Here is a 55,425-nt window from a genome sequence, read left to right as displayed (position 1 = left end):
CTGTGCGACCAGATGGAGCAGGTCGTCTCCCAGGTGCTGGCCGAGCGGCCCGCGCGCGGGGCCCGCCGGGGGAGGCTGCGCGTCGTCGACCTGGACGAGCTCGGCCGCACCGACCCCGCCCTGCTGGAGCGGTGGACGACCCGGGTCCCCGTCCTGCTGGTGGAGGACCGGGAGGTCGCGCACTGGAGCGTGGACCCGCAGGCCGTCCGGACGGCCCTGCGCCGCTGACCCGCGGAGGTGGCCTGCGCCGATGCGCCGTGCGGGCCGACGTCACGTCAAGCGGTGACGTACCTCACGGAGGCTCGTTTTGGTTGAAACGGGAACCGCTGCCTAGAGTGTGGGGGTCCGCGTCGAGCGTGTCAGCGCGTCTGATATAAGACCGCCCCTCGACGTCGTTGTCGATGAGAGGAGCGGGGTCCGCCGATGATGGCCGAGTCGACCCGACGCGGTGTGCCGGAGGCCACCGTCGGACGACTCCCCGGCTACCTGCGGGCCCTGACCGAGCTGGCCGAGCGCGGCCGTCCCTCCGTCTCCAGCGACGAGCTGGCCGACCTGATGGGCATCCGCTCCGCCCAGGTCCGCAAGGACCTGTCCTCCCTGGGCTCCTACGGCGTGCGCGGCGTCGGCTACGACGTCGCCCGCCTCTCCGACCAGATCGCGGCCGAGCTCGGGCTCAGCCAGGAACGTCCCGTGGTGATCGTCGGGATGGGCAACCTGGGCCGCGCGCTCGTCGCCTACGGCGGCCTGGCCCCGCGCGGCTTCCAGGTCGTCGCCCTTGTCGACAACGACCCGGAGCTGGTCGGCACCACGATCGAGGGCCTGGCCGTCGGCACCTTCGCCGACCTCGACCCCGTGCGCACCCCGGTCGCCGTCGGGGTCGTCACCACGCCGGCGTCCGCGGCCCAGCAGGTCGCCGACACGCTGGTGGGCCTGGGTGTGCGCTCGATCCTCAACTTCGCCCCGGTCGTGCTCCGCGTGCCGGAGGGCGTGCACGTGCGGGCCGTCGACCTGGCGACCGAGCTGCAGATCCTCGCCTTCCACGAGCACCAGCGTCTGCTGGCCGACTCGCGGGGGGACGAGGCCGGATGAGCGTCCTGGTCGTCGGGCTGTCCCACCACACGGCCCCCATCGAGCTGCTCGAGCGTGCCGCGCTCGGGGCCGAGGGGGCGCGCGACCTCGCGGCGCGGGTCCACGAGCGCGAGCACGTGGCCGAGTCCCTGGTCCTGGCGACCTGCAACCGGCTCGAGGTCGTCGTCGAGGCCGACACCTTCCACGGGGCGCTCACCGGGGTGGGCGAGGCGCTGTGCGAGATCACGGGTCTGGAGCGCGAGGCCCTCGCCTCCCACCTCTACGTCCACTACGACGAGCGGGCCGTGGCCCACCTCTTCGAGCTGGCCTGCGGGCTGGACTCCATGGCGGTGGGCGAGAGCCAGATCCTGGGGCAGCTGCGCGACGCCCTCGCCGCCGCCCAGCAGGACGGCCGGCTGGGCGCCACGCTCAACCCGCTGCTGCAGCAAGCCCTGCGCGTGGGTAAGCGCGCCCACTCCGAGACCACGATCGACCGGGTCTCCCACTCCCTGGTCGGCACGGGGCTCGACCTGGCCCGCTCCGTGCTCAGCGACCTCTCCGGCGCCAAGGCGGTGGTCGTCGGGGCGGGCGCCATGTCCGGGCTGGCCGTCTCCACGCTCGCACGCGCCGGCGTCACCGACCTGACGATCGTCAACCGCACCCGCGACCGGGCCGAGCGGCTCGCCGCGCAGCACGGCGCACGGGTCGCCGACTGGGTCGACGCGCCCCGCCTCGTGGGCGGCGCCGACCTGGTGCTCACCTGCACCGGCGCCGTCGGGCACGTCGTCGACGCCGACCGGCTCGCCCGGGCCCGCGCCGACCAGGGCCGCAGCGGCGCACCGCTGGTGCTGCTCGACCTGGCGCTCCCGCGCGACGTCGACCCGGCCGTCACCTCCCTGGCAGGGGTGCGCCTGTGGGGGCTGGCCGAGCTGCGCGACGAGCTCGAGACGGCCGACCGCGCCGAGCACGCCGACGGTGGGCGGACCGCCCAGGACGACGCGGTCGACGCCGTGCGCGCGCTGGTCAGCACCGAGGTGGCCGGGTACGTGGCCGAGCGGCGCACCGCACGGCTCGGCCCGACCCTGGCCGCGCTCCGCGCCCAGGCCGCACGGGTCGTCGACGCCGAGATGAGCCGTCTGGACCAGCGGGTGCCCCACCTGCCCGACGACGAGCGGGCCGAGGTCCGCCGCACCGTCCAGCGGGTCGTCGACAAGCTGCTCCACACCCCCACCGTGCGGGTCAAGCAGCTGCAGACGGGGGCCGGCAACGAGCCCGGCGACTACGCCACCGCCCTGCGCGAGCTGTTCGACCTCGACCCCCACGAGGTCGCGGTCGTCGCCGCGCCGCCGCTGGAGGTGCCCGACATCACCGCGGCCTCCGAGGCCGCCCGGGCAGGGGGTGCCCGATGAGCGTCGGCTCCCTCCGCCCGGACGCCACGCCCGACCGGATGCCCTGGGTCGCCCGCGTGGGCCGCCCGCTGCGCCTGGGCACCCGGGCCAGCGCCCTGGCCACCAGCCAGTCCGAGTGGGTGGCCGACCGCCTGCGCGCGGCCGGCCACGAGGTCGAGCTGGTCCTGGTCCGCACCGAGGGCGACGTGTCGCGGGCCAGCCTGTCCGAGATCGGCGGCACGGGGGTGTTCGCCTCGGCGCTGCGCGATGCCCTGCGCGAGGGCCGGATCGACCTGGCCGTGCACTCGCTCAAGGACATCCCGACCACCCCCGAGCCGGGGCTGGTCATCGCCGCCGTGCCCGAGCGCGAGGACCCCCGCGACGCGCTCGTCGCCCGCGACGGGCTCACGCTCGCCCAGCTGCCCCCCGGGTCGGTCGTCGGCACCGGCTCGCCCCGCCGTGCCGCCCAGCTGGCCCGGACCCGGCCCGACCTGGTCGTCCGCGACATCCGCGGCAACGTCGGCACCCGCATCGACCTGGTCCGCACCGGCGAGCTGGACGCGGTGGTCCTGGCCTGCGCCGGGCTGGCCCGTCTGGGCCGTCTGGACGAGGCGACCGAGCGGATCGACCTGGCGACCATGCTGCCCGCGCCCGGCCAGGGCGCCCTGGCGGTGGAGTGCCGGGACGGCGACGCCCCGCTGCAGGACCACGGGGTCGACGCGGGGATCACCGACGCCGACCTCGCGCGGCTGCTGGCCGAGGTCCTCGAGCACGCCCCGACCCGGGCGGCCGTGACCGCCGAGCGGGCCGTCCTGGCCCGCCTCGAGGCCGGGTGCACCGCCCCGGTCGGCGCGCTCGCGACCTTCGTGCCCGGCGCCGGGCACGTGCACGGCATACCCGGTGCCCTCGGCGCCGACCCCGACGCGACGGACCTCGACGTGCCGCCGCTGACCCTTTCCGTCTTCGTGGCGCTGCAGGACCTCCCGCAGCGCCAGGAGCTGACCGGGACCGACCCGGTCCACCTCGGCCGCACCCTGGCCGACGACCTGTTGAACCGTCTCGACCCCAGGACCGTGCGCCCCGACGCCGCGGCGACCGGCCCGGGGTCACCCAACACCGGAGTGTGATCCGCACGTGAGCACCCAAGCCGCGTCCCTGCCCGTCCCGCCCCCGGCCACCGCCGCCCGGGTCGCCTTCGTCGGGGCGGGACCGGGCGACCCCGGGCTGCTCACGGTGCGCGCCCGGGACTACCTGGCCGCCGCCGACGTGGTCCTGCTCGACACGATCCACCACGTGGAGCAGCTGCGCGCGTGGACCAGGGAGGACGTCGAGTTCGTCGTCACCACCGAGCAGAGCCCGTCGCGGGCCGGCCGCCCGATGGGGGAGGACGCCCGCGCCCAGCTCCTCGTGCGCACCGCCACCCGCTTCGGCGCGCCCTCCCACCTCGTGGTGCGGCTCATGGACGGCGACCCGACCGCGTTCACCGGGCTGACCGTGGAGGCGCTGGCCTGCCGTGAGGCCGGGGTGCCCTTCGAGATCGTGCCCGGGGTGAGCACCGCCTGGTCGGTGCCCGCCTACGCCGGGGTGCCGTTGTCCACCCACGAGGGGGCCGGCTCGCTGCACATGGTCTCGGCCGCCGACCCGCAGGTCGACTGGACGCTCTCGGCCCGCGAGGACATCACCGTGGTCATCCTCGGGTGCGGGGAGCCGCTGACCGCGGCCCTGCGCCGGCTGGCCGAGGCGGGCCGCGACCCGCAGTCCCCCGTCGCGCTGACCCAGCACGGCACCACGGTCACCCAGCACACCTCGGTCACCACGCTCGAGACCGCCATCGCGGCGCTGTCCTCCGGCAAGAGCGAGTGCCCCGACGCGTCCGTCGCCGTCGTCGGGCAGCAGGTCGAGCTGCGCGCCGAGCTGTCCTGGTACGAGACCAAGCCGCTCTTCGGCTGGTCGATCCTGGTGCCGCGCACCAAGGAGCAGGCGGAGCCGATGACCGAGCGGATCGCCTCCTACGGCGCCACCTCCGCGGTCGTGCCGACCATCTCGGTCGAGCCGCCCCGCACCCCGCAGCAGATGGACCGGGCGGTCAAGGGCCTGGTCACCGGTCGCTACGAGTGGGTCGGCTTCACCTCGGTCAACGCGGTCAGGGCCGTGCGGGAGAAGTTCGAGGCCCTTGGCCTGGACGCCCGCGCCTTCTCCGGGCTCAAGCTCGCCGCCGTGGGCGGCGTGACCGCCGACGCGCTGCGCGACTGGGGCCTGGAGCCCGACCTCGTGCCCGAGGAGGAGCAGTCGGCGCTGGGGCTGCTGCAGGCGTGGCCGCCCTACGACGAGGTGCTCGACCCCATCAACCGGGTCTTCCTGCCGCGGGCCGACATCGCCACCGACACCCTGGTGGCCGGGCTGCAGGAGGCCGGCTGGGAGGTCGACGACGTCACCGCCTACCGCACCGTGCGCGCGGCCCCGCCGCCCGCTCCCGTGCGCGAGGCGATCAAGGGCGGTGCCTTCGACGCGGTCTGCTTCACCTCCTCCTCGACCGTGCGCAACCTGGTCGGCATCGCCGGCAAGCCCCACCCGACGACCGTCGTGGCGTGCATCGGGCCGGCCACCGCCAAGACCGCCGAGGAGCACGGCCTGCGGGTCGACGTCGTCGCGCCGGAGGCCAGCTCGCTGGCGCTCGTGGACGCGCTGGCCCAGCACGCCCGCGGCGTGGCCGCCGCCGCGCAGGCAGAGGGTCGGCCGGTGCTGCGCCCCAGCCAGCAGCGCGCCGCGGGTCGCCGCTCCCGCGCACGTCGGTGACCGGCGGCGACCGTCGTCCGGCCCTCGTGACGCCGCACGAGCGTCCCCGCCGGCTGCGGACCACCCCCGCGGTCCGACGCCTCGTGGCGCAGACCCGGCTGCACCCGGCCGACCTGGTGCTGCCGGTCTTCGTCCGCGACGGGATCGAGGAGCCGCAGCCCGTCAGCTCCATGCCCGGTGTCCTGCAGCACACCCTCGAGAGCCTGGTCGACGCCGCCCGTGAGGCCGTCGCGGCCGGGGTCGGCGGGATCATGGTCTTCGGGGTGCCGCGCGAGGCGGACAAGGACGCCGCGGGCACCTGCGGGACCGAGCCCGACGGCATCCTCAACCGGGCGCTGCGCGCGCTGCGCGACGCCCTGGGGGACTCCACCGTCCTGATGAGCGACCTGTGCCTGGACGAGTTCACCGACCACGGCCACTGCGGGGTGCTCGACGCCCACGGCCGCGTCGACAACGACGCCACGCTGGAGCGGTATGCACAGATGGCCGTCGCGCAGGCCGCCGCCGGGGCCCACGTCGTGGGACCCAGCGGGATGATGGACGGCCAGGTGCGGGTCGTCCGTGCGGCGCTCGACGCGGCCGGCCACCAGGACGTGGCCGTGCTGGCCTACAGCGCCAAGTACGCCTCCGCCTGCTACGGCCCGTTCCGGGAGGCCGTGGCCTCCACCCTGCAGGGAGACCGCGCGACCTACCAGCAGGACCCGGCCAACCGCACCGAGAGCCTGAGGGAGCTGCGGCTCGACCTCGCCGAGGGTGCCGACATGGTCATGGTCAAGCCGGCCGGGCCCTACCTCGACGTGCTCAGCGACGTCGCCGAGGTCGCCGACGTGCCGGTCGCCGCCTACCAGGTCAGCGGGGAGTACTCCATGATCGAGGCGGCGGCGGAGCGCGGCTGGGTCGACCGTGACCGCATGGTCCTGGAGTCGCTGACCTCGGTCCGTCGGGCCGGGGCCCAGGTCGTGCTCACCTACTACGCCGTGCACGCGGCCCGGCTGCTGGCGGCCGGGCGGTGAGCGGGGCGACCCCGGCGCCGGAGGTGCGCTGGCTCGACGACGAGGAGCAGCGGGCCTGGCGGGCCATCCTGCGCTCCTCCCACCTGCTGCGCCTGGCCATGGAGGAGGCCCTGGACCGCCACGACGTCAGCATGGGCGAGTACGAGCTGCTCTCGATGGTCTCCGAGGCGCCCGGCGCCCGGATGCGCATGTCGGCGCTGGCCGAGCTGGTCGTGCAGTCGCGCAGCAGGGTCAGCCACACCGCCACGCGCCTGGAGCGCAGGGGCTGGGTGCGCCGCGACCGCTCCACCGACGACGGCCGCGGCGTGATGCTGGCGCTGACCGACGAGGGCCTGCGGATGATCGGCGAGCTCGCGCCGGTCCACGTGGAGAGCGTGCGTCAGGCCCTGCTGGACCACCTGAGCCGCGAGGAGCTGCTGGCCTACGGCGAGCTGATGGCGCGGGTCGTGCGGGCCAACCGCGGGCAGGACCAGGCCTCCGACGTCATCTAGGGACCGTCGACCGGGGACGGGCGGCGGCCCTCCCGGTGGCGGTGGCGCCGCGGTGAGCGCCACCTCCCGGACGTGGCAGGCTGGAGGGATGACCACCGACGCCACCCGCAGCCCCGAGCACACCCCATACCCTGACGGCGCCCGGGCCTCCGAGGCCCTGCTCACTCGGGCGCGCAAGGTTGTGCCCGGCGGGGTGAACTCCCCGGTGCGTGCCTTCGGCTCGGTCGGGGGAACGCCGCGCTTCATGACACGCGCCCGCGGAGCGTGGCTGGAGGACGCCGACGGGCGCAGCTACGTCGACCTCGTGGGCTCCTGGGGCCCGATGATCCTGGGGCACACCCACCCGCAGGTGCTGCAGGCCGTCACCGAGGCGGCCGCCGAGGGCTTCTCCTTCGGCATGCCGACCGAGCGCGAGGTGCTGCTGGCCGAGGAGATCGTGCGGCGGGTCGAGCCGGTGGAGAGGGTGCGCCTGGTCAGCTCCGGCACCGAGGCGACGATGAGCGCGATCCGGCTGGCGCGCGGCTTCACCGGCCGTTCGGCCGTGGTGAAGTTCGCCGGCTGCTACCACGGTCACGTGGACGCCCTGCTGGCGTCGGCGGGGTCGGGGGTCGCGACGTTCGGCCTGCCGGACAGCCCCGGCGTGCCGGCCAGCGCGGCCGCCGAGACGATCGTGCTGCCCTACAACGACCTGGGCGCCGTCGAGCGGGCCTTCGCCGAGCGCGGCTCCGAGATCGCCGCGGTCATCACCGAGGCGGCGCCGGGCAACATGGGGGTCGTGCCCCCGGCGCCCGGCTTCACCGAGGGGCTGCGTCGGATCACCGCCCAGCACGGCGCGCTGCTGGTCAGCGACGAGGTGATGACCGGCTTCCGCGCGTCGGCCGCCGGGTGGCTCGGGCTCGAGGGGGTGCCGGCCTCCGGCGCCCCCGACCTGTTCACCTTCGGCAAGGTCATGGGTGGCGGCTTCCCGGCCGCGGCCTTCGGCGGGCGCGCCGAGGTCATGGCGATGCTGGCGCCGGAGGGGCCGGTCTACCAGGCGGGCACCCTCTCGGGGAACCCGGTGGCCGCCGCCGCCGGGCTGGCCACGCTGCAGGCCTGCACACCGGAGGTCTACGCGCGCCTCGACGAGGTCGCCGACGCGCTGACGGCCGCCGTGACGGACTCCTTCGGGCGGCACGGGGTGCCCCACCGGATCCAGCGCGTCGGCTCGATGTTCAGCGTCTTCTTCCGCGAGGGTGAGGTGCGCGACTACGACGACGCCCGGGCCCAGGACACCGAGCGCTTCGGACGCTTCTTCCACGCCATGCTGCGCCGCGGCGTGCACCTGCCGCCCAGCTGCTACGAGGTGTGGTTCGTCTCCGCAGCGCACGACGACGAGGCGGTGCAGACCGTGGTGTCGGCCATCGAGGAGTCGGCGGCCGAGATCGCCTGAGGCAGCCGACCGACGGCTCCGTGCCGGGGGAGGTGCTTCGTGCGGGGGAAGTTTCCCCGGCACGAGGACGCGCCCGGCCGGACGGGGCGGCCCGCACGACCGGCTCAGTGACGTCCCAGCCTCGCGTGGGAGAATCGCGCCCATGTCCTCCCCCGCCCGCGAGCCTCGCGCCCTGCCCGACGGGACCCTGGTCACGGTCGTGCACGTGATGCGGCACGGGGAGGTGGACAACCCCCACGGGGTGCTCTACGGCCGGCTGCCCGGCTACCACCTGTCCGAGCGCGGGCAGCAGATGGCACAGGCCGCGGCCGACTCCCTCAAGGACGAGGACATCACCCACGTCGTGGCCTCCCCGCTGGAGCGCGCCCAGGAGACCGCCGCACCGGTCGCGGCGGCCCACGGGCTGGAGGTGGGGGTGGACGACCGGCTCGTGGAGTCGGTCAACCACTTCGAGGGCCTGACGGTGGGCCGCGGTGACGGCGCGCTGTGGCGGCGGCGGCACTGGAAGGCCTACACCAACCCCTTCACCCCGTCCTGGGGCGAGCCCTACGGCGAGATCGCCGCCCGGATGACCGAGGCCCTCGAGGCGGCACGCGCCGCGGCCGAGGGGCACGAGGCGGTCCTGGTCAGCCACCAGCTGCCGGTGTGGACGCTGCGCCGCTCCCTGGAGCGCAAGCGGCTGTGGCACCACCCCCGCCGCCGCGAGTGCACCCTGGCCTCGCTCACCACCGTCCGCTTCCACGGCTCCGAGGTGGTCGACGTCAGCTACTCCGAGCCGGCCGCCCACCTGCTGCCGGGCGCGCTGGACGTCACCGGGACGTCCACCGAGGTGATCCGGTGAGGCGACCTGCCCCCCGCCGGGCCGCCGGCGTGCTCGGCGCGCTGGCCCTGTCCCTCACCCTCGCCGCCTGCCAGGGCGAGGGGTCGACGATCAACGACCAGATGCGCCAGGGCGACCAGAAGGGCTACGTCGCCGGCGACGGCACCGTCCAGGCCCTGGCGCCGGAGGAGCGCGAGACCGTCATCACGCTGGAGGGCACCACGCTGGAGGACGAGGCGTGGTCCTCCGCGGACCACCTCGGCGAGGTCGTCGTGGTCAACGTGTGGGGCTCCTGGTGCGGCCCGTGCATCGAGGAGACCATGGACCTGGAGGAGGTCGCCACCGAGCTCGCGGAGGCCGGTGAGCCGGTGCGGTTCATCGGGGTGAACAGCCGCGACTCGGTGCCCAGCGCCCTGGCGTTCCAGGAGCGGTACTCCGTCTCCTACCCCTCGCTGCAGGACGACGGCGGCCGCACCCGTGCCCAGCTGCAGGGCCTGGCGGTGGCCACACCCACGACGATGGTCCTGGACGGCCAGGGACGCCTGGCGGCCCGCGTGAGCGGCCCCGTCGAGGCCTCCACCCTGCGCGGGCTCATCGAGGACGTGCTGGCCGGAGAACCCGCCCGGTGAGCGAGCTCGTCCTCTCCGGGCCCCTGCTGGGCGCGGTGCTCGTCGCCGCGCTGGCGGGCCTGGTCTCCTTCGCCTCGCCCTGCGTGCTGCCGCTCGTGCCGGGCTTCCTCGGCTACGTCGGGGGTATGACGTCCGCCGGCACCTCCTCGCGGCGCCGGCTCGTGCTCGGCGCGCTGCTGTTCGTCCTCGGCTTCACCCTGGTGTTCCTCCTGATGAGCGTGGTGATCTCCGGGGTGGGCCTGGCGCTCGTGGAGCACCAGGGCCTGCTGCTGCGGGTCGCCGGCGGCGTCGTCCTCGCGCTCGGCCTGGTCATGCTGCTGCAGCCCACCGCGCAGTGGCGGGTGCGGTGGCGCCCGGCCGCCGGCATCGCCGGTGCCCCGCTGCTGGGGGTCGCCTTCGGCCTGGGCTTCAGCGCCTGCACCGGACCGGCCCTGGCCGCGATCCAGACCCTCGGCACCTCGATCCTGCCCGGGGACGACCAGGTCTGGCGCGCCCTGGTGCTGGGCACCGCATACAGCCTGGGCCTGGGGGTGCCGTTCGTGCTCGTGGCCGCGGGCCTGGGCTGGGTCACCCGCGCCTCCCGCTGGCTGCGCGACCACTACGTGCTCGTCCAGCGCGTCGGCGGCGGCCTGCTCGTGCTGCTCGGCCTGCTCATGCTCACCGGCGTGTGGGCCGAGGCGACCGCCTGGGTGCAGACCCGGTTGACCAGCAACTTCACCACGGTGATCTGACGGTGGCCGGGGACGGGGACATGAGTACCGACAGGGGTGGCACGCAGGCGCCCGAGCGCATCGAGCCCAGCTACCCCAAGGACCGCACCACCTTGGGCGGCCCGCGCCTGGGCGCGGTGGGCTGGGCGCGATGGGTCTGGCGCCAGCTCACCAGCATGCGGACCGCGCTCTTCCTGCTCCTGCTGCTGGCGCTCGCCGCCATCCCGGGCTCGATCTTCCCCCAGCGCGGCGTCGACCCCGTGCGGGTGCGGCGCTTCTTCGAGGACAACCCCGACCTCGCCCCGTGGCTGGACCGCGTCGGGATGTTCGACGTCTACGCCTCGCCCTGGTTCGCCTCGATCTACCTGCTGCTCATGGTCAGCCTGGTGGGCTGCATCGTGCCGCGCAGCCGCCAGCACTGGGAGGCGATGCGCGCGCAGCCGCCGCGCACCCCGGCGCGCCTGGGCCGCCTGCCGGTGCACCGCTCGGTCGTCCTGGACGCCGCCCCCGACGACGTGGTCGCCGCCGCCCGCGCCGAGCTGCGCCGACGCCGCTACCGGCTCCGGGCCGAGGAGGACGGCGCGCGCACCGTCTCGGGGGAGAAGGGCTACCTGAAGGAGAGCGGCAACCTGGTCTTCCACCTGGCGGTCCTCGGCGTCATCGTCTCCGTCGCCGCCGGCCACCTGTTCGGCTGGCGCGGCGAGATCATCGTCAAGGAGGGCGAGACGGTCACGACCGGGCCGAGCGCCTTCGACACCCTGCACCTGGGACCGCTGGTCGACCCCGACGACATCCCCGTCTACTCCCTGCAGCTCAACGACCTGGACGTGCAGTTCGAGGCCGAGGCCCAGGGGGCGCAGTTCGGCCAGCCCCGTGTCTTCCGCGGCGTCGCCACGGTGCAGGAGGACGTGTCGGGCTCGCCGTCGGCCCCGCGCACCGAGGAGTTCGCGGTCAACGACCCGCTGGGCATCTCCGGGACGTCGGTGTTCCTGCTCGGCAACGGCTACGCCCCCGTGGTCAACGTGCGCGACGCCGACGGGCAGATCCTCTTCAGCGACGCGGTGACCTTCCTGCCGCAGGACAACACCTACTCCTCCGAGGGAGTCATCAAGGTGCCCGGCGCCGACCCCGCGCTGGGCTTCGTGGGCGGCTTCCTGCCCACGCTCACCTTCGACCCCGAGATCGGCCCCACCTCCTCCTTCCCGGACCTGGTCGACCCGGCGCTCGTGCTGGCCGTCTTCGAGGGCGACCTCTACCCGGAGGGTCGGGCCCAGTCGGTGTTCTCCCTGGACACCGAGTCGATGGACCAGGTGCTCCAGGACGACGGCACGCCCGTGAGCCTGCTCATCCGACCCGGCGACGAGCTCGAGCTCGCCGGCGACCGCGGCTCCATCGAGCTGGAGACCGTGATCCGCTGGGGCGGCCTCATGGTCCGCCACGACCCGGGCCGCATCCCGGCCCTGGTCTTCTCCGGCGCAGCCCTCCTCGGGCTGGGCCTCATGCTCGGCGTGCGCCGCCGCCGGGTGTTCGTCCGGGTGACGCCGGCCACCGGCACCCCGGACCCGGCCGGTGACGGCGCACGTCATACTGAGATGACCGTCGCCGGCCTGCCCAAGGGCACCGACCCCGGGCTCGACGAGCTCGTCGAGCAGGTCCTCGAGCGGATCGCGACCGCCTCCGGCGGCCGCGTGGTGACAGACAAGGACGACTCCTGATGACGAACACGACGTATGCCGTCGCCTCCGACTACTTCATCTGGGCGGCGATCATCGTGCTGGCCGTCGCCATGGTGGCCTTCTCGGTGCACCTGGCCGTGACCGGCTCGGTGCGCCAGCCGCGCGCCCTGCGGGCCGACGCCCGGACCCCGGTCACCGTCGGCGCGCCGGGCGGTGACGCCGACGACGGCGCGCCCGCGGTGCCCGGCCGGGCGCCGACGCCGTCACGCCGCTGGGGTGTCGTCGGCCTGCAGCTGACGTGGCTGGCCACCCTCGCGGTCGTCGCCGGCACGGCGCTGCGCGGGCTGTCGGTCTCGCGCTGGCCGCTGGGCAACATGTACGAGTTCACGCTGTTCACCGTCTCCTTCGTCCTCGTCGTCTACTCCGCGTGGAGCCTGCGCCAGGACCGGCTGTGGCTCGGCGCCTTCGTGGTGCTCCCGGCCGTCGTCTTCCTCGGCGCGGCCAAGCTGTCCTGGTACACCGAGGCCTCCCAGCTCATGCCCGCGCTCGACAGCATCTGGCTGGTCATCCACGTGACCGTGGCCACCCTGTCGGTCGCCCTGTTCACCCTCGGCGCCGCGCTGGCGACGGCATACCTGGTCAAGGACGGGGCCGAGCGCAAGGGCGACGTCACCGGGTGGCTCGCCGCCCTCCCCGCCGGCCGTCGGCTGGAGCAGATGACCTACGGCCTGCACATCGTGGCCTTCCCGCTGTGGACGTTCACGCTCATCGCCGGCGCCATCTGGGCCGAGCAGGCCTGGGGGCGCTACTGGGGCTGGGACCCCAAGGAGACCTGGACCTTCGTGATCTGGGCCGTCTACGCCGCCTACCTGCACGCCCGGGCGACGACCGGGTGGTCCACCCGGCGCTCCACGTGGGTGGCCCTGGCCGGCTTCGCGGCGATCATCATCAACTACACGGTCGTCAACCTGCTGATGACCGGCCTGCACAGCTACTCCGGGGTGAGCTCGTGATCGCGTTCCGCTACACCGTGATGCGGCTGATGATCTTCGTCGGCTTCTTCGCGGTCCTGCTCCTGCTCGAGGTCTCGCTGCCGTGGGCCGCGGTCGGCGGCGCGCTGCTGTCGATGGTCGTGTCCTACTTCCTCCTCGCCCGCGACCGCGAGCAGATGGCCGCCAGCCTTGAGCGCCGGGTCGAGGCCCGCATGACCCGCCGGCGCGAGCAGATGGAGGCCGAGCGGGTCGCGGAGGACGAGGAGTAAGGAGACCGGGTCCGGCCTCCTCGCACGAGGACCCGGGGTCTCGTCAGGCGAGGGCGGGCGCGAGCGCGAGGCCCACGGTGAGCGCGACGGCATACCCGAGCTGCAGCAGGCCGGTCTGCGCGAGCGCGGGAAGCAGGTCCCGGCCGGTGCTGCCGCCGCGTACGATGCGCAGCGGGCGGACCGCGAGCGGGGCGGCCAGCAGCGCGAGCAGGGCGCTCGGGTGGGCCAGGGCCGCGACGAGCACCATGACGAAGGCGCCGACGACCAGGCCGGTGTAGAGGGCGCGCGTGCGCTCGGGGCCCAGGCGGACGGCGAGCGTGCGCTTGCCCACCTCCCGGTCGCCGCGGATGTCGCGCAGGTTGTTGGTCATCAGGATCGCGCAGGGCAGCAGGCCCATCGCGACCGCGCCGGCGACCGTCGCCAGGTCGAGGCGGTGGGCCTGGGTCCAGGTGGTGCCCAGCACGGCGAAGAGGCCGAAGAAGATGAAGACCATGACCTCGCCGAGGCCCCGGTAGCCGTAGGGGTTGCGGCCGCCGGTGTAGTGCCAGGCGGCCCACAGCGCGGCGGCCCCGGCGAGCAGGAGCAGCCAGGTGGTGGCCAGCGCGACGAGCGCCAGACCGGCGACCGAGGCGCCGAAGAAGCACAGGAGGGCGGCGGCCTTGACGTTGGCCGGGTCGGCGAGGCGCTGTCCGACGAGGCGGACCGGCCCTACCCGGTCGGCGTCGGTGCCGCGGATGCCGTCGGAGTAGTCGTTGGCGTAGTTGACGCCGACCTGGAACCCGAGGGCGACGACGAGGGCCAGCACCGCGAGGCCGAGGTCGGCGGCGCCGAGGGCGTGCGCGGAGGCGGTGCCGACCAGCACGGGGGCGACGGCGGCGGGGAGCGTGCGTGGTCGCGCCCCCTCGATCCACTGGGCGAGGGTTGCCAAGTCGTGTCCTTTACAGGCCCTTGAGGAAGTCCGGGTCGTCGTCGGGCCCGATCGGGCCGCGTGGAGGACCGCCGCGGCGGCGGGGGCCGAGGAGGGTCTCCAGGATGCTCGTCGGCCGCCCGGCGATGAGCCACGCCACGCCGCCGACCATCGGGAAGAGCAGGATCATGACCAGCCACAGCGGCTTGGGCAGCCCACGCACGTCGGAGTCGTCGGTCTGCACGGCGTCCACGACGCAGTAGATCGTGAAGGCGAGAAGCGCGACGGCGGCGATCACGCGGGGCACGGGCACTCCTCCTCGGGCTGGGCTGGAAGGGTCCATTCTGCCACCGCCACCTGGGTGGTCAGCACGTCCGGGGAGCAGGGCGGCCGGGCCGGGTGGGGCCTCACCGCTCCAGGGCCGCCCGGACGGCGGCGCGGTCGGGCTTGCCCGACGCGAGCAGGGGTATGGCGTCGCCCCAGGACGCTCGTCGCGGCCGGGCGTGGGCGGGCAGGACGCCGGCGAGCGCGCTGCGCAGGTGCTCCAGCGACGGCGGGTCCCCCGGGCCGGCGGCGACGACGAGGGCCGCGACCGCCTGGCCCCACTCGGGGTCGGGGACGCCGACGACGAGGGCGTCGGCCACCTCCGGCAGCCGGCGCAGGGCGGCCTCGACGTCGCGGGGCTCCACCTTGTGCCCACCGGTGACGATGACGTCGTCGACCCGGCCCAGGACGCTCAGGCGACCCTCCGCCCACACGCCGCGGTCGTCGGTGCGGAACCAGCGTCCGTCGGCGTCCTCGGGGAACCGCTCCGCGGTCAGCACCGGGTCACCTTCGTAGCCGTCGGCCAGCACCGGGCCGCCGAGCCGGATGCGGTCGTCCGACGGGTCCACCCGCACCTGGACGCCGGGCAGGGGGACCCCGTCGTAGACGCACCCGCCGCAGGTCTCGCTCATGCCGTAGGTGGTGACCACCCGGGCGCCGGCCTCCCGGGCCCGGACGAGCAGGCCCGGGTCGGCGGCGGCCCCGCCCAGGAGCACGGCGTCGAGGGCGCGCAGGGCCGCGGTGCCGGCGCCGCTCGCGTCGTCGACCAGGCGGGCGAGCTGGGTGGGCACGAGCGAGGCCAGCCGGAGCCCGCTGCCGGGGCCGAGCTGGGCGACGGCGGCGGCGAAGGGCCCGGCGGCGAACGGCATACCCGGCGCGGTGGGGACGGGGACCGGCACGGTGCCCGCGAGCACCGAGCGCGCGAGCACCTGGAAGCCGGCCACGTGGTGGGTCGGCAGGGCCAGCAGCCAGCGGCCGTGACCGCCGAGCACCTGGGCGGTCGCCTCACCGGAAGCCCGCAGCGCAGCCCCCGAGAGTCGGACGCGCTTGGGCGTGCCCGAGGAGCCGGAGGTGGCCAGCACGGCCGCCCCGGGACCGCCCGGCCCGCCGCGCAGCAGCGTCCCGAGGGCTCCGGAGAGCTCGGCCCAGCCGGCGCCCGGGCGCACGGTCAGGTCGGGGGGACCCTCGCTCACGGGGCGGTCGGGACCGCGAAGGAGTCCTCGAGGTCGACGTACCACCGGTCGTCGACCCGCTTGAGGGTCATCGCGGCGTCACCCATGGAGGTGGCGAGGTCGGGCGGGTAGTTGTCGGCGTCGACGACGGCGGTGTCGCCGTCCACGTCGGCGCCGCGGATGACCAGACCCTCGAGCGCGGCCGCGGCCTCGGCGTCCAGGCCCTGCGCCTCGGTCTCGGCGCGGAGCACCTCGGGCAGCAGCTCGGCGCACATCGCGTAGTCGGCCTCGACGGCGGTCATCGGGCGTTCGATGTCGGTGAAGGACAGCAGGTGGTCGCAGGCCTCGGGCCGGGCGTTGACCATCGCCACGAGGAAGGCCGCCGCGACGTCGGCGGCGGCCTGGCCCTCCTCACCACCCTCGACGTCTTCGGGCTCCACGGTCGCCGTCGCCACCGCGGTGTCGTCACCGGCGGGGGCCTGGGTCGCGGCCGGAGCGGTGCCGTCGGCGGCGTCGCCGGGGGCGGTGGCCGCGGAGGGGTCGGCCGGGGGCGTGGTCGGGTCGGGGGAGCCGTCGTCGCCGCTGCAGGCGGCCAGGGCCGTGACCAGCGCCGGGACGGCGACCACCGTCAGGAGTGCCCGTCGCATGCTCTCGTCCTCCCCGTCGCGAACTGCCTCGTGCCGCCAGTGTCGCACGGTCCTCGGCGGGCCGCCGGGGCCCGAGCCGGGTGCGCGGCGCTCAGAAGTACCAGGGGAAGGGCGACCAGTCGGGCGCCCGCTTCTCCAGGAAGGCCTCCTTGCCCTCCACCGCCTCGTCGGTCATGTAGGCCAGGCGGGTCGCCTCCCCGGCGAAGACCTGCTGGCCCATGAGCCCGTCGTCGGTCAGGTTGAACGCGAACTTGAGCATCCGCTGGGCGGTCGGGCTCTTGCCCAGAATCTCCCGGGCGACCTGGACCGACTCGGTCTCCAGGTCGGCGTGGTCGGCGACGATGTTCACCGCGCCCATCCGCTGCATCGTCTCGGCGTCGTAGGGGCGGCCGAGGAAGAAGATCTCGCGGGCGAACTTCTGCCCGACCTGCTTGGCCAGGTAGGCCGACCCGTAGCCGGCGTCGAAGGAGCCCACGTCGGCGTCGGTCTGCTTGAAGCGGGCGTGCTGACGGGAGGCGATCGTCAGGTCGCACACGACGTGCAGGCTGTGACCGCCGCCGGCCGCCCAGCCGCTGACCACCGCGATGACGACCTTGGGCATGGTGCGGATGAGCCGCTGCACCTCGAGGATGTGCAGCCGCCCGCCCTCCGCCTTCACCCGAGCCGCGTCCACGGTCTCGGAGGTCTCGCCCTGCGCGTACTGGTAGCCGCTGCGCCCGCGGATGCGCTGGTCGCCGCCCGAGCAGAACGCCCAGCCGCCGTCCCGGGGGGAGGGGCCGTTGCCCGTGAGCAGCACCACGCCCACGTCCGGCGTCATCCGGGCGTGGTCGAGCGCCCGGTAGAGCTCGTCGACCGTGTGCGGGCGGAAGGCGTTGCGCACCTCCGGACGGTCGAAGGCGATACGCACGCACCCCAGCTCCACGTGGCGGTGGTAGGTGATGTCGGTGAGCGCGAAGCCCTCGACCTCCTGCCACTGCGTCGGGTCGAAGGGGTCGGCGCTCTGCTCCGGGTCGGTCTGCTCGCTCACGCGGTCAGACTAGGGGAGGGGGTATGACGTGGCGCCGGCGGTCTCGTCCGTCCGCCCGGCAGCGCGGAGGGCGGGGTCGTCCCGACCGTGGTAGACCCGTGGCCATGGCGGACACCTCCATCCTCGTCGTCGGGCAGGTCGGCCGGGACCTCGTGCTGGCTGTGAAGGAGGTGCCTGGCGGCGGGGGCAGCAGCGACGTTCGGGAGCGTCGCGAGCTCCTCGGTGGCAAGGGTGCCAACCAGGCGGTCGCGATGGTGCAGCTGGGTGCCGAGGTGGAGCTGCTGGGCGTGGTCGGCGATGACGCCGTGGGGGAGGAGCTGCTCCGGTCCCTCGACCGCGACGGGGTCGGCCACCGCTGGGTCCGGCGCAGGGGGCCCAGCGCCCTGCTGGTCGACGTCGTCTCGGCCGACGGGGACAGCCGCCTGCTGGAGGACGTCCCGCCCACGTCGGTCCTGACGGTCGAGGACGTGCACGCTGCCGCCGAGGCGTTCGCCGCGGCGGACACCGTGTGCCTGCAGCTGCAGCAGCCGGTCGGCGCGCTCGTCGAAGCCGCCCGGCTGGCCGCGGCCGCCGGGGCGAGAGTGGTCCTGGACGGCGCGGTCGACGCCGACCGGCGCGGGCTGCTGGACGCTGCATCGGTCCTGCGGGCCGACGCCCACGAGGCGGGCCTGCTCGCAGGGCGGCCCACCGGGGACGCGGACGCCGCCGCGGCCCTCGCCCGTCAGCTCGTGGCCGAGCACCGGCTGGACGTCGTCGCGCTCGGGGTGGACGGAGGCGACCTGGTGGCCTGGCCCGGCGGTCACCGCGTCTTCCCCCACGCGAGCGGCCACGTCGACGCGACCGGGGGCGGTGACTCCTTCGTGGCCGGCCTCGTGGTGGGACTGCGGGCCGGGACGACGCCCGAGCGGGCCGGGGAGCTGGCCGCCGACTGCGCGGCCTCGACGGTCGCCCGGCTGGGCGGGCGTCCCGACCTCGGCGTGCTGCGACCCGGCTGAGGGGGCTGCGGGGCGCCCCGCCTACTGGTCCCGGCTCGACAGCACGCAGAACTCGTTGCCCTCCGGGTCCGCCAGGACGGTCCAGCTGACCTTCTCCGTGTCCTGCCCGACGTCCGCCCTCGTGGCCCCCATGTCGAGCAGCCGCTGGATCTCGGCGTCGCGGTCCTGGGAGGTGTGCGGTGCCAGGTCGATGTGCAGGCGGTTCTTGACCGTCTTGCCCTCCGGCACCGGGACGAAGACCAGCCCCTGGCCCCGGCGCATCCACTCCTCCAGCGACTCGACGTGCTCGGCCTCCTCCATCGCGTGCCGGGGGACGAGCACCACCTCCTCGGGGGTGTCGTAGACGGCGACCCAGTCCAGGACCTCCGCCCACCAGCGGGCCAGCGCCCGGGGGTCGGAGCAGTCGACGACGACGGTGTACCACTTCAGTGCCATGGGCCTCACCCTGCCGCAGGGCGGCCCGGGGCGCAGCCACCTCGACCGCCGCTGCGGACAGCCGGTGTCCGCGGGTGGGGGCTCTCCTAGGCTGGACCGCGTGACGGTGACGCCCGACCTGCCCGCCCTGCTGGAGGCCGCCCACGTCGTGACCCTGCCGATGCGGGTGCGCTTCCGCGGGGTGAGCGAGCGGGAGGCGGTGCTGCTGCGCGGGCCGAGGGGATGGGCCGAGTGGGCCCCCTTCGTCGAGTACGACGACGCCGACGCGGCCCGCTGGCTCGCCGCCGCGGTCGAGGCGGGGTGGGGCGAGCTGCCCCCGCCGGTGCGCGACGCCGTCGGTGTCAACGCCACCGTCCCCGCCGTGCCGCCCGACCAGGTCCAGGGCGTCCTCGCGCGGTATGACGTGTCCCGGACCGCCAAGGTCAAGGTCGCCGAGAAGGGGCAGGCGCTCGCCGACGACGTGGCCCGGGTGACCGAGGTGCGCCGGGTGCTCGGCCCCGACGCCCGGATCCGCGTCGACGCCAACGGTGCCTGGTCGGTGGACGAGGCGGTGGAGGCCCTCCGGGCGCTGGCTCCGCTCGGGCTGGAGTATGCCGAGCAGCCGTGCGCCACGGTCGAGGAGCTGGCCGCCCTGCGGGTCGCGCTGGCGCGGGCGGGTGCCGAGGTGCCCGTCGCGGCCGACGAGTCCGTCCGGCGGGCGGAGGACCCGCTGAGGGTGGCCCGGGAGCGGGCCGCCGACCTCGTCGTGGTCAAGGTCGCCCCGCTGGGCGGCGTCGCCCGCGCGCTGGAGGTCGTCGAGGCCTGCGGACTGCCGGCCGTGGTCTCCTCCGCGCTCGACACCTCGGTCGGGCTGGCCGTCGGCGTGCGTCTGGCGGCCGCCCTGCCCCGCCTCGAGCACGACTGCGGCCTGGGCACGGCGGCGCTCCTGCGGGCCGACGTGGTCGCCGACCCGCTCCTGCCGGTCGGTGGGGAGCTGACGACCGCCCGGGCCGACGCGGCCCGGAGGGCGACCGACCCGGCCAGCCTCACGGCATACCGGAGCAGCGCGGAGCGCGAGCGGTGGTGGCGCGAGCGCCTGGCCCGCGCCCACGCCCTTGTCTGACCAGCCGCGTTACGCGCCCGAAACGTCGGCAACGAAGAGTTAACGCCGGCGCGCCGCCTCCGGAAACATCCCTGCCGTTGACTGTCCGCAGCGGCCCGCTCCCGCCCCCCGAGGGCGTGGCGCGGGACGGGCCGTGCACAGGCACTCACCAAGGAGGCAGGACAATGGATCTCACCGCAGGTGACGTCTGGGTGATGGTGTCGGCGGCGCTCGTGCTGCTGATGACGCCCGGACTGGCGTTCTTCTACGGCGGCATGGCCCGGGCCAAGGCCGCCCTCAACATGATCATGATGAGCTTCGTCGCGGTGGGGATCGTCGGTGTCGTCTGGGTCCTCTGGGGCTACGGGATGACGTCGGCGCCCGGCATCCTCGGCGGGCTCGTCGGCAACCCGCTGGCCGACCTCGGCCTCGCCTCCCACGTGGGCACCGCAGACCTGGTCGGCATCGGCTACGGGGCGACGTTCGCGATCATCACGGTCGCTCTGATCTCCGGCGCGGTGGCCGACCGCACCCGCTTCGGCTCGTGGACGCTGTTCGTGACGATCTGGGTCACGCTGGTCTACTGCCCGCTGGCGTTCATGGTCTGGGGCGGCGGTCTGCTGTCGGCCGACGGCGCCGTCGGGCGCGTGTTCGGCGAGGCGATCGACTTCGCCGGCGGCACCGTCGTGCACATCAACGCGGGTCTGGCGGCGCTGGTGCTCGTCTACATCATCGGCTCGCGGGCCGACTTCGGCAAGACCAAGGGCTACCACCGCCCGCACAACGTGCCGCTGGTGATGATCGGCACCGCGATGCTGTGGTTCGGGTGGTTCGGCTTCAACGGCGGCGCCGCGGGCTCCGTGGAGGAGGCGGGCCTGATCTGGGTCAACACCCTGGCCGCGCCGGCCGCGGCGATGCTGGCCTGGCTGGTCGTCGAGCGGGTCCGGGACGGGCGTCCCACCTCCATCGGGGCCGCCTCCGGCGTGGTCGCCGGGCTGGTCGCCATCACCCCGGCCTGCGCCAGCGTCTCCCCGCTGGGCGCGCTCGTCATCGGTCTGCTCGCCGGCGTCGGGTCGGCCGTGGCGGTCGGCTGGAAGTACCGGTTCGGCTACGACGACGCGCTCGACGTGGTCGGCGTGCACCTGGTCGCCGGCATCATCGGCACCCTGGCGATCGGCTTCCTGGCCCTGCCGGTCGACGGCGAGGGCGGCGGCCTGTTCTACGGCGGCGGCGCCGGACAGCTCGTGGCGCAGGTCGCGGCCACCGTCTTCACCCTCGTCTTCACCGGCGTGCTCACGGCCCTGATCGGGCTGGCCATCCACCGGACCCTGGGCTTCCGGGTCAGCGCCGAGGACGAGGCCCGCGGCGTGGACCTGTCCGAGCACAGCGAGTCCGCCTACACCTTCGGCGAGGAGTCTGCCTCCTACGAACCGCTCGCCGAGGACGCTCGCACCTAGGAGCAGCACGGCCCGGTGGCCGGCCGTCGAAGGGACGCGGCCGGACGACGGCCGGTGCGAGCAGGGGCGGGGCGCCCCCGGGAGACCGGGTGGCGCCCCGCCCCGACACATGTCCTGCCACAGATGCCCGTGCTCGAGCGCGGGCGTCCGTCCCACGACGGGTGCCGGACCTCGCGTCGTGGAGGCCGTCAGGCGTCGAGGAGCGCCTGCAGGAGGCGCCGGAGCTCGGCACGGTCGGCCGGGCTCAGCCGCTCCACCGCCGCGTCGGCCGCGGCGCGGCGCCGCTCCCGCACCTGCCCGACGGTATGCCGTCCCTCGTCGGTGAGCGTCAGGAGCACCGCACGCCGGTCGGTGGGGTCGGCGGCGCGGGACAGCAGCCCGGCGGCCTCGAGGGCGTCGGCGACCTCGGTGGCCGAGCGGGGGGCGATACCGAGGTGGGCGGCGAGGGAGGAGACGCGGACGCCCGGGGCCGGGGGGCGGTGCTCCGCGGCCCCGTGCCCCGCGGCGCGGTGCTCCGCAGGACCGCCGCCGTCGTGACCGGGCTGTCCAGCCGGGCCCCGCGACAGCCGGGCCACCGCGAGGAGGGCGCGCTCCTGGTGGGGCGACAGGCCCTGCCCGGGCGCCTCCTGCGCCCCGAGCCGGCGCCAGCGGCGGGCCAGGCGCATGAGCAGGTCGACCTCTGAGGAGTCGTCCGGGACCTCGGCCGAGGCGCCGGGAGGGAGGGGCGCGGGCGGCATACCCGGAGCATAGCGAGGCTTGGAAATAAAGAGGCAACCTCCTTAGTTGATGCTGTCGACACACGTCCTCCCGCCGGCGACGACCGGCGGGAGCACAGCGAAAGGAGAGCCGGATGACCGACTTCTCTTCCCTTGCCTCCGGTCACGGCCTCGGTGACCGCGCAGGTCGCGGCGACCGAGGGGGCGGCGCCGGTGCGCGCCGGGACCCGCGGGACCGCGCCCAGCTGGCCGCCTACCCGGTGAGCGGCCGGCGGGTCCTCGCGCTCTTCGGCCCGCACCGCTGGTCGATCGCCGTCGTCCTGGCCCTCATCGTCACCAGCTCGGCCCTCGGCCTGGCCACGCCGTTCCTGGTCAAGGAGATCGTCGACGTGGCGATCCCGGAGCAGGATGTGCGCCTGCTGCTGATGCTGGTCGGCGCCATGGTGGGCGTGGCCGTGGTCACCTCGGTCCTCGGCGTGGTCCAGACCTGGGTGAGCACGACGACGGGCCAGCGGATCATGCACCTCCTGCGGACCGACCTGTTCACCTCCCTGCAGCGCCAGCCGCTGTCGTTCTTCACCCGCACCAGGTCGGGGGAGGTGCAGTCGCGCCTGACCCACGACGTGTCCGGGCTGCAGGGCGTCGTCACCTCTACGGCGACCTCGCTCGCGGGCAACGTCGCCACCGTCATCGGCACTCTCGTCGCCATGCTGGCGCTCAGCCCCACGCTGGCGCTGCTGTCGCTGGTCGTCATCCCGCCCGCGGTGCTGGTGACCCGCTCGGTCGCCCGGTTGCGCCGCGACGCGACCGACAGGCGGCAGAAGGCCCTGGCGGGCCTGCACGCCCAGGTCGAGGAGTCGCTGTCGGTCAGCGGTGCGCGGCTGAGCAAGACGCTGGGCGCGGGGGAGGCGCTGGCGCAGCGGTTCACCTCCACCAGTGCGGGGCTGCTCGACCTCGAGGTCGCCGCGCAGATCGCCGGCCGGTGGCGGACCGCCACGATGGGCATCGTGTTCGCAGTCGTCCCGGCGGCGCTCTACCTGGTCGCCGGGTTGCCGGTCACCGGAGCCGGGATCTCGATCGGGACGCTCGTGGCGTTCACCGCGCTGCAGGCGGGTATCTTCCGGCCCGTCATGGGGCTGCTGTCGGTCGGGGTCCAGGTGACCGCGTCCATGGCGCTCTTCAGCCGCATCTTCGAGTACCTCGACCTGCCCGTCGAGGTCCCCGAGCCTGCGCCGGCGAGGGCTCGCCACCTCGACCCCGCGACCGCGCGCGGCGAGCTGCGCCTGGAGGGCGTGACCTACCGCTACGGGGGTGCTGCCGCCCCCGGGCCCGACGCGCTGCGCGACGTCGACCTGACCATCCCCGCCGGCGCGACGGTCGCGCTCGTCGGGGCCACCGGCTCGGGCAAGAGCACCCTCGCAGCGCTGCTGACCCGGCTCGACGACCCCACCCGCGGCCGCGTCACCCTGGACGGCATCGATCTGCGCGACCTGCCGTCGAACGAGCGCGCCGCCGTGGTCGGCGTCGTGTCCCAGGAGACCTACCTGCTGCACGCGACCATCCGGGAGAACCTGCGCTTCGCCAGGCCGGACGCCACCGACGAGCAGGTCGAGCGTGCCGCGCGGGACGCGCAGATCCACGACCTCGTCGTCTCCCTGCCTGACGGCTACGACACGGTGGTCGGCGCCCGCGGCCACCGTTTCTCCGGCGGTGAGCAGCAGCGCCTCGCGCTGGCCCGGACGCTGCTGCGCGACCCGCGGGTGCTCGTCCTGGACGAGGCGACCAGCGCGCTGGACACCCGCACCGAGGCCGCGATCCAGGACGCGCTCGAGCGGGTCGGCGAGGACCGCACGGTCGTGACCATCGCCCATCGGCTCTCCACCGTGCGGCGTGCCGACCTCATCGTGGTCCTGGACGGTGGCCGGGTCGTCGAGCGGGGCCGTCACGACGAGCTCCTCGCGCTCGGGGGCAGGTATGCCGCGCTCGTCGCCGCCGGCTCCCGGGACACCTCGCCCGACGGGACGGACGACGAGGACGTGGCGCTCGCCTCCGACGCCGAGCCCGTGGCGCTCGCCGCCTGACCGGCCGGTGCGCCGGCGACGGCGAGAGCGACGGCGAGAGCGGCAGCAACGTGGCGCAGACGCTCGTGCAGTTCTGTCGTGTCACATCCGTCGTCCGTGCGACCGTCGTGACACGACAGGACCGCACGAGGGTTGCCGGCGCCGGCCCCTGGTCCGCGCGGCGGTCTCGTGATGGACTGGGCCCATGATGATCCGGCCCGCCGAGCTGGCGGCGATCAGGGACGGCGAGGTCGACCTCGCCTTCCGCCGGTGGGACCGGCCGCGGGTGCGGGTCGGCACGCGCATGCGCACCGCCGTCGGGGTCCTGGAGGTCACCCAGGTCGAGCGGGTGGCGCTCTCGTCGCTGCGCGCCGAGGACGCCCGGCGTGCCGGCGCCCCCTCGCTCGCGGCGCTCCGGGAGGGGCTCGGCCACCGGCCGGACCGGTCGGTCTTCCGGGTCGGCCTGCGGTATGCCGGGCCCGACCCGCGCGAGGCGCTCCGCGAGCAGGTGCCCGGCGCCGGCGAGATCGAGCAGATCCGGGCCTGGCTCGACCGGCTGGACGCCGCGTCGAGGCACGGCCCGTGGACGCGGGCCACGCTGCAGATCATCGACCGCTCGCCGGGGGTGCGTGCGCCCGAGCTCGCTGCGGAGCTCGGCCGGGAGACGGCGGAGTGGAAGGCCGACGTCCGCAAGCTCAAGGAGAAGGGTCTGACGGAGTCGTTGGCGATCGGCTATCGCCTCTCCCCCCGCGGCGAGGCGGTGCTCGACCACGGAGGCCCACCCCGCGAGCGGGCGCCCCGGCCGCCCGGCACACCGGTGCCGCGGTCCATCGGTGCACCCGCCACCCGCGGCTTGCGCGACGCGGGGGTCACGACCCTGGAGCAGGTGGCGGAGTACACCCTTGAGCAGCTGCGGGCCCTGCACGGCGTCGGGCCGATCGCGGTCGAGAGGCTCGCCGAGGCGCTGGCCGAACGGGGCCTGACCCTCCGGTCGCCGTGAGCACGCCCGAGGAGCACTTCGCCGGCAACCAGGTCGGTCTCGACACCTGCGCACGGGTCCTCTCGGCGCTCCGCAGCACCCACCCGGACGTGACGGTCCGGGTCTCGGTGAGCCAGGTCGCCCTCCGCCGGCGCCGTGGGTTCGCCTATCTCTGGGCGCCGGGCCGCTACCTGCACCACGCGGCCGCCCCGGTGGTCCTGTCCATCGCGTCCGCGAGCCGGATCCCCTCCGACCGGTTCAGGGAGGTCGTGCACCCGGGACCGTGGATGCACCACCTCGAGGTCACCGACGCCGACCAGGTGGACGACGAGGTGCTCGGCTGGCTGCGGGCGGCCGCCGACGCGGCAGGATGACCGGAGCGGGCACCGCACACCCGCCCTCGACGAACTCGTTAGGTGGCGTAGGCCAGGGGCGATATCCTCGTCGGACCGCTTGACTTCCCCCTACCACTTCGTGAGGTGCTGCGTGCCGACCGGCAAGGTCAGGTTCTACGACGAGGACAAGGGCTTCGGCTTCCTGTCCAGCGACGAGGGCCACGACGTCTACGTCCCGCGCTCCGCCCTGCCCGCGGGCGTGGAGACGCTGCAGCGCGGCACCCGGGTCGAGTTCGACATCGTCGCCGGCAAGCGCGGCGACCAGGCCCTGCACGTGCGGCTCGTCGAGCCGCCGCCGTCGGTCTCGCGCGGGCTCACCCTGCGCGACCGCAAGCCGGCCGAGGAGATGGTCGTCGTGGTCGAGGACCTCATCGCCCTGCTCGACAACGCCTCCACCTCGCTGCGCAAGGGGCACTACCCCGAGCGCCGCAACGGGGCTGCGATGGCCAAGGCGCTGCGTGCGGTCGCCGACCAGTTCGAGGCGGGGAGCTGACCCGCGTGGCCACGCCCAAGCCCGACGCCGTCCTGACCTCCGCGGTCGAGGTCGCGCGCGCCGCCGCCGTCGAGATCGCCGAGCCCGGCACGGTGGGCGACCACCTGGGCGCGGTGACCGAGGCTGACCGCGTCACGACCCACAGCTTCGCGTGCACCGCGGCCGCATACCCGGGCTGGCGCTGGGCGGTGACGCTCTCCCGTGCGCCGCGCGCCCGCCGGGCCACCGTGAGCGAGGTGCACCTGCTGCCGGGCGAGGGTGCGCTGCTCTCGCCCGAGTGGGTGCCCTACGCCGAACGGCTCGCCCCCGGTGACATCGGCCCCGCCGACCGGACCCCCTACGTCGAGGACGACCCGCTGCTCGAGCCGGGGTTCGAGGCCACCGGCGAGGAGGACGTCGACCAGGTCGCGACCTGGGAGCTGGGCCTCGGCCGCCCCCGCGTGCTCTCCGCCGAGGGCCGGGACGCCGCCGCCACCCGGTGGTTCGAGGGCGAGCACGGTCCCGCCAGCGAGACCGCCCGCAAGGCGTCCAGGCCCTGCTCGACCTGCGGCTACTTCCTGCCGATGTCCGGAGCGCTGCGCTCGGTCTTCGGCGTGTGCGCCAACGAGTGGTCCCCGGCGGACGGCTCGGTCGTGGCGCTGGGCTTCGGCTGCGGGGCGCACAGCGAGGTCGACGTCGAGCGCCGGCCGCCGGAGCGGACCGACCCCCCGGTCCTGGACGACGACGCCGAGATCGAGTTCGTCGAGCGCTGAGCGCTCAGGCAGGCTGAGCGCTCAGGCGAACTGCGCGTTGCCCCGGCCGCGGGCCAGGTAGACGTGGCCCACGACGCCGAGCGCGGCGCCGACGACGGGGACCCACACCCACCACCCGCGCCCCTCCGGCAGCGGGGCGACCAGCAGCACCACCAGCGCGACGAGCCAGAGCACGATCCCCCACCGGACCAGCGCGACCGTGCGCAGCCCGGGGTCGGGCACGGCGACGGTGCCCGGGGCGGCCGGGTCCTCGGGGCGTGGTCGGGGATCGCGTCGCACACCGCTACGCTACCGCGCATGTCCGTCACTGCCCCCTCCCGCGGGGACCTCTCCGCCGTGGACCGCTACTTCAGGATCACCGAGCGCGGCTCGACCGTCAGCCGCGAGGTCCGAGGCGGTCTGGCCACCTTCTTCACGATGGCCTACATCGTCGTCCTCAACCCCCTCATCATCGGCACGGTCCCCGACGGCACGGGCAGCTTCCTCGCCGACGGCGACCTGCAGGTCATCGCCGCCTGCACGGCCCTGGTCGCCGGCCTGATGACGATCCTCATGGGCGCGGTGGCCAACTACCCGCTCGCGCTGGCCACCGGCCTGGGCCTGAACGCGTTCGTCGCCTACGGCGTCGCCAGCCTCGACGGTATGACGTGGGCCGACGCCATGGGGCTGGTCGTCCTCGAGGGTCTGATCATCCTCGTGCTGGTCCTCACCGGCTTCCGCGAGGCCGTCTTCCGGGCGATCCCGGCCCAGCTCAAGGTCGCGATCAGCGTCGGCATCGGCCTGTTCATCACGATCATCGGCCTGGTCGACGCGGGGGTGGTGCGCAGGCCGGCGGCCGGCCCGGTCCCGGTCGAGCTGGGCGTCGGCGGCTTCCTCGCCGGCTGGCCGACCCTGGTCTTCGTCATCGGCCTGTTCGTCATCGCCGCCCTGCTCACGCTGCGCGTGCAGGGCGCCATCCTCTACGGCATCATCAGCGCGACCGTCCTGGCGATCGTCATCGAGGCGATCTTCGAGATCGGCCCGCAGACCCCCGACGGGGCCAACCCGACCGGCTGGGGCCTGGGCGTGCCGGCCCTGCCCGACACGGTCGTGCAGATGCCCGACTTCAGCCTGCTGGGCGAGTTCAACCTGCTGGGCTCCTTCAGCGCCATCGGTGCCACCGCGGTCTTCCTGCTGGTCTTCACCCTCATGCTGGCCGACTTCTTCGACACGATGGGCACGATGGTGGCCGTCGGCGCCGAGGCCGGCCTCCTGGACGAGGAGGGCAACCCGCCCAACACCCGCCGGATCCTGGTCGTCGACTCCATCGCCGCCGCCGCGGGCGGTGCCGCCGGTGTCAGCAGCAACACCTCCTACATCGAGTCCACCGCCGGCGTCGGCGAGGGCGCCCGCACGGGGCTCGCCTCCATCGTCACCGGTGTGCTCTTCCTGCTCGCGACCTTCCTGGCCCCGCTCGTCGCGATCGTGCCGCACGAGGCCGCGACCCCCGCACTGGTCATCGTCGGCTTCCTGATGATGCAGCAGGTCACGGGGATCGACTGGGACGACCTGGAGATCGGCATCCCGGCCTTCCTGACCATCGTGGTGATGCCCTTCACCTACTCCATCGCGGCGGGCATCGGCGCCGGCTTCGTCGCCTACGTCGCCCTCAAGGTGGTGCGCGGCAAGGCCCGGTCGGTCCACTGGCTGCTGTGGCTCGTCGCCGTGCTGTTCGTCATCTACTTCGCCATCGACCCGATCAGGGGCTGGCTGGGCGCCTGACCTGCGCACGCGCACGGCATACCTGCTCCGGCCCGTCCTCGCTCGTCGCGGGGCGGGCCGGACGCGTTGCACCCCGCGTCGGTGATGGTCCGGAAGGTCGTTAGCCAAGGTAATGAGGTAGACTAACGACCCGTGCCCGACTCCCCTCCCGTCCCGGTCCCCGACCTCGCCCACCAGCTGCGCATCGCGTGCATGCGCGTCGCGCGCCGGGTGCGCTACGACGCCGGCAACACCGTGCCGCCGCACCTGTTCAGCGTGCTCGTCCGGCTGGCGGAGGAGCCGCGGACCGTGGGGGAGCTGGCCGGCATCGAGCAGGTGAGCGCGCCCAGCATGAGCCGCACCGTCGGGCAGCTCTGCGAGGGCGGGTACGTCGTGCGCATGGCCGACGAGCACGACGGCCGTCTGGTGCGCCTGGCGCTGACGGCGCTGGGGGAGCAGACCGTGCGCACCGAGCGCGAGCACCGCGACCGGTGGATCACCGAGCGCCTCGAGAGCCTCAGCGCCGAGGACCAGCAGCTGCTGCAGCGGGCCGCCGAGCTGCTCGAGGAGCTGGTGGCCCGGTGAGCGGGATGTTCAGCGCGCTGTCGGTGCGCAACTACCGCGTCTACGCCGCCGGGGCGCTGATCTCCAACACCGGCACGTGGATGGGCCGCGTCGCCCAGGACTGGGTCGTCCTCACCGAGCTGACCGACAACTCCGCGTCCGCCCTGGGCATCGTGACCGGCCTGCAGTTCCTGCCGATCGTGCTGCTCACCCCGCTGGCCGGGGCCCTCAGCGATGCCTTCCCCAAGCGCAAGGTCATGCTGGTCAGCCAGTCCATGATGGCGCTGTTCGCCCTGGTCATGGGACTGTGGGTGCTGCACGGCTCGATGGAGCTGTGGCACATGTACGTGCTGGCCTTCCTCTCCGGCTGCGCCGCCGCGGTCGACGGACCGGCCCGGCAGGCGTTCGTCTCGGAGATGGTCCCGCCGGAGCGGCTGACCAACGCCGTCGGCCTCAACAGCGCCTCCTTCCACTCCGGGCGGCTCATCGGCCCGGCCACCGCGGGCCTGCTCATCGCCGCCTTCGGCACCGGCCCGACGCTGGTGATCAACTCCTTCACCTTCGTGGCGGTGATCGTCGCGCTGCTGGCGATGGACGTGCGCCAGCTCGCCCCACCGCCGGACCGCACAGGGATGGGCAGGGCGAAGATCAGCGAGGGCGTCGCCTACGTCGCCCGCCGGCCGGACATCATCCTCATCATGATCGTGGCCTTCATGCACGGCACGTTCGGGATGAACTTCCAGATCACCAACGCCCTGATGGCCACCGAGATCTACGGCAAGGGCGTGGAGGAGTATGGCGTGACGGGCTCGGTCATGGCGATCGGCTCGCTCGCGGGGGCGCTGCTCGCCGCCCGCCGTGATCGCCCGAGGTGGCGGCTCCTGCTGGGATCGCTCGGGCTCTTCGCGATCTTCAGCTTCTTCCTGGCGATGGCACCGAGCTTCACCGTCTACACGCTGCTCCTGGTCCCGACCGGGCTGACCGCGCTGACGGTGATGGTCAGCGCCAACGCGATGGTGCAGCTGTCCGTGGACCAGGCCGTCCGCGGCCGGGTGATGGCCCTCTACATGGCCGTGTTCTTCGGCGGCACCCCCATCGGCTCGCCGATCATCGGCTGGGTCGGGGAGACCTTCGGGGCGCGCTGGACCATCCTCATCGCGACCATCGCCTGCGGCATCACAGCCGTGGCTGCGATCATCTACGTGATGCGGCACGACAACCTGAGGCTGCGCGTCCGGGCGAGCTGGGCCCGCCCGCTCTACCTGGAACGCGACCCCGTGCTGACCGAACCGATCCCCGAGAAGGTGACCTGATGATGACCGCCCGCACCCGACGCATCGTCGTCCTCGTCGCGCTGGCAGCGCTCATCCTCGCGCCCGTGCTCGCGACCCTCGCCTGAGCAAGGAGACTCCGTGACGTTCACCACCCGACCCACCCTCACCGGCACCTTCGGCATGGTGTCGAGCACCCACTGGCTGGCCTCGCAGGCCGCCATGCGGATGCTCGAGCTCGACGGCAACGCGGCCGACGGCGCCGTCGCTGCCGGCCTGGTCCTGCAGGTCGTCGAGCCCCACCTCAACGGCCCCGGTGGCGACCTGCCGCTCATCGTCGCCTCCGCCGACGACCCCACCCCGCGCGTGCTGTGCGGACAGGGCCCGGCCCCCGCCGGTGCCACGCCGGAGCACTTCGCGGGCCTGGGCCTGGACCGGGTGCCCGGCTCGGGGCCCCTGGCCACCGCCGTGCCGGGCGCCTTCGACGCCTGGATGGTCCTGCTGCGCGACCGCGGGACGATGACCGCCCGCGAGGTGGTTGCTCCCGCGCTGCACTACGCCCGCCACGGGCACCCGGTCCTGGAGCGGGTCGCGCGGACGATCGAGACGGTCCGCGACCTGTTCACCGACGACTGGACCACCTCCGCCGACCAGTGGCTGGTCGACGGGGCCCCGCCCGAGCCGGGCACCCTCGTGACCAACCATGCCTGGGCGGACACCCTCGAGCGGCTGCTCGCCGAGGAGGCCTCCGCCGGCGGGACCCGCGAGCAGGGCATCGACGCGGTGCGTCGCGCCTGGTCCCAGGGTTTCGTCGCCGAGGCGGTCGGCGTCTTCGCCCGCCGGCCCTTCCGCCACTCCGGCGGCCAGGTCCTCCCCGGCGTCCTCACCGCGCAGGACCTCGCCGACTTCGAGGCCACCTGGGAGGACGCCGTCACCCTGGACTGGCGGGGCCACACCATCGCCAAGACGGGTCCCTGGGGCCAGGGCCCGGCCCTGCTCCAGGTGCTGCAGATGGTCGACGCCGCCGGCGCCGACGACCCGGGCACGGTCGAGGGCGCCCACACCCTCGTGGAGGCCTGGAAGCTGGCGATGGCCGACCGCGAGGCCTGGCTGGGGGACAGCGCCGAGGTGCCGCTGGAGGACCTGCTCGACCCGGCCTACGCGGCACAGCGCGCCTCCCTCATCACGGCGACGGCGAGCCGCGACCTGCGCCCGGGGTCGCCCGGTGGGCGCGAGCCACGGGTCGCCGCGCAGGCCCTGGCCGTGGACGGTGCGACGGACGTCGACGCCACCGTGGGTGAGCCGACCGTCACCCGCGAGGGCGAGACCCGCGGTGACACCTGCCACGTCGACGTCGTCGACCGGTGGGGGATGCTCGTCTCCGCCACCCCCAGCGGCGGCTGGCTGCAGTCCTCGCCCTTCATCCCCGAGGTGGGCTTCGCGCTGGGCAGCCGGCTGCAGATGATGTGGCTCGAGCCGGGCCTGCCCAGCTCGCTGGTCCCCGGCCGCCGGCCGCGCACGACCCTGACGCCCACGCTCGTGCTGCGCGACGGCATACCCGTGCTGGCGTGCGGCAGCCCCGGCGGGGACCAGCAGGACCAGTGGCAGAGCGTCTTCCTGCTGCGCCACCTCGTCGCCGGCCTGTCCCTGCAGGAGGCGATCGACGCCCCCCAGCTGCACACGACCAGCTTCCCCGGGAGCTTCCACCCGCGGGCGACCGAGCCCGGGGTCGTGGTCGCCGAGACGAGGTTGGGCCGGGAGGTGCTCGACGGCCTGCGCGAGCGTGGCCACGACGTGCTGGAGCAGGGACCGTGGACGCTGGGCCGGCTGTGCGCCGTCGCCGTGGACCCGGGCACCGGGATCGTCTCCGCCGGCGCGAACCCCCGCGGCATGCAGGGGTATGCCGTAGGGCGCTGAGCGGGGGCATCGCCTACCGTGTCCAGCAGCATCCCCGAGCAGGAGAACCCGTGGCAGCCACCAACCTCGCCAAGCTGGCGCTGAAGTACGGCCCGATCGTCTACACGCTGGCGCAGAAGTACGGCCCCCATCTCGTCGAGCAGGTCCTGAAGAACCGTGAGCCCGCGCAGCGGTTCGTGCACGACCGCACCGAGCGGGTGCGCAGCAACCCCCGCCGCCGGGCGCTGGACCACGCGGAGTCGGTCGTCGAGGGCTCGCTGCAGCAGGTCTTCCACCGGGGTCAGCCCTACTGGGTCGTCTTCTCCCGGGGCGAGCCGGTGGGCACGCACCCGCACACCGACGCCTCCTTCGACGTGCTGCTGATGAACGCCGACCCCGAGCGCCGGGTCACGCCCCAGGAGCTGCGCCGCACGGTCACGCTGCCGCGACGCCCGAGGACCTGACCGTGAACCCCTACCGTCGGGACCGGGTCGACTACGAGGGCGAGGGGCTGTCGGAGGAGCGCGCTCCGCAGGCCCCGCTGGAGATCGTCGAGGACTGGCTCCGGGCGGCCGTGGAGCGCCAGGCCGAGCGCGGCGACGTCCCGGAGCCGATGGCGATGTCCGTGGCGACCGTCGACGCCGACGGGGTGCCCGACGTGCGCACCGTGCTGCTGCGCGGGCTCGACCGGCGCGGACCCGCCTTCTACACCAGCAACCGCTCGGCCAAGGGCCGCCAGCTGGCCGCCAGCCCCGGGGTCGCGGCCTCCCTCACCTGGCCGGCCATGTTCCGGGCGGTCCGCTTCCGGGGGTATGCCGAGCTTCTGCCGGCCGAGGAGGTGCTCGACTACTTCCGCACCCGTCCCTGGGGCGCCAGGATCAGCGCCCACGCCTCGGCCCAGTCCGAGCCCGTGCGGGACCGAGCGACGCTCGAGGCGGCCTACGAGGACGCGGCGCGACGCTTCCCCGACACCGGCAGCCCGGACGACGTGCCCGTGCCCGAGGGGTGGGGCGGCTACCGGCTGGTCGCCGACCGGGTCGAGCTGTGGGAGGGGCGGCGCAGCCGCCTGCACGACCGGCTCGTGTGGGAGCGCGTGGCTCCGGGCGGGCTGGACGAGCCGACCGCGTGGAGCCGGGTACGGCTCGCCCCCTGACGGTGGCGTCCCGGCGGCCGGGACGTCCGGCACCTGGCTGCCCCCACGCGCGCGAACCGTAGGATGGCGGGCGTGAGCGAGCTGATCGACACCACCGAGATGTACCTCAAGACCATCCTCGAGCTCGAGGAGGACGGGGTCGTCCCGATGCGTGCCCGGATCGCCGAGCGGCTCGCCCAGTCCGGCCCGACCGTGTCCCAGACGGTCGCGCGCATGGAGCGGGACGGCCTGCTCCACGTGGCCCCCGACCGGCACCTGGAGCTCACCGAGGACGGGCGGCGTGCCGCGGTGCGCGTCATGCGCAAGCACCGCCTGGCCGAGCGGCTGCTCACGGACGTCATCGGGCTGGACCCGGCCTACGTCCACGAGGAGGCGTGCCGCTGGGAGCACGTGATGAGCGACGAGGTCGAGCAGCGCATCCTGGGGCTGGTCGCCGACGGCACCACCTCGCCCTACGGCAACCCGGTGCCCGGGCTGGAGGAGCTGGGTCACCCGGCGGCCCCGGCGCCGCTGGGCCGCCCGAGCCACGAGATCGCCGCGGACGGTGACGCGGGCAGCCGCACCCGTGCGCGGGTCACGCGCCTGGGGGAGCCGGCCCAGGTCGACCCCGAGGTGCTCGGGCTGCTCCTGGAGTCGGGCGTCCGGCCCGGCGCGGAGGTCGTGGTCTGGCGCGAGGCGGAGAGGACCATCGTGGAGGCCGTCGACGGCGAGGCGGTCTCGCTCCCGGTCGACGTCGCCTCGCACATCTTCTGCGCGTGAGCGAGCCCCCGGCCCGCGCGGGCGCGGACGCGCCGGCGGCGGAGGACGTTGCCCGCGAGTCGTGTGACATCGCTCACGCGTCGTCGGCGGGGAGGGATCGGCGTCGGCGGGATCACCCCAGGTCAGCGGCTCGCTGAGGGCGGCCTGGGAAGCCGCTGTCCACAGCGTCGTTACCGAGTCGTGACATGTGCCGGATGTGTTGTGTAGTGTTTCTCTCGCTCCTCTCCCCTGGAGGAGAACCCGACGCGCATCTGCCGAGTCCTGTCTGCGTGCCCGGGTACTCGTACGAACACCGCTCGACAGGAGCGGGGGACCCACCTTCGGACCGTTACCCGTGACGGTCCTCGGGGCTCACGGCCACGGCGCCCACCGTGACCGGCGGATACTCCATCCGTAGCCCGACAGCTGACCCCGTAGGCACCCTGGAGGACCCCCTCGTGACCCTGCGCCCCCATGGCCGGCACCGTGCGCCGAGCCGCCTCAGCCCCACCGCCCTGACCCGCTCCGCTGCCGTCGCAGCCACCTCGACCGGCCTTCTGGCGGGCACTGCGGCCGCCGCGAGCGCCAACCCCGCCAACCCCCAGGAGCCCGCCACCGGCGTCGCCGCCGCGGACACCCTCGTCCGTGCGGTGGAGGCCTTCGCCGCCGCCGAGCGGCCCGCGGTCGCCGCCCCGGCTCCCGAGGTCGTCGAGGACGCCGTCAGCTTCGGCACCTCCGGCTTCACCGCGGTCGAGGTCGTCGCCCAGGCGCCCGCCCCCGAGGAGGTGCAGGAGGCGGTCGAGGACCGCGACAGCGCCGCCGCGAGCCGCACCGAGGAGCGCGCCGCCGCCCCGGAGCAGCCGACCGCCGAGGCGGCCCCGGCCCAGCAGGCCGCTCCTGAGCCCGCCCCGGAGCCCGAGCCGGAGCCCGAGCCCGCTCCTGCGCCGGCTCCCGTCGAGCAGGCTGCCCCCGCCCCGACCGGCGGCATCCTGTCCATCGCCGCGGCCTACACCGGCATCTACTACGTCTACGGCGGCGCGACGCCGGCCGGCTTCGACTGCTCGGGCTACACCCAGTACGTCTTCGCCCAGGCCGGCATCTCCCTGCCCCGGACCGCCGCCGCCCAGCAGGCCGCCCTCACCCCGGTGAGCAACCCGCAGCCCGGCGACCTGGTCTTCTTCGGCTACCCGGCCTACCACGTCGGCATCTACGCCGGCAACGGCATGATGTACGACTCGGGCAAGCCCGGCATCCCCTCGCAGCTGCGCCCGATCTTCAGCGGCGTCTCCGGCTACGGCCGGGCCTGACAGCCCGCGACGAACGTCCGCGAAGCCCCCTCCCGGTCTCCGGGAGGGGGCTTCGTCGTGCGGTCCGTCCTCGAGGCGCGGACCCGGCCCGGTCAGGCCGTGGCGACCTCCGGTGTGGCCTCGTCCGACTCGTCGTCGAACTCGCCGAGGATCTGCTCCAGGAGGTCCTCCATCGAGGACATCCCCACGACACGGCCGTCCTCGTCACGGACGAGGGCGAGCTGGGCCCGCTGCTGACGCAGGCTCTGCACCGCGTCGATCAGCGGCATCGACGCGGGGAGCGAGGCCACCGGCTGGATGAACGACAGCAGCGAGCGGTCGGCGCCGTCGTCCGCTGTCGCCAGGATGGCGTCGCGGACGTGGACGATGCCGCGGATGCGCTGCTGGCCCGCCCGGCCCGTCGGCTCGACGACGAAGAGCCGGGACCGGCCGCTGTCGCGGCTGATGCGCTCGACGTCGGCGGCCGTCCCCGAGCGGGGGATCGTCACCGCGGCCGTGGCGGGGAACATCACCTGGGAGACCGTCTCGGCCTCCAGCCGCAGCGCGCCGCTGAGGATCTGGTGGTCGGCGTCCTCCAGGACACCGTGCTCGTAGGACTGCGCCAGCAGCAGCTGCAGGTCGGCCGGCGTCTGGGCGCTGCCCAGGGAGTCCACGGGGTCGACGCGGGCCATCCGCAGCAGCAGGTTGGCCAGCTCGTTCATCAGCCACAGCACGGGCCTGGCGAGCCAGGTGAAGGCGCGGAAGGGGAGCGCCAGGAGGGTGGCCGAGCTCTCCGGGTGGGAGATCGCCCACGACTTGGGCGCCATCTCACCGACCACCATGTGCAGGAACACCACGACGGAGACCGCGATGACGACCGCGATGGCGTGGACCGCGATGTCGGGCACGCCGAGCGCCTGGATGACCGGCTCCAGCAGGTAGGCCACGGCCGGCTTGGCCAGCGCCCCGAGGGCCAGCGTGCACAGCGTGATGCCCAGCTGGGCGCCGGCCAGCATGAGCGAGAGCTCGCGGGAGGCGTCGACGGCGGCACGGGCCGCGCGGCTGCCCTCCTCGGCGCGCTCCTCGAGCCGGTGCCGCTTGGCCGCGACGATGGCGAACTCGGCCGCGACGAAGAACGCGTTGGCGACCAGCAGCACGAGGCTGACCAGCAGCGCGACGGTGGTGCTCATCGGACGGCCTCCTCGGTCTGCGGCTCCACCGCGGCGATGACCAGCGTCGTGTCGCTGGAGAGGCGCTCGCGCTCGTCCTCGCTCAGCACCGCCCAGTCGCCGACCGACCGGGTGACGACCGGGTGCAGCACGACGGCGTCGGGCACGTAGCGGGTCGTCGTCACGACGTCCAGACGGGTCTGGTGGACGTACTCCTCACCCTCCCCGTCCCGGCTGGTCCAGCGCACGAGCACGGAGTCGCCCTCCTCGGCGGTCCGGCCGAGCCGGTCCAGGATCAGGCCGGAGAGGGTGTCGTAGTTCTCGCTCTCGGGCAGCTCGATGCCGGTGACCTCGGCGACCTCGTCGACCCGCAGGCGTGCCGACAGGTCCCAGATGCCGTCACCGCGGTCCTGGCTGGTCGACTCCTCGGCGTCGTCCTCGTCCCAGATCTCGCCGACGACCTCCTCGGCCACGTCCTCGAAGGTGACGATCCCGGCGAAGCCGCCGTACTCGTCGACGACGACCGCGAGCTGCTGGTGCTGGTCGCGCAGCGCCTCGAGGACCTTGGGCAGGGGCAGCGACTCGGGCAGGATCACGGCGTCGTCGGTCAGGTCGCGCACCAGCGTGCCGGCGCGGTCCTGCGGGTCGACCCGGAGCAGGTCGTGCAGCCCGATCACGCCCACGATGTCGTCGATGTCCCGCCCCACGACCGGGAAGCGGGCGTGCCCCGACTGGAGCGCCTCGAGGACGACCGTCACGGTCTCGTCGGCCTGCACGGTCTGCACCGAGGTCCGGGGGGTCATGACCTCCTCGGCGACGCGGTCGCGGAAGGCCAGCCCCCGCCCGAGGAGCGTCGACAGCTCGGCGTCCAGCGTCCCCCCGCTGCGGGACTCGGCGATGATCCGGGTCAGGTCCTCGGGCGTCGCGCCCTGCGGCAGCTCCTCCACGGGGTCGATGCCGACGGAGCGCAGCAGCGCGTTGGAGGCCATGTCGAAGAGGCGGATCACCGGACCCATCACGGCGAGGTAGATCAGCGTGGAGCGGGACAGCGCCCTGGCCAGCGGCACCGGCCGGGCGATGGCCAGGTTCTTGGGCCCGAGCTCACCGATCACCATCTGCAGGACCGTGGAGAAGACCAGGGTGCCGATCGAGAACAGCGAGATCATCGCGGCCCGGGCCAGCCAGCCGACGTCGGCGTAGGACTCCGTCAGCCCGCGCACCAGGAACTCCTCGCCGAGATAGCCGACGAGCAGCGCCGTCACGGTGATGCCGAACTGCGCCCCGGACAGCGTGAAGGACAGTCGCGAGGTGATCCGCAGGGCCCGCGCCGCGGCCGGGTCGCCGTCGTCGGCCAGCTGACGCAGCCTGCCGCGGTCGACACTGACGTAGGCGAACTCCTGGGCCACGAAGTAGCCCGTCATGAGGGTCAGGACGACGATGACCGCGATCCCCGTCGCGATCAGCACGAGGTGCCCCTGTCACCTCGGGGGAGCCGGGCACTGCCCGGCCACGGACTGTCTGAGGGATCGGCACTCGAGGACGTCATCCGCCCAGTGTACGGCGTGGCTACGCTCCTCCTGTGAACTTCTCGCCCCGCATCCTGGCCGCCGTGGCGCTCGGCGGGGCGACGGGCAGCCTGCTCCGGTGGGGGGTCGAGACGGCTCTTCCGCCGGCGTCCGGAGCGGTCCCCTGGGCCACGCTGCTCGTCAACGTGACGGGCTCTGCACTGCTCGGCGCGGCGGTCGTCCTCCTCGGCCGCGGAGCCCTGCGGGTCGGGCGACGGGCCTTCCTGACCACGGGTCTGCTCGGCGGGTTCACCACCTTCTCCACCTATGCCGTGCAGGCGGCGGTCCTCCTCCACGAGGCGCCGGTCACTGCTCTCGTCTACGCGCTGGTGACCCCGTTGACCTGCGTCGCGGCGGCGGCGCTGGCGGCGGCCGGGGTGCGTCGTCACGTGGGTGCGCCGTGACGGACCCGGGTATGGGGTGGGGCTGGGCCGTCGTGGCCGTCGCGCTCGGTGGAGCGGTGGGGGCGCTGGTGCGGCACCTGCTCGCGACGGCACCCTGGGGTCCGCTGCGCGGGGTCCTGGTGGCCAACACGGCGGGGGCCGCCGCGCTGGGGGCCCTGGTCGCCCGGGTGGACGACCCCGTCCTCCTCCTGCTGCTGGGGACGGGGCTGGCCGGCGCCCTGACGACCTGGAGCACACTGGCCGTGCAGACCGCGGACCTGGCCAGGGTCGCGACCCTCCGCGCGACGGCATACCTGGGGGTGACGCTCGTGCTCGGGCTCGGGGCGGCCCTGAGCGTCCTGCGCCTGCTCGGGTAGGGCAGGCCCGCCTCGGCGGCCGGGGTGACCAACACAGCACGGCCGCCTCCCGGGGTCTGTCGGAGCGTTCTCCTACGGTGGTCCCACATCACCGACCGGGTCCTTCGACCCGGACGGCCGAGGGAGGAAGGAGTGGTCGTGGTCCGGTTCCTGCACACCGCCGACTGGCAGATCGGGATGACCCGCCGCTTCCTGTCCTCGGAGGCCCAGCCGCGGTTCTCCCAGTCCCGGGTCGACGTGATCAGGCGGCTCGGGCGGGTGGCCCAGGACCAGGCGTGCGCCTTCGTGGTGGTCTGCGGTGACGTGTTCGAGAGCAACCAGCTCACCCCGCAGACCGTGCGCCGGGCGCTGGAGGCGCTGCGGTCGGTGCCGGTGCCGGTCTACCTGCTTCCGGGTAACCACGACCCGCTCGACGCCATGTCCGTCTACACCTCGGCCGTGTTCCGCGAGGAGGCGCCGGAGCACGTGCACGTCCTCGACGGTCCCGGCCCGCACCGGGTGGCCCCGGGGGTGGAGCTGGTGGCCGCGCCGTGGGGCAGCAAGCACCCCGGCCGCGACCTGGTCGCCGAGGCGCTGTCCGTCGTCGACCAGGGTCCTGCGCCCGCCGGGACCGTGCGGGTCGTGGTGGGGCACGGTGCTGTCGACGAGCTGGACCCTGACCGGCGCAACCCCGCCTCGATCAGCACAGGGCCGCTGCGCGCGGCCCTGGACGAGGGGCAGATCCACTACGTGGCCCTGGGTGACCGGCACTCACGCACCCAGGTCGGCGACCGGCCCGGCATCCACTACTCCGGCGCCCCGGAGGCGACGGCCTGGCGCGAGGAGCGGCCCGGTGACGTGCTGGTCGTGGAGGTCGAGCCGGGCGCGGAGGTCCGCGTGACGCCCCACCACGTCGGCACCTGGTCCTTCCACCTGGTCCAGGAGCGGCTCGGCTCCGACGCCGACCTCGACGCCCTCGACGCCCGGCTCCGGGCCCTGCCCGACAAGGACCGCGCCGTGGTGCGGCTCGCCCTGAGGGGTGAGCTGACGGTGGCCCAGCACGCCCGGCTCGAGGAGGTGTGCGCGCGGCACCGCGACACGCTGGCCGCCCTCGACCAGTGGGGCCGGCACACCGACCTGGCCGTGCTCGACGACGGCACCGACTGGGAGGACCTCGGGCTGGGCGGCTTCCTGGCGACCGCCGTCGAGGAGATCCGCGCCTCCGCGCGGCCGGTCGGCGGTGCGGTCGATGAGGACGGTGCCGAGGCCGAGGCCGAGGCCGAGGGCGCCGGCCTCGGGGTCGGGGAGGACCGTCCCGGGCTCGAGGAGGAGCGCAGGGGTGAGGAGGCGGCGCGGGAGCCGTTCCGGCCCGGGCGCGACGACGACGAGACCAGCGCCCGCGACGCGCTCGCGCTGCTCTACCGGCTGACCAGGGGAGGGGTGGCATGAGGGTCCACCGGATCACGGTCCGTGACGTCAAGGGTGTCCGCGAGAGCACCGTCGAGTTCCCCGAGCACGGGGTGGTCGTGGTCGAGGGGCCCAACGAGGTCGGCAAGTCCACCGTGCTGGAGGCCTTCGACAAGCTGCTCGACCCTCGTCTGAAGGCCTCCTCCCTGAGCAAGGAGGTCAAGCGGCTCCAGCCGGTGGGCCGTGATGTCGGTCCCTACGTCGAGGCGGAGTTCACCGTGGGCGGGCACCGTGTCCGCTACGCCAAGCGCTGGCTGCGTCAGGCCACCACGACCCTCGAGATCCTCACCCCGGTCCACGAGCAGCTGACCGGGGAGGCTGCCCACGCGCGGGTCGAGCGGTTGCTGAACGACTCGCTCGACCGCACGCTCTGGGGAGCTCTGCGACTGGCGCAGACGGGGGACGGCAGCCTCGCGCCCCTGGCTGACAGCGCGGTGCTGGGCGCGGCCCTGGACGCCGCGGCCGGCTCCGACCTGCACGCGGAGGGCGGCGAGCAGGTGCTGGAGATGGTCGAGAAGGAGTTCCTCGCCTACTTCACCCGCACCGGCCGTCCGACCGGTGACTACCGGCGGGCGATGACCGACCACACCGAGGCCCAGCACGGGGTCACCGAGGCCCACCGCCGTCTCGACGAGGCGGGGCGCCTGCTCGAGCGTCAGCAGTCGGCCCGTGAGGCGGTCGAGGCGGGCGCCGACGTGGTCGCCCGCGCCCGCACCGACCACGCGGCCGCCCAGGCCGCGCAGGTGCGTGCGGAGGCCCTCGCCGAGGCGCACGCCACCGCACGCGCCCTGCTCGGCCAGGCCCGGGAGCGGTCGAGGGCGATCGTCAAGGACCGTCGCCACCGCGTCGAGCTGGCGGAGCAGGTCGACCGGCTGGGTGAGGAGACGGACCTGACCGAGCGCCGGAGGGCCGAGGACCACACGGCGCTGGAGCAGCTGCGCCCGCTCCTGGAGCAGGCCGAGGAGGCCGTGGCCGAGGCCGACCAGGCCCTGGAGCGTGCCGAGGACGTCTGCGACCTGGCCCGTGCCGACGTGGACCACCTGGTCCAGGTGGACCAGGCCCAGGCCCTCGACCGGCTGGTCGAGCGGGTCGGGTCCACCGTGGCCCGCCTCGTCGCCGCCCGGAAGGCGGTGCCGGCGCGCCCGGTCGGCGCCCAGGAGGTTCGTCGGGTGCGGGAGCTGCAGCACCGGGTCGAGGTGCTCACCGCCCAGCACGAGGCGGCCAGCGCCAGGGTGCGGGTCGAGTCGCTGGGCGGACACGTCGAGATGGCCCGCCCCGACGCAGGGCCGGGCGCGACGCTGTCCCTGGAGGCCGGCGAGATTTCTGAGGGGGCGCTCACCGACGAGGTCGTCGTCACGGTCCCCGGCGCGGCGCGCGTGGTGCTCGAGCCCGAGGCCGACGGCCGCAGCAGGCGCGAGGAGCTCCAGCGCGTCGGCGAGCAGCTCGCCACGCTCCTGGCGGACGCAGGAGCCGCCGACCCCCAGGAGCTGGCCGCGACGGCCGAGGCCACCGCCGCGGCCCAGGGCGCCGTGCGCGACCTCACCCGCGACCTCGAGTCGCTGCTGGCCGGGCGGCCCGCCGGGCAGCTGCGCGAGGCGCTCGACGGTGCCGTCCCCGCCGCGCTGCGCGAGGAGCTGGACGCCCTGCTGGAGCAGGCCCGAGCCTCCACCCGTCACGACGACGACCATCCCCTCCCGGCCGACGTGCCCACGGCCCGGGCCGTCGCGCACGCCGCCGGCGTCGACGTGCAGTCGTGCCGGGAGGCGCGCCGGAGCGCCGTCGCCGTCCATCGCGAGCGGCAGCAGGGCGCCGCGCTGCTGCGCGCCAGGCTCGACCGCGCCGACGGACACCTGGAGTCGCTGCGCCGGCAGGTGGAGCGGGCCACGTCCGAGCTGGCCGAGGCCCGGGCGGTCATGTCCGACGGGGCGCTGGACGAGGAGCAGGCCCGCCGGGCGACGCTGCTGGCGCAGGCGGAGGTGGAGGAGGCGGGGGCGCGACGTGCCCTCGCCGAGGCCGACGTCGAGGGCGTCCGGGTCAGGCTCGGCGAGGCAGCGCGCCGGTTGGAGGAGGCCGAAGAGGCCCAGGAGGCCGCGACCGCGACGCTGCACGCGCTCACCGGCCAGGTCGAGATGGCCCAGAGCGAGGGCCGCAGCGAGCTCTACGACCTCGCGGTCGTGGCGCTGGAGGAGTCCGAGCGGCGGCTCGCGTCCCTCGACCGCCGGGCCCGGGCGGCACGGCACCTGTGGCGCACCCTCACCGAGCACCGCGACCGGGCCCACGCCACCTACGCCCTGCCGTACACCCAGGCCCTGGAGGAGCTCGGGCGGCGGGTCTACGGGCCCGGCTTCGGCGTCACGGTCGACGACCAGCTGGTCGTCCGCTCGCGCACCCTCGACGGTGCCACCGTGCCGTTCGAGGAGCTGTCCGGCGGGGCCAAGGAGCAGCTGGGCATCCTGGCCCGCCTCGCCGTGGCCAGGCTGGTGGACCCGACCCAGGGGGTGCCGGTCGTGATCGACGACGCGCTCGGCTACACCGACCCCGACCGGCTGGTCCAGATGGGTGCGGTGCTGGGGGCCAGCACCGCGGGGGCCGAGGTGCAGGTGATCCTGCTGACGTGCACCCCCGACCGCTACGCCGCGGTGCCGCAGGCGCAGACGGTCCGGCTGTCGGCCTGAGCCGACAACCGGACCGCCCGGACCTCCCGGACCGCGCTAGGCCACCCGCCGGGCGCTGACCTCGGGACGCAGGTCCAGCCGCCGGAGCAGCTGGGCGTTGAGGGCCACCACGACCGTCGAGGCGGACATCAGCAGGGCGCCCACGCTCATCGGGAGCACGAACCCGACCGGCGCCAGGACCCCGGCCGCCAGCGGCACGGCCGCCAGGTTGTAGCCCGCCGCCCACCACAGGTTCTGCCTCATCTTGGCGTAGCTCGCCCGCGACAGCTCGACGACGGACAGCACCGAGCGCGGGTCGGAGCTGGCCAGGATGACCCCGGCCGAGGCGATCGCGACGTCCGTGCCGGCGCCGATCGCGATCCCCACGTCCGCCTGGGCCAGGGCGGGGGCGTCGTTGACGCCGTCGCCGACGAAGGCGACACGCAGCCCCTCGCGCTGCAGCCCGGCCACGGTCGCGGACTTGTCCTCAGGCCGCACGCCGGCGAACACCCGGTCGATGCCCAGCTGCCGGGCCACGGAGTCCGCGACAGCCTGCGCGTCCCCGGTGACCATGACGACCTGCATGCCGAGCGCGTGCAGCGCGTCGACCGCCTCCCGCGACTCGGGCCGGATCTCGTCGGCCACCCGGAGCGCGCCGACCGCCTCGCCGCCCACGAGCACGTGGAGCACCGTCGCACCCTCCCCGTGCCACTCCGCGGCGACGGGCAGCTCGTCCAGCTCGTGCTCGGCCAGCAGGTGGGGACCGCCGACGCGGACCTGCGACCCCTGCACGGTCGCGGTGACCCCCACGGCCGGGGAGGAGGCGAAGTCGACGGCGGGGGGCACCACCAGGTCCTGGGCGCGGGCCGCCCCCACGATCGCCCGCGCCAGCGGGTGCTCGCTGTCGCTCTCCGCGGCCGCGGCCAGGGCCAGCACCTCCGCGGCGCCCCGGGCGCCGACGGTCTCGACCCCCGTGACCGTCGGCTCGCCCCTGGTCAGCGTGCCGGTCTTGTCGAGGAGGACCGCGTCCACCAGACGCATCCTCTCCAGCGCGAGGCGGTCCTTGACCAGCACACCCCCGCGTGCGGCCCGCTCGGTCGCGATCGAGACGACGAGGGGGATGGCCAGGCCCAGGGCGTGGGGGCAGGCGATGACCAGGACCGTGACGGTCCGCACCACGGCCTGGCCGGGCTCGCCGAGCAGCAGCCAGACCAGCGCCGTGAGGAGGCCGGCCCCCAGCGCGTACCAGAACAGCCAGCCGGCCGCCCGGTCCGCGAGGCGCTGCGCACGTGACGAGGACGACTGGGCCTCCGCGACGAGGCGTCGGATCCCCGCCAGGGTCGTGTCCTCACCGGTCGCCGTCACCTCGACGCGCAGGCCGGAGTCGGTGGCGACCGTGCCCGCGACCACGGTGTCCCCGGCGCTGCGGCGCACGGCCCGCGACTCTCCCGTCACCATCGACTCGTCCATGCTGGCGCTGCCGTCGACCACCCGGCCGTCCGCCGGGACCGACCCGCCGGGGCGGACGAGCACCACGTCACCCTCGCGCAGGTCGGCGGGGCTGACCCGCACCGTGGCCCCGTCCTCGACACGCTCGGCCTCGTCGGGCAGCAGGGCGGCCAGGGAGTCCAGCGCCGAGCTGGTCCGGGCCAGTGAGCGCATCTCGATCCAGTGGCCCAGCAGCATGATGACGATGAGCAGGACCAGCTCCCACCAGAAGTCCAGGTGGTGCGGCAGGATGCCGACCGTGGCTCCGAGGGAGGCCGCGAAGGCCACCGTGATGGCGAGCCCGATGAGCAGCATCATCCCCGGCGTGCGGGTGCGCAGCTCCGACACCGCGCCGGAGAGGAACGGCCGCCCGCCGACCAGGAAGATGACCGTGCCCAGCACCGGCGGCACCCAGGTCGTCCACCCCGATATCGGCACGTCGTAGCCGACGAGCGCGGCGAACATCGGGCTCAGGGCCACGACCGGCACGGCCAGCGCGAGCATGGTCCAGAAGAGCCGTCGGAACTGCCCGAGGTGGCCGTCGTGCCCACCGGGCCCGTGGTCTCCGTGCCCGGTCGCGGGGTCGGCCTGCGTCGGCGCCAGGTGCTGGTGATCGTCCATAGCAGAGGAAGACATATACCCCCTATGGGTATTCCTGGCTCCGTTTCCGGATCGCCGCGGCGGTCGTCCCCGGGCGTAGCATCGGCCTCATGGTCGGGCACGGCAGCAGCGGCGGACGGGCCGACCGTGGCTGAGCGGTCCAGCCACGGTCACGGGCACGACCTCGGCCTGGCGCAGCACCGCGGCCGGCTCGCCCTGGTGCTGGGCATCACCCTGGCGGTGCTCGTCGTGGAGGTGGTGGGGGCGGCCGTCTCGGGGAGCCTGGCGCTCCTGGCCGACGCCGGGCACATGGTCACCGACGTGGCGGGGCTGACGATGGGGCTCGTCGCGGCGACGCTGGCGGCGCGGCCGGCCACGACGTCCCGCACCTGGGGGTTCCGCCGGGCCGAGGTGCTGGGCGCCGCCGCGCAGGCCACGGTGCTGCTGGTCGTCGGCGTGCTCATCCTGGTCGAGGGGACGCGGCGGCTCCTCGACCCGCCCGCCGTGACGTCCGGGGTGATGCTCGTGTTCGGGGCGGTCGGTCTGGCGGGCAACCTCGTGGGCCTGGGTGTGCTCGGCGGCATCCGCGACACCAACCTCAACCTGCGCGCCGCCTTCCTGGAGGTGCTCAACGACACGCTGGGCTCGGTCGCGGTCCTGGCCGCCGCGGTGGTGATCGCGACGACGGGCTGGCAGCGGGCGGACGCCGTCGCCTCGCTGCTCATCGGCGCCCTCATCGTGCCCCGCACCGTCGTGCTCCTGCGCGAGACCGTCCACGTCCTGCTCGAGTCGACCCCCAGGGGCCTGGACCTCGACCAGGTGCGGCACCGCATGCTGCGTGTCCCGCACGTGCACGACGTCCACGACCTGCACGCGAGCCTGGTCGCGACCGGCCTGCCCGTCCTGACCGCGCACGTGGTGGTCGACGACTCCTGCTTCCACGACGGCCACCTGGGGTCGCTGCTGGACGAGCTGCAGGGGTGCCTGGCCGACGACTTCGACGTCAGCCACTCGACCATCCAGTTCGAACGTGCCGGGCACGCCGACCACGAGCACCCGACCCACGCCTGAACGGCGACGGGCAGCAGAGGAGGGGGCCGACCCATGCGACGGCAGACGAGGTACGTCCGGTCAGCCGGGGGTTATGTGGCCTTCCAGGAGCTGGGCGGGGGCACGCGCGACATCCTGTTCGTGACGAGCTGGGCCACCAACCTCGACGCGATGTGGGAGGACCCCTCGCTGACGCACTTCTTCCGGCGTCTGGGCCGGCTGGGGCGGGTGATCTGCTTCGACAAGCGCGGCAGCGGCGTCTCCGACCCGGTGCCGCTGGCCGCGCTGCCGACGCTGGAGGTGTGGATGGACGACGCCCGGGTGGTGCTCGACGCGACGCGGTCTCGACAGGCCGTGGTCGTCGGGGACACCGAGGGCGGCCCCATGGCCATGCTGCTCGCGGCGACGTACCCCGACCGGGTCAGCCACCTGGTCCTGCTCAACACCTTCGCGCGGTGGCGGCGGGCGCCCGACTTCCCGGTCGGCATGCCCGAGGAGGCCTGTGAGCGTCTGATCACCGAGTACGAGCGGCACTGGGGCCAGCACCCGGCCATGCTGGCCCTGACCGCGCCCAGCCTGGCGGGGGACCCCCGGGCGGAGGAGTGGTTCGTGCGCTACCAGCGGCTGGCCATGCCGCCGGGCGCCGCGACGCAGATGTACCGCTGGGTCACCAGGCTCGACGTCCGGGCCGTCCTGCCCGCCATCTCGGCCCCCACCCTGGTGCTGCACCGGCAGGACAACGACCACTACCGCCTCGGGCACGGTCGCTACCTCGCCGCGCACGTCCCGGGGGCGCGTCTCGTCGAGCTGCCGGGGGCCGACTGCTTCCCCTTCTACACGGACGCGAGCTCGCAGGTGCTCGACGAGGTCCAGGGCTTCCTCACCGGCGCGCGGGAGGAGGTCTCCACCGAGCGAGAGCTGGCCACGGTGCTGTTCACCGACATCGTCGGCTCGACCGGGCACGCCACCCGCCTCGGAGACTCCCGCTGGCGGGACCTGCACGCCGCCCACGACGAGGTGGTGCGTCGGTACCTGGCGACCTTCGGCGGGAAGGAGGTGAAGACCACCGGCGACGGGTTCCTCGCCACCTTCGACGGGCCGGCCCGGGCGGTGCGGTGCGCGACGGCGGTCCGGGACGCCGTGCAGCCGCTCGGCCTGCAGATCAGGGCTGGTCTGCACACCGGTGAGATCGAGCGAGTGGGCGGCGACGTCAGCGGCGTGGCGGTCCACCTGGCCGCCCGGATCATGGCCGCGGCCGAACCCGGAGAGGTCGTGGTCTCCCGCGTGGTGCCCGACCTGGTCGTCGGTTCGGGGATCGAGTTCGCCGACCTCGGCACCGCCCAGCTGCGCGGCATACCTGCCCCTTGGCAGCTGTGCCGGGTGGAGCGGGTGCCCTGACAGGCAGCCGTGAGCTCCTCAGCCGGCGGGGCCCGCCAGGGTGACGGGGTCGTGCTCGACGGGGAAGCTCACCGAGGAGGCGATGAAGCAGGCCTGCCCGGCCTCCCGGTGCAGGGCGGGCATGAGCTCGACGTGCGCCGGGTCGGTGACGGTGACGCGTGGCCGCAGCAGGACGCGGGTGAACCGGCCCCCGACCCCCTCCTGCTCCATCCAGCCCAGCGGCGAGTCGGTGTAGGCCGTGACCCTCACGCCGTGGGAGACCGCGATGTGCAGCAGCGAGAGCAGGTGGCACTCGCTGAGGGCCGCCAGCAGCAGCACCTCGGGGTTCCACCGGCCGGGGTCCCCCCGGAAGGGTCGGTCGGCGGACAGCTCGAGGTCGGGCCGGCCGGCGCTGCGGGCGAGGACGGCCCGGGAGTAGTCGCGGTAGCCGGAGGTCCCGGTTCCCTGGTTGCCCGTCCAGGTGAGGTCGAGCCCGTAGGTGTGCGTCGCCATACCCGTCACTGTGGCAGCCGGGGCAGCGGCTCGGCTGGCGACGTGCCGGGCCGGTGGTTAGCGTGCCGGGCATGGACACGGACACGAGCATCACCGTCACCCGCACCATCGACGCCGGCGCCGCGGAGATCTTCGACGTGCTGTCGCTGCCCGCCAACCACGTGGACATCGACGGCTCGGGGTTCGTGCGCTCCGTCGACCACGGCGACCGCATCACCGCCACCGGCCAGGTCTTCACGATGAACATGTCGGGCGAGCACATGGGCGGTGACTACCAGACCGACAACCACGTCACCGGGTATGACGAGGGGCGGCTGCTCGCCTGGCAGACGACCCCCGCCGGCACCGAGCCCAAGGGCTGGCAGTGGGTCTGGCAGCTGCAGCCCTACGGCCCGGACAGCACCGAGGTGCGGCTGACCTACGACTGGAGCCACGTCACCGACCAGGAGCTGCTCAAGAAGGTCTCCTTCCCGCTGGTGAAGGAGGACCAGCTCGAGGAGAGCCTCAACAACCTCGCGGCAGCCGTCGGATCCGCCTCCTAACCGCCCCAGGACGCCCCCCGGCCGCGGGCCTGCCACGGCGGGCCCGCGCCGGTTCGACAGGTGCGGACCGCGCCCGTGCCCTGACAATGGCTCATGGCTGTCACGCTCAGGTCCCTCGAAGTCGCCGTCCCGGCTACCGTGCTGCACCAGGACGAGGTGCGGGAGGTGTTCTCCTCCCAGCCCGGGCTGAGCCGGCTCGCGTCCCGCCTGGTGAGCGCGGCCTTCAGCACCTCGGGGATCGAGCGGCGCCACACCGCGGTCGCCGAGATGAGCCTGCGCCACGGCTCCGACGGCGCGGAGGCCGTCTTCTTCGACCCCGCGACCCGGCAGATCCTCAACCCCTCGACCGCGACCCGCAACGACCTCTACGTCCGTGAGGCGACCGAGCTCTACACCCGAGCGGCCGCCGCGGCGCTGTCGGCGTGCGAGGGGGTCGAGGCGGCCGACGTCACCCACGTCATCACCGTCTCGTGCACCGGCTTCTTCTGCCCGGGTCCGGACTACCGGATCGTCCGTGCGCTCGGACTCGCGCCCTCGGTGCAGCGCTCCCACCTGGGCTTCATGGGGTGCTACGCGGCGTTCCCCGCCCTGCGGCAGGCGACGACGATCTGCCGGGCCGACCCCGACTCCGTCGTCCTCGTGGTCAGCGCCGAACTCTGCTCGCTGCACGTGCGGGTCACCGACGACCCCGACACCATCCTGGGCGCCTCGCTCTTCGGTGATGGGGCGGCGGCCGCCGTCGTCACCGGGCGCGACCTGCCCTCCCCCCGCCCGGTGCTGCGGCTGGACCACTTCGACACGGTCCTCACCCCCGTCGGTGAGGAGGCGATGGCCTGGAACATCGGGGACAACGGCTTCGAGATGGTGCTGGGCACCTACGTGCCGCACATCATCGACGAGCACATCACCGGGGCCCTCGAGCCGCTGCTGGCCCGCGACGAGGGTGTCGCCGGCCGGCCCTACGACGAGATCGAGCACTGGGCCATCCACCCCGGGGGCCGCAGCATCGTGGACAAGGTCGAGGCACGGCTGGGTCTGCGGCCCGAGCAGGTGACCGCCTCCCGCGAGACGCTGCGTGACTACGGCAACATGAGCAGCGCCACCGTGCTCTTCGTCCTCAAGCACATCCTCGAGCAGCCGCACACGGGAGGCGAGGAACGCATCTGCGGTATGGCGTTCGGCCCCGGTCTCACGGTCGAGAGCGCCCTGATGACCAAGCTGGGTGCCGGGACGCGGCCCGGCGGCGCGGGGCAGCGCGACGGCACCCGGCAGGGTGACGGCACCCGGCAGGGTGACGCGTCACCCGTCCTCGACGAGGTTGCCGCCGGAGTGCGGTGATCGTCCCCTCCCTGCTCGAGCGCGACCGGGACGCCCGTGAGCAGATGGACGACCCTGGCTGCGACGCCGCCGCGCTCCGCCGGACCTACGCCCAGTTCCGGGTGGTCAATGCCGTGGTGGCCGGGTGGCGGTCGACTTACCGCCACCACCTCCGCCCGGTCCTGCACCCCGACCGGGTGACCAGCGTGCTCGACGTCGGCTGCGGCGGTGGCGACCTCGCCCGTTCCCTGGTGCGGTGGGCCGCTCGCGACGGGCTGCGCGTGGAGGTCACCGGGGTGGACCCCGACCCGCGGGCCCACGCCTGGGCCAGGTCACGACCCCCGGTGGCCGGGGTGACCTTCCGTCGCGCGCTGAGCGGCGACCTCGTCGCCGAGGGAGCGCGCTTCGACGTCGTGGTGTCCAACCACGTGCTCCACCACCTCGACGAGGCGCAGCTGCAGGCGCTGCTGACGGACTCGCGCCGCCTGGCGCGGGCACGGGTGGTGCACAGCGACATCCTGCGCAGCAGGCTGGCCTACCTCCTGTTCTCGGCCGGCACCCTGCCCTTCTTCCCGGGCTCCTTCATCCGTGCCGACGGGCTGGTCTCGATCCGCCGCAGCTACACCCCCGACGAGCTCGCGGCGGTCGTGCCCGCCGGGTGGCGGGTCGAGCGGCAGCACCCGTGGCGCAACCTCCTGGTGCACGACGCGCCGGGTGGTTGAGGTGGCGCAGCCGGTGCGTCCGGGTGGTGGACCGCGGGCGTGCGACGTCCTCGTCGTCGGGGGCGGGCCGACCGGGCTGTTCCTGGCTGCGCTGCTCGCGCAGCAGGGCGTGGACGTCGTCGTGCTGGAGCGTCGGCCGGAGGCGAGCACCCACTCCAGGGCGATCGGGCTGCACCCGCCCGCCCTGGCGGCACTGCATACCCTCGGGCTGGAGGAGCCGGCGCTCGCGGAGGGGGTGGCGATCCGGCGGGGCGTCGCCCGCAGCCGCGGGCGTGACCTGGGTGACCTGACCTTCGAGGGTGCCTGGCCGGACCGCCCCCAGGTGCTGGCCCTCCCGCAGCACCGCACCGAGGCGTTGCTGGTGGGGCGGCTGGCGGAACTGCGTCCCGGTGCGCTGCAGCGGGGGTGGGAGGTGGCCGGGATCCACGACGACGCCAAGGGGGTCGTGGTCGACGCGGTGCGCGCGCCCGCGCCGGAGGTGGGGGACCGGACGCCGGGGGAGTCCACCCGGTGGTCGGCCAGGGTGCTGTTCGGCGCGGACGGCCCGTCCAGCCTGGTCCGTGAGCACGTCGGCATCCGGACCCGGCGGAGGGCCTATCCGCACACCTACCTGATGGGTGACTTCGCCGACACGACCGGCGACGGGGCGGCCGCGGTGCTGCACGTGGAGCCCGGGGGGATCGTCGAGTCCTTTCCGCTTCCCGGGCGGGTGCGGCGGTGGGTGGCGCACACGGGTGCGGCGCTCGCACCGTCCTCCCCCGAGCTCCTGACCGAGATCGTGCAGCGGCGCACGGGGCAGGTGCTGGACGTGCCGTCGTGCACGATGACCAGCGCGTTCTCCGTGCGACGCAGCATCGCCGAGCGGATGCTCGGCGGCAGGAGCGTCCTCGTGGGCGACGCTGCCCACGAGATCAGCCCGATCGGGGGACAGGGGATGACCCTTGGCTGGCTCGACGCCCTGGCCGTGGCGCCGGTCGTGGAGCAGCTGCTGGCCGATGGCCCGACCGGCCCGCTGAGCGCCGTGGCGTCCTTCCGGGAGCTGGAGCAGGCGCGGTTGCGCGCGGCGCTCGCCGCGGCCCGGCGCGCCGAGCTCAACATGGCGGCCGGCAGGCCCCTGCCGGCGTGGGCCGGGGTCGTGCGCAACGGCGCGATCCGGGCCGCGCTCGGCACGCCGCTGCGCGACCACCTGGCGCGGGCGTTCACCATGCGGGGGCTGTGACCGCGGGTGGGGACCGGAAGCCCGTCGATGTCCCTTTTCGGTCCTCTCTCGCCCGCTAAGGTCAGGTCAGGTCAGGTCAGGAAGGGGAGGCACCATGAGCTGGGACGACGTCGTCGAGCTGTTCAACCCGGGCCACAAGCACCTGGCCGAGGAACGGGACCGCAAGCGCATCGAGGCGCAGCTGCCCGGCTCGGAGGCTGACGACGACCCTCGTGCCGCGGGGGTGGACCTCGAACGAGGAATCATCTTCCTGCCCAGCGCGACGGAGGACATCAGTGGCGAACCGCCTCGGTGACCCGCGCCCGCGTCAAGGCCGCCGCCCGGGCCCGCCCCACTACTGGGCCGAGAAACCCCCGTCGGACCGGATGACCTGACCGGTGACCCACCCGCCGTCGGGGGAGATGAGGAACGCCACCAGATCGGCGGTGTCGGTGGCCGTGCCGAGACGACCTGCCGGTGTGCGCTGGGCGAGGGATGTGCGCAGGCGCTCGTCCATCCAGCCGGTGTCGATGGGCCCGGGGTTGATCGCGTTCGCAGAGATGCCCCGACCGGCCAGCTCCACGGCGGCCGCGACGACGATGCGGTCCAGGGCCCCCTTGCTGGAGCCGTAGGGCAGGTTGTGGGCCGTGTGGTCGCTGGTCAGCGCGACGACGCGTCCCGCACGGGCCTCCCTCACCTGTGCGGGGAGCTGTTCGGCGAACGCCTTGATCAGGAGCCACGAGGCCCGGGCGTTGACCGCGTAGTGCCGGTCCCAGCTCTGCAGGCTCGTGTCGAGGAGGGAGGAGTCGACGCTCTCGGCGTGGGAGAGCACCAGTGCGGTCAGGTCGCGGCGCGCGTTGGCGGCGGTGACGAGCCTCTCGGGCACGTCCGGGTGGGCCAGGTCGCCGGGCAGCAGCTGGACGGCGGCCCCCGCAGCGCGGCACCGTTCGGCGATGTCGTGCGGATCGTCAGGGCCGTGCTCCAGCCCCACGCGGTCGTCGTACTCGGGCAGGTAGCCCAGGGCGAGGTCCCATCCTCGCCCGGCGAGGCGCAGCGCGATACCGGCGCCGAGCCCCCGCGTGCGGCCCACGCCGGTAACCAGGACCGTGCCATGGCTCATGAAGGTCCACCGTTCTGGATCGAGAAGGGACTCACCCCGGCCTTGACCTGCACAGATGCACAGTGCCCCCGGCAGGATTCGAACCTGCGACACCCGCTTTAGGAGAGCGACCTGGGTAGGTACGCGACGATCGCCAAGCCGAGTCTTGTCTGGTCAGAGGCCTAGAGCATGTGGTCAACACTGGGGCGTAGTGGGCCTCTCAAGGTGGTGACGTCCCACTGACGACCCACACGACGACGGCTGCTCGTGCAGGGCCTCGTGGACCGTATGCCGAGGCATGCAGGCGGACGGCTCTTGTTGATCCGTACGGGATGGCGTACGGTTGCTGTGGAGGTGGGTGACATGACCGCTGTGAGCGCGACGACGGCCCGGGCGAATCTGTACCGGTTGATCGACCAGGTGAACCAGGAGTCTGAGCCGCTCACCATCACAGGTCAGCGGGGCAATGCTGTGCTGATCGGTGAAGACGATTGGCGCGCGATACAGGAGACCCTGTTCCTGGAGTCGGTCCCTGGCCTGCCCGAGTCGATCCGTCAGGCCCGCGTTGAGGGTGTTGAGGCTGGGTCCACCGAGCTCGACTGGTGAGCGATGGATCTTGGACCCTGGTCTACTCGCGCCAGGCCCAGAAGGATGCCAAGAAGCTGGTGTCGTCAGGCCTGAAGAACAAGACGCAGGACCTCCTGGGCATCCTGGCCGAGGACCCGTTCGCCACACCCCCGCGTTACGAGAAGCTCGTCGGTGACCTCGCCGGCTGCTACTCGCGGCGGATCACCATCCAGCACCGACTCGTCTACGAGGTGCTCCCGGAAGAGCGCGTCGTCCACGTGCTGCGGATGTGGACTCACTACGAGTAGGGCTTGCCAGTGCCAGCGACCCTCGTTGCGCCGCTCTCGAGAGATCGAGGCGGCCCATCAGCTCGGGCACGGGATCGGGACGCCCGGGCAGGCCATGACTCCTGAGCAGCAACCGGTCGATCCGCGGCAAGAGGTGCATCCCATTATGGGATGCTCGATGGTATGCTCGCGCCATGACGACACAGATCGCGGTACGGCTCCCTGACGAGATGGTTCGCTTTCTGGACCGGAGTGTCGCCAGTGGCAAGGCTGCCAGCCGAGCCGCGCTGGTGGCCGCGGCCCTAGAGCGCGAGATGCGCCTGCAAGCCGCGCAGCAGGACGTCCAGACCCTGAAGAAGAAGGGCACGGTCGATGACCTCGACGAGCTCGTCTCTTGGTCCGTAGCCCACGCGACACTGGACGACTGACCTTGCGCGAGATCTGCCTGGCGAGGCTGGACAAGACGCGCCCCGTCCTGGTGCTCACCCGCGACACTGCCCGCGCCGTGATGACCAAGGTGACCGTGGCTCCCATCACGTCGACCGTCAAGGGGTTGTCCAGCGAGGTGCCGGTAGGACGTGCCAACGGGCTGGACCACGACAGTGCTGTCTCGATCGACAACGTCCTGACCATCCCTGCCGACCTCCTGGGCAGGACGCTGGGGTTCCTCACGCCCGAGCAGGAGCGCCACCTCGCAAGAGCCATCGTGCTGGCGTACGACCTCGAGGTGCCGTTGCTCGAAGAGCCGTGATCGCTCCCCTGAGGACCCAGAGACGATGCCTTCCGATCGAGCTGGAACGGAGAGCGACCAGCGGCAATTGCTGATGGCTCCTTGACGGCTCCGGGCAGGGACATCAAGCCCGTTCTAGGGTTATGGCATGAGGCCACTCTCGCTAGGTCTTGAGGAGGCTCGTGAGCTGTTCCTGCGACAGCTCGCGGATTTCCTCGACGCCTGCCAGGACCTGGAGGACTTCGAGCTGCTCGAGGCATCCCGATGCCGCGGATGGAGCCGTCTGGAGGTGATCGAGCATGTCCGCGACGGACTGGCGCAAATGGCAGCCGCAGCGGTCGCCTTCACCGACGCGCCCCCCGATCACGACGCTGCGACGTACTGGAGCAGCCACCCGGACGACCGCGACGAGAACCCCATCGCCCATGTGATGTGGCTGCGACGGACCGCCTCCGCGTACGGGCGGCCCACAGCCGCGCTCCACCGACTTCGAGAAGTCGCGGAGACACTTGCGACAGTCGTCTCACACGTGCCGAACCGAGTTGTCCTGTTTCAGGGAAAGGCGATGAGAACCGGTGACTTCATCGCGACATGGATCGCTGAACTCGCTGTCCACCAGCTCGACCTCGCCACGACCGCCGACACCCCGGTAGGTCTGCCCCTCGCCAAGCGCACGATCGAGGCGATCGCTGACGCAGACCTTCCGGGGGAGCTACCCCTCACCGACGCAGTCCTGACAGGGCTCGGTCGCATCCCCGCCCCGGTGGGCATCAAGCTGCCCGTCGCTTTCCCCGTAGCGCTCTGAGCCCTCACCGGCACGTCACAAACGTCCAGGCAGGGACGTCCTCCGCGCGGCATGGTCGGACGCTACGCGACGACAGCGGCAGAAGAGTGCGGATTCGTGGCAGCCGCTAAGGTCGCGTCATGAAGCCGTCGCCGGGGGAAGTCGCGTCACGAGTCACTGCCATTGTG

At 74.0% G+C, this 55,425-nt stretch carries 59 protein-coding genes and 1 tRNA gene (1 of these 60 only partly in view); 46 read left to right on the top strand and 14 right to left on the bottom strand.

Annotated features, from left to right (window positions below; all coding sequences use genetic code 11):
- The 14 genes from K330_RS0105695 to K330_RS19365 all read left to right on the top strand — a co-directional run.
- Positions 1-228, top strand: partial view of a glutaredoxin family protein gene (locus tag K330_RS0105695; RefSeq protein WP_022920883.1) — the 3' portion only. Its footprint begins 84 nt before the window's first position; the window shows 228 of its 312 coding nt (coding positions 85-312); its start codon lies beyond the left edge, outside the window; the stop codon is at positions 226-228.
- A 198-nt stretch (positions 229-426) separates the two neighbouring features.
- On the top strand, positions 427-1,089 hold the full coding sequence (locus K330_RS19385) for a redox-sensing transcriptional repressor Rex (protein ID WP_084617287.1): 663 nt from the start codon (positions 427-429) through the stop codon (positions 1,087-1,089).
- Positions 1,086-2,477, top strand: a complete 1,392-nt coding sequence (locus K330_RS19380) for a glutamyl-tRNA reductase (RefSeq protein ID WP_022920881.1) — start codon at positions 1,086-1,088, stop codon at positions 2,475-2,477. The genes K330_RS19385 and K330_RS19380 overlap by 4 nt, the downstream gene beginning before the upstream one ends.
- Positions 2,478-2,515: 38 nt before the next feature.
- On the top strand, positions 2,516-3,583 hold the full coding sequence (gene hemC / locus K330_RS19375) for a hydroxymethylbilane synthase (RefSeq protein WP_051145505.1): 1,068 nt from the start codon (positions 2,516-2,518) through the stop codon (positions 3,581-3,583).
- 7 nt (positions 3,584-3,590) lie between these two features.
- Positions 3,591-5,252, top strand: a complete 1,662-nt coding sequence (locus tag K330_RS0105675; RefSeq protein ID WP_022920879.1) for a bifunctional uroporphyrinogen-III C-methyltransferase/uroporphyrinogen-III synthase — start codon at positions 3,591-3,593, stop codon at positions 5,250-5,252.
- Between the two features lie 26 nt (positions 5,253-5,278).
- Complete coding sequence (gene hemB, locus K330_RS0105670; RefSeq protein WP_029202356.1) at positions 5,279-6,265, top strand: porphobilinogen synthase; 987 nt, start codon at positions 5,279-5,281, stop codon at positions 6,263-6,265.
- Complete coding sequence (locus K330_RS0105665; protein WP_022920877.1) at positions 6,262-6,756, top strand: MarR family winged helix-turn-helix transcriptional regulator; 495 nt, start codon at positions 6,262-6,264, stop codon at positions 6,754-6,756. The genes hemB and K330_RS0105665 overlap by 4 nt, the downstream gene beginning before the upstream one ends.
- 88 nt (positions 6,757-6,844) lie before the next feature.
- Positions 6,845-8,185, top strand: coding sequence for a glutamate-1-semialdehyde 2,1-aminomutase (gene hemL / locus K330_RS0105660; protein WP_022920876.1), 1,341 nt, complete (start codon positions 6,845-6,847; stop codon positions 8,183-8,185).
- A 142-nt stretch (positions 8,186-8,327) separates the two neighbouring features.
- The gene (locus tag K330_RS19370; RefSeq protein WP_022920875.1) at positions 8,328-9,026 is read left to right on the top strand and encodes a histidine phosphatase family protein; all 699 of its coding nucleotides are present in this window, start codon (positions 8,328-8,330) and stop codon (positions 9,024-9,026) included.
- Positions 9,023-9,634: a TlpA family protein disulfide reductase gene (locus tag K330_RS0105650; protein WP_022920874.1), complete on the top strand. Its 612-nt coding sequence runs from the start codon at positions 9,023-9,025 to the stop codon at positions 9,632-9,634. Before K330_RS19370 ends, K330_RS0105650 begins: the two co-directional genes overlap by 4 nt.
- Complete coding sequence (locus K330_RS0105645; RefSeq protein WP_022920873.1) at positions 9,631-10,365, top strand: cytochrome c biogenesis CcdA family protein; 735 nt, start codon at positions 9,631-9,633, stop codon at positions 10,363-10,365. The genes K330_RS0105650 and K330_RS0105645 overlap by 4 nt, the downstream gene beginning before the upstream one ends.
- A gap of 20 nt (positions 10,366-10,385) precedes the next feature.
- Positions 10,386-12,059: a cytochrome c biogenesis protein ResB gene (gene resB, locus K330_RS0105640; protein WP_022920872.1), complete on the top strand. Its 1,674-nt coding sequence runs from the start codon at positions 10,386-10,388 to the stop codon at positions 12,057-12,059.
- The gene (gene ccsB / locus K330_RS0105635) at positions 12,059-13,033 is read left to right on the top strand and encodes a c-type cytochrome biogenesis protein CcsB (RefSeq protein WP_022920871.1); all 975 of its coding nucleotides are present in this window, start codon (positions 12,059-12,061) and stop codon (positions 13,031-13,033) included. Before resB ends, ccsB begins: the two co-directional genes overlap by 1 nt.
- Entirely contained in the window at positions 13,030-13,281 is a 252-nt protein-coding gene (locus tag K330_RS19365; protein WP_022920870.1) for a DUF4229 domain-containing protein, read from the top strand. The genes ccsB and K330_RS19365 overlap by 4 nt, the downstream gene beginning before the upstream one ends.
- A 43-nt stretch (positions 13,282-13,324) precedes the next feature.
- On the opposite strand, the gene K330_RS0105625 is transcribed toward K330_RS19365, so the two are convergent.
- From K330_RS0105625 to K330_RS0105605, 5 genes are all read right to left on the bottom strand, one after another.
- Complete coding sequence (locus K330_RS0105625) at positions 13,325-14,209, bottom strand: 1,4-dihydroxy-2-naphthoate polyprenyltransferase (RefSeq protein WP_022920869.1); 885 nt, start codon at positions 14,207-14,209, stop codon at positions 13,325-13,327.
- Between the two features lie 10 nt (positions 14,210-14,219).
- On the bottom strand, positions 14,220-14,495 hold the full coding sequence (locus K330_RS0105620; RefSeq protein WP_029202355.1) for a PLDc N-terminal domain-containing protein: 276 nt from the start codon (positions 14,493-14,495) through the stop codon (positions 14,220-14,222).
- A 100-nt stretch (positions 14,496-14,595) separates the two neighbouring features.
- Positions 14,596-15,705: an AMP-binding protein gene (locus K330_RS0105615; RefSeq protein ID WP_022920868.1), complete on the bottom strand. Its 1,110-nt coding sequence runs from the start codon at positions 15,703-15,705 to the stop codon at positions 14,596-14,598.
- Entirely contained in the window at positions 15,702-16,331 is a 630-nt protein-coding gene (locus tag K330_RS0105610) for a hypothetical protein (RefSeq protein WP_022920867.1), read from the bottom strand. The genes K330_RS0105615 and K330_RS0105610 overlap by 4 nt, the downstream gene beginning before the upstream one ends.
- 91 nt (positions 16,332-16,422) lie before the next feature.
- Positions 16,423-17,358 carry a 1,4-dihydroxy-2-naphthoyl-CoA synthase gene (locus K330_RS0105605; protein ID WP_022920866.1) on the bottom strand — a complete coding sequence of 312 codons (936 nt, stop codon included), beginning with the start codon at positions 17,356-17,358 and terminating at the stop codon, positions 16,423-16,425.
- Positions 17,359-17,462: 104 nt separating this feature from the next.
- Between K330_RS0105605 and K330_RS0105600 the strand changes: the two genes are divergently transcribed.
- A complete protein-coding gene (locus K330_RS0105600; protein WP_022920865.1) occupies positions 17,463-18,353 on the top strand; it encodes a PfkB family carbohydrate kinase in 891 nt (296 codons plus the stop codon).
- Between the two features lie 21 nt (positions 18,354-18,374).
- On the opposite strand, the gene K330_RS0105595 is transcribed toward K330_RS0105600, so the two are convergent.
- Entirely contained in the window at positions 18,375-18,788 is a 414-nt protein-coding gene (locus K330_RS0105595; protein ID WP_022920864.1) for a VOC family protein, read from the bottom strand.
- Between the two features lie 160 nt (positions 18,789-18,948).
- Here K330_RS0105595 and K330_RS0105590 point away from each other — a divergent pair, with 160 nt between their 5' ends.
- Together K330_RS0105590 and K330_RS0105585 are read left to right on the top strand one after the other, a co-directional pair.
- Positions 18,949-19,890 carry an o-succinylbenzoate synthase gene (locus K330_RS0105590; RefSeq protein WP_229665740.1) on the top strand — a complete coding sequence of 314 codons (942 nt, stop codon included), beginning with the start codon at positions 18,949-18,951 and terminating at the stop codon, positions 19,888-19,890.
- A gap of 164 nt (positions 19,891-20,054) precedes the next feature.
- Positions 20,055-21,326, top strand: coding sequence for an ammonium transporter (locus K330_RS0105585; RefSeq protein ID WP_022920862.1), 1,272 nt, complete (start codon positions 20,055-20,057; stop codon positions 21,324-21,326).
- 188 nt (positions 21,327-21,514) lie between these two features.
- On the opposite strand, the gene K330_RS0105580 is transcribed toward K330_RS0105585, so the two are convergent.
- On the bottom strand, positions 21,515-22,063 hold the full coding sequence (locus tag K330_RS0105580) for a MarR family winged helix-turn-helix transcriptional regulator (protein ID WP_022920861.1): 549 nt from the start codon (positions 22,061-22,063) through the stop codon (positions 21,515-21,517).
- 113 nt (positions 22,064-22,176) lie between these two features.
- Here K330_RS0105580 and K330_RS19360 point away from each other — a divergent pair, with 113 nt between their 5' ends.
- From K330_RS19360 to K330_RS0105555, 5 genes are all read left to right on the top strand, one after another.
- Complete coding sequence (locus K330_RS19360) at positions 22,177-24,123, top strand: ABC transporter ATP-binding protein (protein ID WP_022920860.1); 1,947 nt, start codon at positions 22,177-22,179, stop codon at positions 24,121-24,123.
- A gap of 184 nt (positions 24,124-24,307) precedes the next feature.
- On the top strand, positions 24,308-25,102 hold the full coding sequence (locus K330_RS0105570) for a hypothetical protein (protein WP_022920859.1): 795 nt from the start codon (positions 24,308-24,310) through the stop codon (positions 25,100-25,102).
- A complete protein-coding gene (locus tag K330_RS0105565) occupies positions 25,099-25,455 on the top strand; it encodes a DUF5655 domain-containing protein (RefSeq protein ID WP_022920858.1) in 357 nt (118 codons plus the stop codon). Before K330_RS0105570 ends, K330_RS0105565 begins: the two co-directional genes overlap by 4 nt.
- A 112-nt stretch (positions 25,456-25,567) precedes the next feature.
- The gene (locus K330_RS0105560; RefSeq protein WP_022920857.1) at positions 25,568-25,969 is read left to right on the top strand and encodes a cold-shock protein; all 402 of its coding nucleotides are present in this window, start codon (positions 25,568-25,570) and stop codon (positions 25,967-25,969) included.
- 5 nt (positions 25,970-25,974) lie between these two features.
- Positions 25,975-26,721, top strand: coding sequence for a DUF3027 domain-containing protein (locus K330_RS0105555; protein ID WP_022920856.1), 747 nt, complete (start codon positions 25,975-25,977; stop codon positions 26,719-26,721).
- Positions 26,722-26,742: 21 nt separating this feature from the next.
- Here the strand turns inward: K330_RS0105555 and K330_RS0105550 are convergent, their stop codons facing one another.
- Positions 26,743-27,000 (bottom strand): hypothetical protein, encoded by a 258-nt coding sequence (locus K330_RS0105550; protein ID WP_029202352.1) that lies wholly within the window; start codon positions 26,998-27,000, stop codon positions 26,743-26,745.
- 18 nt (positions 27,001-27,018) lie between these two features.
- Here K330_RS0105550 and K330_RS0105545 point away from each other — a divergent pair, with 18 nt between their 5' ends.
- From K330_RS0105545 to K330_RS19355, 8 genes are all read left to right on the top strand, one after another.
- Positions 27,019-28,482: an NCS2 family permease gene (locus K330_RS0105545; RefSeq protein ID WP_022920854.1), complete on the top strand. Its 1,464-nt coding sequence runs from the start codon at positions 27,019-27,021 to the stop codon at positions 28,480-28,482.
- Positions 28,483-28,614: 132 nt separating this feature from the next.
- Positions 28,615-29,046, top strand: a complete 432-nt coding sequence (locus K330_RS0105540) for a MarR family winged helix-turn-helix transcriptional regulator (protein WP_022920853.1) — start codon at positions 28,615-28,617, stop codon at positions 29,044-29,046.
- Positions 29,047-29,051: 5 nt separating this feature from the next.
- On the top strand, positions 29,052-30,338 hold the full coding sequence (locus K330_RS0105535) for an MFS transporter (protein WP_022920852.1): 1,287 nt from the start codon (positions 29,052-29,054) through the stop codon (positions 30,336-30,338).
- Between the two features lie 141 nt (positions 30,339-30,479).
- Complete coding sequence (locus tag K330_RS0105525; protein ID WP_084617283.1) at positions 30,480-32,213, top strand: gamma-glutamyltransferase family protein; 1,734 nt, start codon at positions 30,480-30,482, stop codon at positions 32,211-32,213.
- A gap of 50 nt (positions 32,214-32,263) precedes the next feature.
- A complete protein-coding gene (locus K330_RS0105520; protein WP_022920850.1) occupies positions 32,264-32,656 on the top strand; it encodes a hypothetical protein in 393 nt (130 codons plus the stop codon).
- Positions 32,657-32,658: 2 nt separating this feature from the next.
- Positions 32,659-33,345 (top strand): pyridoxamine 5'-phosphate oxidase, encoded by a 687-nt coding sequence (gene pdxH, locus K330_RS0105515; protein ID WP_022920849.1) that lies wholly within the window; start codon positions 32,659-32,661, stop codon positions 33,343-33,345.
- A gap of 72 nt (positions 33,346-33,417) precedes the next feature.
- Entirely contained in the window at positions 33,418-34,104 is a 687-nt protein-coding gene (locus K330_RS0105510; protein WP_022920848.1) for an iron-dependent transcriptional repressor DtxR, read from the top strand.
- A 437-nt stretch (positions 34,105-34,541) separates the two neighbouring features.
- On the top strand, positions 34,542-35,390 hold the full coding sequence (locus K330_RS19355; RefSeq protein ID WP_022920847.1) for a C40 family peptidase: 849 nt from the start codon (positions 34,542-34,544) through the stop codon (positions 35,388-35,390).
- A 92-nt stretch (positions 35,391-35,482) separates the two neighbouring features.
- Here the strand turns inward: K330_RS19355 and K330_RS0105500 are convergent, their stop codons facing one another.
- Together K330_RS0105500 and K330_RS19350 are read right to left on the bottom strand one after the other, a co-directional pair.
- A complete protein-coding gene (locus tag K330_RS0105500; RefSeq protein WP_022920846.1) occupies positions 35,483-36,559 on the bottom strand; it encodes a hemolysin family protein in 1,077 nt (358 codons plus the stop codon).
- Positions 36,556-38,004, bottom strand: a complete 1,449-nt coding sequence (locus tag K330_RS19350) for a hemolysin family protein (RefSeq protein WP_022920845.1) — start codon at positions 38,002-38,004, stop codon at positions 36,556-36,558. The genes K330_RS0105500 and K330_RS19350 overlap by 4 nt, the downstream gene beginning before the upstream one ends.
- A 113-nt stretch (positions 38,005-38,117) precedes the next feature.
- Between K330_RS19350 and K330_RS0105490 the strand changes: the two genes are divergently transcribed.
- The 4 genes from K330_RS0105490 to K330_RS0105475 all read left to right on the top strand — a co-directional run bounded on the left by K330_RS0105490 (position 38,118) and on the right by K330_RS0105475 (position 42,984).
- The gene (locus K330_RS0105490; protein ID WP_169448502.1) at positions 38,118-38,507 is read left to right on the top strand and encodes a FluC/FEX family fluoride channel; all 390 of its coding nucleotides are present in this window, start codon (positions 38,118-38,120) and stop codon (positions 38,505-38,507) included.
- 11 nt (positions 38,508-38,518) lie between these two features.
- Positions 38,519-38,863 carry a CrcB family protein gene (locus K330_RS0105485; RefSeq protein WP_022920844.1) on the top strand — a complete coding sequence of 115 codons (345 nt, stop codon included), beginning with the start codon at positions 38,519-38,521 and terminating at the stop codon, positions 38,861-38,863.
- A gap of 138 nt (positions 38,864-39,001) precedes the next feature.
- The gene (locus tag K330_RS0105480; RefSeq protein ID WP_029202349.1) at positions 39,002-40,291 is read left to right on the top strand and encodes a metallophosphoesterase family protein; all 1,290 of its coding nucleotides are present in this window, start codon (positions 39,002-39,004) and stop codon (positions 40,289-40,291) included.
- On the top strand, positions 40,288-42,984 hold the full coding sequence (locus K330_RS0105475; RefSeq protein ID WP_022920842.1) for an AAA family ATPase: 2,697 nt from the start codon (positions 40,288-40,290) through the stop codon (positions 42,982-42,984). The genes K330_RS0105480 and K330_RS0105475 overlap by 4 nt, the downstream gene beginning before the upstream one ends.
- A 36-nt stretch (positions 42,985-43,020) precedes the next feature.
- Here K330_RS0105475 and K330_RS19345 read toward each other — a convergent pair whose 3' ends face one another.
- The gene (locus K330_RS19345) at positions 43,021-45,072 is read right to left on the bottom strand and encodes a heavy metal translocating P-type ATPase (protein ID WP_022920841.1); all 2,052 of its coding nucleotides are present in this window, start codon (positions 45,070-45,072) and stop codon (positions 43,021-43,023) included.
- Positions 45,073-45,198: 126 nt separating this feature from the next.
- Between K330_RS19345 and K330_RS0105465 the strand changes: the two genes are divergently transcribed.
- Positions 45,199-46,122: a cation diffusion facilitator family transporter gene (locus K330_RS0105465; RefSeq protein WP_022920840.1), complete on the top strand. Its 924-nt coding sequence runs from the start codon at positions 45,199-45,201 to the stop codon at positions 46,120-46,122.
- Positions 46,123-46,155: 33 nt separating this feature from the next.
- Positions 46,156-47,499 (top strand): adenylate/guanylate cyclase domain-containing protein, encoded by a 1,344-nt coding sequence (locus tag K330_RS0105460; protein ID WP_022920839.1) that lies wholly within the window; start codon positions 46,156-46,158, stop codon positions 47,497-47,499.
- Between the two features lie 18 nt (positions 47,500-47,517).
- Here K330_RS0105460 and K330_RS0105455 read toward each other — a convergent pair whose 3' ends face one another.
- Positions 47,518-47,991: an OsmC family protein gene (locus tag K330_RS0105455; protein ID WP_022920838.1), complete on the bottom strand. Its 474-nt coding sequence runs from the start codon at positions 47,989-47,991 to the stop codon at positions 47,518-47,520.
- Positions 47,992-48,062: 71 nt separating this feature from the next.
- Between K330_RS0105455 and K330_RS0105450 the strand changes: the two genes are divergently transcribed.
- The 5 genes from K330_RS0105450 to K330_RS0105430 all read left to right on the top strand — a co-directional run bounded on the left by K330_RS0105450 (position 48,063) and on the right by K330_RS0105430 (position 52,086).
- Positions 48,063-48,533, top strand: coding sequence for an SRPBCC family protein (locus K330_RS0105450; RefSeq protein WP_029202348.1), 471 nt, complete (start codon positions 48,063-48,065; stop codon positions 48,531-48,533).
- Between the two features lie 93 nt (positions 48,534-48,626).
- A complete protein-coding gene (locus K330_RS19340; RefSeq protein WP_022920836.1) occupies positions 48,627-49,871 on the top strand; it encodes a type III polyketide synthase in 1,245 nt (414 codons plus the stop codon).
- Positions 49,868-50,572: a class I SAM-dependent methyltransferase gene (locus tag K330_RS0105440; protein WP_022920835.1), complete on the top strand. Its 705-nt coding sequence runs from the start codon at positions 49,868-49,870 to the stop codon at positions 50,570-50,572. The genes K330_RS19340 and K330_RS0105440 overlap by 4 nt, the downstream gene beginning before the upstream one ends.
- A gap of 1 nt (position 50,573) precedes the next feature.
- Positions 50,574-51,791 carry an FAD-dependent oxidoreductase gene (locus K330_RS0105435; RefSeq protein WP_229665728.1) on the top strand — a complete coding sequence of 406 codons (1,218 nt, stop codon included), beginning with the start codon at positions 50,574-50,576 and terminating at the stop codon, positions 51,789-51,791.
- A gap of 94 nt (positions 51,792-51,885) precedes the next feature.
- Complete coding sequence (locus K330_RS0105430) at positions 51,886-52,086, top strand: DUF6191 domain-containing protein (RefSeq protein ID WP_022920833.1); 201 nt, start codon at positions 51,886-51,888, stop codon at positions 52,084-52,086.
- Positions 52,087-52,125: 39 nt separating this feature from the next.
- On the opposite strand, the gene K330_RS0105425 is transcribed toward K330_RS0105430, so the two are convergent.
- Both K330_RS0105425 and K330_RS23585 read right to left on the bottom strand, forming a co-directional pair.
- On the bottom strand, positions 52,126-52,890 hold the full coding sequence (locus K330_RS0105425) for an SDR family oxidoreductase (protein WP_022920832.1): 765 nt from the start codon (positions 52,888-52,890) through the stop codon (positions 52,126-52,128).
- Between the two features lie 63 nt (positions 52,891-52,953).
- Positions 52,954-53,077 (bottom strand) — tRNA-Arg (locus K330_RS23585).
- Between the two features lie 155 nt (positions 53,078-53,232).
- Here K330_RS23585 and K330_RS0105420 point away from each other — a divergent pair.
- The 5 genes from K330_RS0105420 (at position 53,233) to K330_RS0105400 (ending at position 55,258) form a co-directional block, all read left to right on the top strand.
- Positions 53,233-53,475, top strand: a complete 243-nt coding sequence (locus K330_RS0105420; RefSeq protein WP_022920831.1) for a type II toxin-antitoxin system Phd/YefM family antitoxin — start codon at positions 53,233-53,235, stop codon at positions 53,473-53,475.
- Positions 53,472-53,744 carry a Txe/YoeB family addiction module toxin gene (locus K330_RS0105415; protein ID WP_022920830.1) on the top strand — a complete coding sequence of 91 codons (273 nt, stop codon included), beginning with the start codon at positions 53,472-53,474 and terminating at the stop codon, positions 53,742-53,744. Before K330_RS0105420 ends, K330_RS0105415 begins: the two co-directional genes overlap by 4 nt.
- A gap of 173 nt (positions 53,745-53,917) precedes the next feature.
- Entirely contained in the window at positions 53,918-54,151 is a 234-nt protein-coding gene (locus K330_RS0105410; protein WP_022920829.1) for a YlcI/YnfO family protein, read from the top strand.
- Between the two features lie 2 nt (positions 54,152-54,153).
- Positions 54,154-54,474, top strand: a complete 321-nt coding sequence (locus K330_RS0105405; protein ID WP_022920828.1) for a type II toxin-antitoxin system PemK/MazF family toxin — start codon at positions 54,154-54,156, stop codon at positions 54,472-54,474.
- A 127-nt stretch (positions 54,475-54,601) separates the two neighbouring features.
- Positions 54,602-55,258, top strand: a complete 657-nt coding sequence (locus K330_RS0105400) for a maleylpyruvate isomerase N-terminal domain-containing protein (RefSeq protein ID WP_022920827.1) — start codon at positions 54,602-54,604, stop codon at positions 55,256-55,258.
- Positions 55,259-55,425: the final 167 nt, after the last annotated feature.

The sequence above is a fragment of the Ornithinimicrobium pekingense DSM 21552 genome (assembly GCF_000421185.1).
In the GTDB taxonomy this organism is placed as follows: Bacteria; Actinomycetota; Actinomycetes; order Actinomycetales; family Dermatophilaceae; genus Ornithinicoccus; species Ornithinicoccus pekingensis.
The sequence above is the reverse complement of the archived record's forward strand: the minus strand, read 5'-3'. Positions and strand labels throughout refer to the sequence as shown.

Coding starts and splice junctions, on each gene's coding strand:
- K330_RS0105500 (WP_022920846.1), bottom strand. CDS start 36,559: ATGAGCACCACCGTCGCGCTGCTGGTCAGCCTCGTGCTGCTGGTCGCC.
- K330_RS0105600 (WP_022920865.1), top strand. CDS start 17,463: ATGGCGGACACCTCCATCCTCGTCGTCGGGCAGGTCGGCCGGGACCTC.
- K330_RS19345 (WP_022920841.1), bottom strand. CDS start 45,072: ATGGACGATCACCAGCACCTGGCGCCGACGCAGGCCGACCCCGCGACC.
- K330_RS0105570 (WP_022920859.1), top strand. CDS start 24,308: ATGATGATCCGGCCCGCCGAGCTGGCGGCGATCAGGGACGGCGAGGTC.
- ccsB (WP_022920871.1), top strand. CDS start 12,059: ATGACGAACACGACGTATGCCGTCGCCTCCGACTACTTCATCTGGGCG.
- K330_RS0105450 (WP_029202348.1), top strand. CDS start 48,063: ATGGACACGGACACGAGCATCACCGTCACCCGCACCATCGACGCCGGC.
- K330_RS0105595 (WP_022920864.1), bottom strand. CDS start 18,788: ATGGCACTGAAGTGGTACACCGTCGTCGTCGACTGCTCCGACCCCCGG.
- K330_RS19385 (WP_084617287.1), top strand. CDS start 427: ATGGCCGAGTCGACCCGACGCGGTGTGCCGGAGGCCACCGTCGGACGA.
- hemC (WP_051145505.1), top strand. CDS start 2,516: ATGCCCTGGGTCGCCCGCGTGGGCCGCCCGCTGCGCCTGGGCACCCGG.
- K330_RS0105525 (WP_084617283.1), top strand. CDS start 30,480: ATGGTGTCGAGCACCCACTGGCTGGCCTCGCAGGCCGCCATGCGGATG.
- K330_RS0105475 (WP_022920842.1), top strand. CDS start 40,288: ATGAGGGTCCACCGGATCACGGTCCGTGACGTCAAGGGTGTCCGCGAG.
- K330_RS0105425 (WP_022920832.1), bottom strand. CDS start 52,890: ATGAGCCATGGCACGGTCCTGGTTACCGGCGTGGGCCGCACGCGGGGG.
- K330_RS0105545 (WP_022920854.1), top strand. CDS start 27,019: ATGTCCGTCACTGCCCCCTCCCGCGGGGACCTCTCCGCCGTGGACCGC.
- K330_RS0105460 (WP_022920839.1), top strand. CDS start 46,156: ATGCGACGGCAGACGAGGTACGTCCGGTCAGCCGGGGGTTATGTGGCC.
- hemL (WP_022920876.1), top strand. CDS start 6,845: ATGACCACCGACGCCACCCGCAGCCCCGAGCACACCCCATACCCTGAC.
- K330_RS0105535 (WP_022920852.1), top strand. CDS start 29,052: ATGTTCAGCGCGCTGTCGGTGCGCAACTACCGCGTCTACGCCGCCGGG.
- K330_RS0105420 (WP_022920831.1), top strand. CDS start 53,233: ATGACCGCTGTGAGCGCGACGACGGCCCGGGCGAATCTGTACCGGTTG.
- K330_RS0105400 (WP_022920827.1), top strand. CDS start 54,602: ATGAGGCCACTCTCGCTAGGTCTTGAGGAGGCTCGTGAGCTGTTCCTG.
- K330_RS0105410 (WP_022920829.1), top strand. CDS start 53,918: ATGACGACACAGATCGCGGTACGGCTCCCTGACGAGATGGTTCGCTTT.
- K330_RS0105455 (WP_022920838.1), bottom strand. CDS start 47,991: ATGGCGACGCACACCTACGGGCTCGACCTCACCTGGACGGGCAACCAG.
- resB (WP_022920872.1), top strand. CDS start 10,386: ATGAGTACCGACAGGGGTGGCACGCAGGCGCCCGAGCGCATCGAGCCC.
- K330_RS0105580 (WP_022920861.1), bottom strand. CDS start 22,063: ATGCCGCCCGCGCCCCTCCCTCCCGGCGCCTCGGCCGAGGTCCCGGAC.
- K330_RS19360 (WP_022920860.1), top strand. CDS start 22,177: ATGACCGACTTCTCTTCCCTTGCCTCCGGTCACGGCCTCGGTGACCGC.
- K330_RS19380 (WP_022920881.1), top strand. CDS start 1,086: ATGAGCGTCCTGGTCGTCGGGCTGTCCCACCACACGGCCCCCATCGAG.
- K330_RS0105610 (WP_022920867.1), bottom strand. CDS start 16,331: ATGCGACGGGCACTCCTGACGGTGGTCGCCGTCCCGGCGCTGGTCACG.
- K330_RS19340 (WP_022920836.1), top strand. CDS start 48,627: ATGGCTGTCACGCTCAGGTCCCTCGAAGTCGCCGTCCCGGCTACCGTG.
- K330_RS0105585 (WP_022920862.1), top strand. CDS start 20,055: ATGGATCTCACCGCAGGTGACGTCTGGGTGATGGTGTCGGCGGCGCTC.
- K330_RS0105430 (WP_022920833.1), top strand. CDS start 51,886: ATGAGCTGGGACGACGTCGTCGAGCTGTTCAACCCGGGCCACAAGCAC.
- K330_RS19370 (WP_022920875.1), top strand. CDS start 8,328: ATGTCCTCCCCCGCCCGCGAGCCTCGCGCCCTGCCCGACGGGACCCTG.
- K330_RS0105485 (WP_022920844.1), top strand. CDS start 38,519: ATGGGGTGGGGCTGGGCCGTCGTGGCCGTCGCGCTCGGTGGAGCGGTG.
- K330_RS0105590 (WP_229665740.1), top strand. CDS start 18,949: ATGCGGGTGCGCTTCCGCGGGGTGAGCGAGCGGGAGGCGGTGCTGCTG.